Source organism: Clostridium subterminale (assembly GCF_039521425.1).
GTDB classification, from domain to species: domain Bacteria; phylum Bacillota; class Clostridia; order Clostridiales; family Clostridiaceae; genus Clostridium_J; species Clostridium_J subterminale.
Genome location: NZ_BAAACI010000002.1, coordinates 279,275 through 326,477 on the forward strand (window position 1 = coordinate 279,275; position 47,203 = coordinate 326,477).

Consider the following 47,203-nt stretch of genomic DNA (forward strand, 5'->3'; position numbering starts at 1 on the left):
ATTTATACTACCCATAGGATTGCCAGCTTCATTAACAGTAGTTCCTGGTGCTGGATTATTAATGTTCATAGGATTAGGTGTATTTAAATTTCCCATATTACTATTCACGTCACTCATACTAGGATTTATACTACCCATAGGATTGCCAGCTTCATTAACAGTAGTTCCAATTCCTACGTTTTTAGATATACCTGTTTGCTTTTGGGTATTAATAATATTATTTTGTATGGCCCCATTATTGCTTTGTTGCTGACCTAAATTTGTATTTTGAATTTGAGGCAGTACTTTATTTATATTTTCATTATATGACTTTTGAGCTTCTTTAATCGGTGTAGGCATACCATTCTTTTCTTTTGTAGCATTACTATCACTCTTGGCTAGAGGATAGTTTTGCCAGTTTTTAAGTTCTTCTCCTCCAGTAAATCCTACCATTACAGGCATAACTTTATCTGCATTTATTCTACCAATAGCTGCTCCTTGCACCTTGTCCATACCTATGTTTGTATTTGTTAAATTATTAGCATCATATTCATTGCTAACATCAGCCTTTCCGCCATCATCTATATTGATTCGACCAAGATTTATTAGTTCTTTACCATCGTTGCCTTGAACTATTAAAATCATAAAGTATGGGCCCTTTTGCTTTTTAAGATTTTGAACATAAAATGAGGCTTTCGCTTTATCATTTCTTGTCTCCAACTTAGCGTAGCCTGAAGGTGTTTTGTTAGAATCTAGTCCATATCCTTTTTGATCTTCTTGTAATATTATAAAAAATCTATTATAGCTTTTTCTAGACAGCATACTCTTTACCTCCATTTTTATTTATACATTATAATATATGACTATTATGCATAAAAAATGAAGGATATTCTGTATTTATTTTTTATTAAGAATCAATTTCTTCCTTAATTATTAGGGGATTTCACAAAATATATCACTAATCCTATATAAAATGTTGAGTATGTACTTTAATATTATTGTTAGCGAACGCCTCTTTTTAAAATAAAAAAGATTCGTCTATTTACGACGAATCTCGTATATCTTATTTGCTAAAGTGGCAAACTCTTCTATTGTTAGAGTTTCACCTCTTCTAGTTGGATTAATATCTGCATCTTCAAAAGCTTTTTCTTGGAGGTCCTTAGATAACCCTATAGCCTTCATACTATTCCATAGAGTTTTTCTTCTCATATTAAAAGACTGTCTTATTATATTAAAGAAAAGTTTTTCATCCTTCACTTCAACTCTAGGCTTATCTAATTTATCTAGTCTAATAACTATAGAATCTACTTTAGGCGATGGGATAAAGCAACTTGGAGGTACATTCCTTATAATTTTTGTATTACAATAATATTGTGCAAGTAGAGTAAATGCACCATATTCTTTAGTGCTTGGTTCTCCATTAATTCTCTCTGCAACTTCCTTTTGAATCATAATAGTTATAGATTTTATATTTAAATTATCATTCAATAAATTTGCTATTATAGGTGTAGTTACGTAATATGGCAAATTAGCTACTACCTTTACACTTTTCTCATCACCTATTAGTTCTCTATAATTTACCTTTAGCGCATCTTTATTTATTAAACTAAAATTCTCATAACTAGATAATTCTGATTCTAAAATAGGTATTAGTCTAGAATCTAACTCTATACTAGTAACCCTTTTAGCTCTTTTAAGTAACTCCTTAGTTAAAGTACCAACCCCTGGACCTATCTCTATTACATAGTCATCCTCAGTTATATTCGCACCATCTACAATATCCTCAAGCACTGTGTAGTCAGTTAAAAAATTTTGTCCTAAACTTTTAGTAAACTTAAAATTATACTTTTCAACTAATTCTTTTGTATTTAATTTGTCCATACTAAATCTCCTTATCTACCTTCTTCATAGCTTCTACAAATTCATCCTTAGATATACCATAATTGTTTAATCTAGTTAATAGTTGATTTGTGTTGCTATATCCTATTCCCAATTCTCTGCCTATAGCATCTCTTCTTTTTTTAGCATCTTTATCTGATGTCAATTTAAAAAAGTGCATATCTTGTATTGTAAACTCATGTCTAGGTTCTTTAAGTTCACACTTTGCTCCATTTAAAGCCTTGATAATAGTTTCTGGTGAAGCATTCTCTACTCCTATGTTATCACCTTTTCTTCCTTCGCTTTGAGTTATATAAGCATGTTTAATATTAGGAACTCTTTTAGCAATAATTCTTCTTATTTTTTCTCCAGCAAAATCAGGGTCTGTTAAAACTATTACTCCCTGTCTCTTATTAGCCTCTTTTATTCTTTCAATGACCTTACTATTTATACCAAATCCACTAACTGATATTACCTCGGCATCAACAGCTCTTTTTACAGCTGTTACATCATCTCGTCCCTCTACCACAATTACTTCCTTAATCATAAAAGCCTCCGTCCTGCATTATGCTATATAAAATATTATGTAACTTTAATATAAAATTTATATATATATTTATATGTGTTTTTACATTTCACAATGTAATTATATCATAGCATATTTAGTTTTATACAAATTTACATAAAAGAAAAAATAGGAGCATTTGCTCCTATTTTAAAATATAAACGTTAACCTGTCTTCTTCCCCAGTTAACAGCTTCATCATAGCTGTTAACATATACATCAACTTTATTACCTACTATGGCTCCCCCTGTATCTTCTGCAATGGCAAGTCCATATCCTTCGATATAAAGTTTTGTTCCTAACGGAATTACTCTTGGATCTACAGCTACAGTGCTGTATCCATCTGGATTACGTCTAACAGTTGTACCTGTTGCTGTTACAGTACCTGAATCTCCCCTATCGGAAGTATAAGCAGTTGACATACAAGATATCATGCTTGAATATGCAAAGTCTTGACCATTACTACCACGTGATGGTCTTACAACAGCTAAGGTTCCTATATCTATTATCTTATTTATAGGATTTTTACTTACAGCCTCTTTTACAACTCTTCTATTAACCTCTTTACCATTTTCATACACAACCTCTGTTGTGATAGTTCTTTCACCATTAGAACCATCTTGAACTACTTCTTCTACACCTTGGTTAAGTTCAGAGTTTTTTCTTGTTTCAGTTTCAAAAGCTATTGGTTGAACTTCTTTTAATAGTTCCTTCTCTACCCTTGTAACTTCAACAGTCATACCTGCTTGTAAGTTTTCATCTATAGATGGAGTTATCTTGTCCTCTTGACTTATTTTAATATTTTCAGCTTCTAACATATCTTTTACTGTTTTCTCTGCTGATGCTATTGATAAGTTTTTTCCATCTACGATTATTTCTACATCTACTGCCTTATTGATATAAATTATGTCACCATCATTAACTTCGCTGTCTAGTTCCACAGAAATTTTATCCTTCTGAGCAACTGTTATGCCGTTGTTATCTAATACAGTTTTTAAATTTTTGGATAGTGTAGTTATTTCTACTTTCTGACCATCAACTACTACTTCGACGGTATTCCTTAACCCCCAAATAGTAACTGCAGCACTTAATAGAATTAACACAACAACGAACACCGTCTTTGGCCAAATTGAAAAATTGCTTTTCAATTTATCTTTGAATTTAATCATCATAAAGATTACCTCCCTCAGACAAGAGTACTTTGCTATTATATATTAGATACCTTAGTTATGTCAAATTTAGCACTCTAATCATTGAATTGACTGAACTTAATGCATACTATGCATAATAAATAGTAATTAAAATAATAGCTTTTTTGTGTTATAGTTTCAGTCTTTTCGGGGTGATAAGTACAGGTTTATACTATACATATGCAAAAACAAGTTCATTTATTCTTTATATACATTTGACTTAAAAACCAACAAAATTTATATCTATAATTTAATATATCAAGAACTATATTTCAAAATTTATATTTCAAATTATACCTCATTACTTTAGATTAAACAAGTTTTTTGTGTTAAAAATTGTAATTTCTTCAATTTGTTTTCTATTCATACCTTTAATAATAGCTATTTCCTCAATAATAAACTTTATATAACTTGACTGATTTCGCTTTCCTCTATTTGGTGTTGGAGCCATATATGGACAATCAGTTTCTACTAATAATTTATCTAGAGGCAATTCTTTTACAACTTCTTTTATAACCTTAGAATTCTTAAAAGTAACTACTCCAGTAACCCCTATATAATATCCTAATTTTAAACATTCCTTAGAGAATTCTACACTTCCTGAAAAGCAGTGAACTACACCTATTACCTCAGGAAACTCCTTCAGTATTTCTAGAGTATCTCCATGGGCATCTCTATCATGAATTATTACAGGTAACCCAAACTCTTTAGCTATACTCATCTGCTCCCTAAAAACCCTTTTTTGTACCTCTCTTGGTGGATTTTCCTCCCAATAATAATCTAATCCTATTTCTCCTATTGCAACTATCTTATTATCCATAGCTAAGCTATTTATTCTCTCTTTAACTTCATCAGTAAATTCATCAGCATTCTCAGGATGAATTCCTGCAGCTGCATAAATGAAATCATAGTCTTCAGCTAACTTTACAGACATTTCAAGACCCTTCAAGCTAGAACCACAATTTATTACTCCTATAACACCTTTATCTTTAATCTCTTCTAAAACAATATCTCTGTCATTATCAAATTGTTCATCATCATAATGTGCGTGTGAATCAAATATCATATTATCCCTACTTTCATAAATTTAATCTTATCTATAGTGCGTTATTATTTTATCTTATACCTGACTACCTCTAAAGCCAATTTTCATTTGATATATATTATATCTTAAAATGATTTTTATATATAGATATCCCTTATTTAAAAATGTCTATTTTCTATTTTTTAAAGACAAAACTCAGTAAGATACCAAAACTTTATTAAAACTTATATAGTCCAGATTATGCTATAATTATATAGTTATATTTATACTATTAAAAGTTCGTCTTTTAATATAGAGGGGGTAATTTTATGATTTTTGATAATCATATTCATACTTATTTTTCTACTGATTCTAATATGAAGCTCACTGATGCTATTAACACAGCAAATAAGCACAACATTGGATTAGTTATTACTGACCACATGGATTTAAATTATCCTAAGGAAGTTGGATTTCACTTTAATGTAGATGAATACTTTGAAGAATATGGAAAATATAAAAATGATAATTTATTACTTGGTATAGAAATTGGAATGTCTGTAGATTATAGAAAAGATAATGAAAAACTTATAAAGTCTTATGACTTTGACCAAGTTATAGGTTCTCAGCACACAATAAACAATATTGATATTGAATACCAATATATTTATGATGGTTTATCCTATAGTGAAGTATTAAATAACTATTTTCAAGAGATTTGCAAATGTATAAAAGCTCATCCATACATAGATACTTTAGGTCATATAGATTTTATATCTAGATATGCTCCTGTAAGTGATAGTGAAATTTATTATGATAAATATAGAGATTTAATAGATGGCGTTATTAAAGTTTGTATTGATACTAACACTGCTATGGAAATAAATACTCGTAGAATAAAAAGCAAAGTAGCCTTTGATAATCTAAGAAAAATATATAGCAGATATAGTGAATTAGGTGGAAAATATGTAACTATAGGTTCTGACTCCCATACCCCTATTTCTATTAATAATAACTTTAAAGAAGCTCTTTTATTATGTGGATTATGTAATGTTAAGCCCGTATATTTTAAAAACAGAAAACCTGAACTCTTCTAATTGTTCGGGCTTTCTATTTTTTACTCTATGACTTCTCCCTTAACCTTTACTCTTCCTCCATCAGGACATGAAAGCTTAAACTCCTTTCTGCGTTCATCCCCAAAATCTAAATCCCCTCCATTAAGCAAAGTATATACACTTGGATAAATATTTTGCCATAGCTCATGACAAAGCGGAGGACAAATATCTTCCACTTCATATATGTCTCCTTTTTTATGATATCCACACCTACACTTACTTTCTAAAACCGTTATTCTTACCTTTCCCATATAATTCTCCTTAATAGTATATATTTACCTTTAATTATACAATAAAAAAAGCTACATCCAAAGGATGCAACTTTTTTATTAACGTACTATTGAACCTGATTCAATGTCACCTGGATCTACTACGCATAGTTTTGAGTCATCATCTGTAGCCGCAGAAAGGATCATACCTTGAGATATTTCTCCTCTTAAAGTTACTGGTTTAAGATTAGCAACTAAAACTACATTTTTTCCAATTAAATCTTCTGGCTTGCAGTGCATTGCAATACCTGATATAACTTGACGAATCTCTCCACCCATGTCTACTTTAAATTTTAAAAGTTTCTTAGCCTTTTTAACTGGTTCACATTCTAAAACTTTAACTACTCTAAGGTCTATTTTTTCAAAATCATCTATAGTTATTTCTTCCTTGATTGGAGTTATTTCTTTCTTTTGAGCTGCCTTTTTAGCTGATTCAGCAATTTCTTCAAGTTCTTTTATTTTAGCTTCTACATCTATTCTTGGGAATATTACAGCTCCCTTATTAACATTAGTTCCTGCAACAGTACCATCAAAAGAAGTTAAGCTTTCCCATGTAGAATTAGAAATGCTTAATTGCTCATTTATTTTAGTACTTGTTGTTGGTAAAAATGCTGAAGTTAAAGAAGATATTATTCTTAAACTCTCACATAAGTTATAAAGAACTGTAGCAAGTCTTCCTTTTAAGTTTTCATCCTTACCTAATATCCAAGGAGTTGTCTCATCGATGTACTTATTAGTTCTTCTAATTAATGTCCATATATGATCTAATGCATCAGAAACTCTTAAATGCTCTATATCTTCTTCAACCTTCTTAGGTACTTCTAATGCAACGGAAATTAACTCTTCATCAATAGCATCCTTAACTTCTGGAGCTGGAATTACTCCTCCAAAATATTTCTCTACCATAGTTACAGTTCTTGAAACTAAATTTCCAAGGTCATTAGCTAAGTCTGAATTAGTTTTCTTTATGAATATTTCATTGTTGAAAAGCCCATCAGAACCAAAAGGTATTTCATGTAACAAATAGTATCTTACAGCATCTACTCCAAAGTGATCTACAAGTATCACTGGATCTACTACATTTCCTTTAGATTTAGACATTTTACCACCATCAACTAAAAGCCATCCATGACCAAATATTTGTTTTGGTAACTCTAATCCTAATGCCATTAACATGATTGGCCAATATATAGTATGGAATCTTAATATATCTTTTCCTATTAGATGTACATCTGCTGGCCAGAACTTCTTATAAAGCTCAGTATCTTCTTGATTATAACCTAATGCAGTTATATAGTTTGAAAGGGCATCTATCCAAACGTAGATTACATGACCATTATCAAATTCAACTGGTATTCCCCAATCGAAAGATGTTCTAGATACGCATAAATCTTGTAATCCTGGTTTTAAGAAGTTATTTACCATTTCATTTTTTCTTGATTCTGGTTGTATAAAATCTGGATGAGATTCTATATACTCTAAAAGTCTATCTGCATATTTAGACATTTTGAAGAAATATGCTTCTTCTTTTGCCTTTTCTACTGGTCTACCACAGTCTGGGCACTTTCCATCTACCGCTTGAGTCTCTGTCCAGAAAGCTTCACAAGGTGTACAATACCAACCTTCATAAGAGCCTTTATATATATCTCCTTGCTCATAAAGTTGATTAAATATTTTTTGTACAGAACTTTTATGATAATCATCAGTAGTTCTAATAAATTTATCATAACTAATATCCATAATTTTCCAAAGATCTTTAATTCCAGCTACTATTTCATCTATGTATTCTATTGGCTTAACACCCTTTTCTTCTGCTATTCTTTGAAGTTTTTGACCATGTTCATCTGTTCCTGTTAAAAACATTACTTCATGACCTGTAAATCTTTTAAATCTTGCTATAGCATCAGCTGCCACAGTTGTATAGGTATTTCCTATATGAAGATTAGCTGATGGATAGTATATTGGTGTAGTAATATAAAATGGTTTATTTGTCATCTTTCTTCCTCCCAAGATATTCATATTTTTTATTGGATATAATTTAGTATGTTTTATATTATAATTTTCATTATATATTATACCCACTCTTATGATGATGAAACTCTTTGTTACATCCTATATAATTAGCTATTACTAGCTTAGAAATCGTTATCCAGGTCGTAGCCATTCTTTACTCCCACTTTGAAGAAGATGGGAGTATTAGAGCGGATAGTCATCGGATAAAAAAATCTCTATGCAGAAATTTTCCACATAGAGACGTTATATACGCGTTACCACTCTAATTTATATCTACTTCACAGTAGATACCTTCATAAGTAACTCCAGCTTTAGCTTTTATTACTTTGTCCTATAAGGGGGACTTCCCTATTTTCCTTGGTGCTTACACTTCAGAAAATCTGCTCCAAGACCATGTTCCTAAACTTCTTTTTCGCTAGCTTTCACCTATCCTAGCTCTCTTTAGAAAATTTCATTTAGTACTCTTCTTTTCTTCGCATTAAATATCAATATTAATTAATATGATAATACTATAATTATTTTATGTCAACGGTATAATTAATATAAATATAAATTAATTAAGCTTATTAATTTATTAATAAATACTAGCAATATAATTATTAATAATCTGCCTTTTAACATACCTTTAATCTCAACGTTAAAATATGTAATAGCCTGAAACCCGCATGATCAGAACAACTATTTAAATAGTTATATATTTATATAGTTAAAAAGTTTCCTATACAAATATTTATATAAGAATATATTTATATAGTTATTAATTCACTTTCATGAATTTCTATACCTTATTTATTTTTAATACATCTATTTTTTTTCTCAAATATGAATTATTATTATATGTGTACCACAATTTTCTTATATTATCTTTAAATAATTAAAAGGGATTTTTTAAAAAGGAGGCAATTATATATGGAACTATTAAAAAAGAACCTTTATTTAAATAAATCTACGGTAAAGGATGTACTTAAATTATCCTTACCAGCTGTAATAGAAATGTTATTGTATACCATGATATGGACTGTTGATACTATGTTAATAGGGCAATATGGAGGAGACATTGCAGTTAGTACTGTAGGAATGTCCAGTGAAGTCATTTATACATTTACTAATATTTTAGTTGCTCAAAGCTTATCTGTTGGAATTACTTCTATTGTAGCAAGAAGATACGGTGCTAAAGAACTAGATAAGGCTAATGAATATGCAACTTTAGGATTTTCTTTAGGTTTCTTAGTAAGTATGGCTACTACACTATTTATCTTTTTATTTAGCAAAAAATTATTAGTCCTTGCTGGTGCTGAGCCAAGCATAATAGGATTAGGTACTACTTATATAAACATTGTATGTATTGGACTACCATTTAATATGTTATCTAGTATGTTAAATGCCGTTAATAGATCCTATGGAAATACTAAAACTCCAATGATTGTTTCTATTGTTATGCTTGTAGTTAACCTTTCATTAGATACTATATTAATCTTTGGTTTGCTTGGTTTCCCAGAGCTTGGAGTTAAAGGTGCTGCCATTGCTACAACTATAGCTAATATATCAGGATTTATTTATTCAGCTATATATACCTATAAAAAATCTCTAATAAAAATTGAATTTAAATACTTAAAGAAATTCAGTGGTGCTAGAATAAAAAATATTACTGCTTTATCTATACCTGCTGGAATGCAAGAAGCTGCCTATAGCTTAGCTAGACTTTTTACAAGTATGATGATTATGCATCTTGGCACCATCGCCTTTGCTGCTAACCAAATCACTTTGACCTTAGAATCTATTTCTTTTATGCCTGGATGGGGATTTGCTGTTGCTGCTACAACCCTAGTTGGAAATAAAGTTGGTGAAGGTGACTATAAAAAAGCCAGAGAATATGGTCGTACGGCTATGATTTTAGGGATAGGTGTAATGGGTATTTTTACATTACTATTCTTACTATTCCCAGTGCAACTTATTAAAATGTTTATAGATAGTAGTAATACTGAAGTTATTTCTCTTGGAGCCACTTGTTTAATGATAGCTGCTGCAGAACAACCTGCCATGGCACTGTCAATGATAGTAGGCGGAATTTTCAAAGGTTATGGTGATACTAAAACTCCATTTATTATAGCCTTCATAACCTCTTGGTTTATAAGACTTCCACTAGTATTCATATTCATTTATCTACTAGGTACATCAATAACAGTATTCTGGATTATATGTCTTATTCAATGGTCTATAGATGGACTTCTTCTTTATGTGTTCTATGTAAAGAAGCTAAAGCCCATAAATAGTCACATATCAAATCTAGACTAAAATATTAATAATCTATATATTAAAACTGCCTAATAAAGAACATTAGCATACTTTATTAGGCAGTTTTGTTTATCTCATTAACATTACAGCTAAATTAACTGCTAGGAGTACTGCACAAAAATCAACTATTAAAGCTACCCATAAACTGTGTCTTACCTTCTTTATGCCTATAGCTCCAAAATACACAGTGATAGTATAAAATATAGTTTCTGTACCACCCATTATTATGGATGATAAAAATCCTAAGAAAGAATCCGGTCCATAGTTTTTTACTATATCGGTGAAAACTCCAATCGCTCCACTCCCTGACAATGGTTTTATAAATATTAATGGAACAATTTCTGGAGGTATACCTACCACATTAACAGCTGGCTTTATCAAGTTTATAACATAATTCATTGCCCCTGAAGCTCTAAAGCAATTTACTGCTATAAGCATAGCTAAAAGATAAGGGAAAATCCTTACACATACATTTATTCCTTCCTTAGCACCTTCTACAAAACATTCATATACTTTTACCTTAGCAATAATACCATATAGTACAACAGAACCTATAATTATTGGAATTATCCCCTTTAATAAATAATTAAATATATTTTCCATGATATATCCCTCCTTTAAAAGTACCTTTGTAAAAACTTGCATAGAATAATTCCAAGTATAGATGCAAAGGTTGTGGTACATAGTGCTGGAAGGATTATTGAACCTGGATTTCCAGAATTAAATGCAGCTCTAATAGAAACAACCGTAGTTGGTACAAACTGAATACATGCTGCATTTAACACTAGAAATAGTACCATATCGTTGCTTGCTACATCTTTATGACCATTTATCCTATCCATTTCCTCCATAGCTCTTATACCAAAAGGGGTCGCTGCATTAGATAATCCAAACATATTAGCTGTAAGATTCATAACTATAGCTCCTAAAGCCTTATCATCTTTTCCTGCTTCTTTAAATATTATTCTGAGAATAGGTTTTAACAATCTGGCTAATTTGTCTGTAAGTCCACTTCTCTCCGCAATTTTCATTACCCCACACCAAAGGCACATCATTCCTAATAGCTCTATGATAAGCTTAACTGTATCTGATGTAGTTGATACTATAGTTTTAGATAAAAGCTCTCCATCTCCTGTAATCAAACCAAAAGCTATACCTATAAATAAAATTCCGAACCATATTACATTTATCATATAAACTCTCCCATATCTTAAATAAATATATATTTATATGTAATGTATATGTGCTTGTTCCAAATAATATTTAGCTTTTTTATTTTATAGAAAATTCTTATCTTTACCTTCTTTGGCATAAAAACTGTTAATTTAGGGAAAACTATTAAAAATCATATTAGGAGGTACATTATGGATTTAAATGAAGTAATAGAAATGAAAAATCAAAACCCTGGAGCTACTGGTTATTATAACAATAGAGAGTTATTCATTAGAAAAGTTTATGATAATTCCGGTCTTGTGGAAGTTGTTGATTTAGTTAATGGAGAAGTATATTCCCTTCATAGTAGCAAAATTGATAAGTCTTATGCTAACTCCTATAACTCATTTCAATAAATTTATAGTTGAATTTAAATCTTCTCAATGATAACATTTAATGTATAGATTAAATTAAACAATTAAAGGAGATTTTTTATGAATGAAACTAATTTAATGCAAGCACAAAAAGAAATTGATGAAGCACTTTCTACTATTGAAAAGTTAGAAGAAAATATTAAGTTTAATTCTGCATCTGAGGATATGATAAAAGAAAACTTTATTTCTCTTGCTAAGAAAGTCCAAGAAATTGAATCTGTTCTTAAAAATGAGGGTATCTTATAATTAAATATTTACATAAAAAAAACCTGTGTTTACACAGGTTTTTTATGTTTACTAATATCTTTTAGCAATTTCATATAATAATCTTGACCCTACTCCTGTTGCACCTTTTGAGAAATATTCTCTATTTGGTGTTTGTGATGCAAAAGCTGTAGCTGCAATATCAAGGTGTAACCATGGCTTATCTTCTACGAATTCACCAATAAATAACCCTGCTGTAATTGCACCTGCTCCTACAGGGCCAGTTGAATTAACTAAGTCTGCATTACCAGTTTTTATTTTTTCTTTATATTCATCAAAGGTTGGGAATCTCCAAACTCTTTCATCACACCCTAAAGATGCTTCCTCTAAAAGTGAATAGAATTCATCATCATTAGTTACAACTCCTGTAGCTGCACTTCCTATAGCACCACCTACAGCACCAGTAAGAGTAGCTATATCAACTACCTTAGTTGCATTCTCTTTTCTTATTATATAAGTAACTGCATCTACTAGAGTTAATCTACCTTCAGCATCTGTATTTATAATTTCTATGGTTTTACCATTCATAGTGTTAATTATATCTCCAGGTCTATATGCATCTCCTGAAATTAAATTCTCACAAGCAGCCACTACAGCTACAATGTTTTTCTTTAATCCTTTCCTTGCTATGGTAGACATGGCACCAATAACAGCCCCTGCTCCACCCATATCACTCTTCATAGTCCACATACTACCTGGAGTTTTTAGGCAATATCCACCTGCATCAAAGGTTAATCCTTTACCTACAAGTCCTAATATATTATCTTTATTATCAGTATCAGCCATGTATCTCATGACTATTAACTTAGGCTCATTTGAAGAACCTTTTCCTACAGATAAGAATGACTCCATACCCAAGTTCTCAATTTCTTCTTTATTATATATTTCAACTTGGAATCCATACTCAAGACCTAACTGCTGAACTTTTCTAGATAATGCATCTGGAGTTAAAATGTTAGCAGGCTCATTTACAAGCTCCCTCGATATTAAATTTCCTTCTGCAAGTAGTTTTCCTTCTCCTACAGCTTCATTTAACTTAGCTAAATCTTGTTCCTCATGGAATATAATTCTTACTTCTTCCAGTGGTACTTCTTTTTTATCACTTTTATATTTATCAAAATTATAAGTAGTCATTATTATGGATTCAGTTATAGCCTTAACCTTTTCATAGTTACAACAACAATCCATAGATTTTACATGTAAATCTAGAACTTTTATTCTTTGTTTAATAGTCTCCTTAATTAGTTTAGAAGTATTATTTCTAACATTATCTACATTACACTTTTCCTTTTCACCAAGACCTACAAGTATAGTTTTTTGTACAGATCCAGCTTCTACACTAGTTAATGTATATGCATCTCCTTTTTTGCCAATAAACTCTTTGTTTTCACTTAAGCAACTAAGGATATTATTTAATTTATCACATGGAAATCCTTGTTGTAACTCCATATAATCTTCAAATAAGAATATACCCCTGGAATTATTATGTGATTGAACATTTTTTAAGTTCTCCACTTTTATATTCATATTAATCACCTATCCTTTCAGCACTGAATATATCTGGTTATACATTCTATACTTAAATAGTTTCTATACTTGGTTTCTAAATCCTTCTAAAATATCCTATTTTTCTTCTTTATATTCATCATATTGTGGTTGCGTAAATCCCCTACCTACGACTTCTCTCACATCATTTATTATTATAAAAGCTTCCTTATCTACTTCTTTTACAATTCTTTGAAGCTCAATTAATTCTTCTGTAGAGCATACAATATACAATATATCTTTACTTTTTCCAGTATACACGCCCTTACCATTTATGCTAGTTATTCCTCTATTTAAATGTCTCATTAATTCTTGTGCTATTTCATTTGATTTTTCCGAGATTATATGTACTTCTTTAGAGTAGTTTACTCCCTCTACTAAGGTATTTACTACTTTAGAAACTATAAAGATAGATATTAATGCATACATGGCCTTTTCTACTCCAAAAACAAATAAACCTACCAATATTATCATTCCATCTATACACATCATTATTTGATTTATAGGTACTTTATTTAAATAGTGTTTTATAATTATTGCAAGTAAATCTGTACCTCCTGTTGATGCAGATGACCTTAATACTAAGCCAACTCCAGTACCTATAAAAAGACCTCCAAATACGCTTGATATCAATAAGTCAGATTGAACTGGTGGAATAAAACTAGTATACCAAAGGGCAACAGATACATAAGCTGCTCCAAATATAGATTTTTTTGCAAAATCCATCCCTTTTATTTTTATTCCAACTATAAATAGTGGTATGTTTACAATTACATTAGTTAGCCATAATGGAATGCTAAATACATAATCTAATATGATAGCTAACCCTGATATCCCTCCGGTAACTAAATGCTGTGGTGAATAATATACATTTATTCCTATAGCCAGTATTGTTATACCAATCATTATTATTAGATAATTTTTTAGTTCGCTTTTGTTAAAAAAATCCTTCATTTTGTCCTCCCACTTATTTTATGCTATACTATATTATTTATGTTACATTAGTTTTATAGCATAGATTTGTACATGTTGCAAACACTAATTTCAATTATACTTTTATTATTATAATAATTATATAGTTTTTAGAGTTTTTTATATGTATTTTTTATATGTTATGCTAAAATTTAATTATTATATTATAATGAGGAGTTTTTATGGATAATTATACTGTTTTTCTAAATATTATAAACCTTATATTTGTAGTAAATATTGCTTTTGCCATAATTGTAATTATATTTGAAAAAAGAAATACTAGTAATACTTGGACGTGGCTTATGATAATGTTATTCATACCATTTATTGGTTTCATAATGTATTTATTCTTTGGTCAAAATCTTCGTCGTAAAAAGTTCTTTGTTTTAAAAAAGGAAGAAGAGTCTGTTCTTATGCAATTCTCTGAAGAACAGAAGCGCCTTCTCAGCGACAAAACTATAGTAAATAATAACTCTCTATTAAAAGAATATCATGATGTAATAAATTTAAATCTATATAGTGATAACTTTATTGTTACTACTAATAATAAAGTAGATATTCTTAATAATGGAAACGAAAAATTTCCTATCATGATAGATTCTATAAAGAATGCGAAAAATTTTATTCATATTCAATACTATATCTTTAATGATGATAATTTGGGCACTGAAATACTAAATCTTTTAGTTGAAAAAGTGAAGGAAGGCATTGAAGTTAAACTACTTTACGATGGTATGGGCTGTATTCATAATAAAAAGCACTTTTTTGATCCATTGATAAAAGCTGGAGGAGAAGTATATTGCTTCTTTCCACCTTTTATACCCTATATAAATGTGAGAATAAACTATAGAAATCATAGAAAAATATGTGTTGTAGATGGAGAACATGGTTTTGTAGGAGGTTTAAATGTAGGAGATGAATATTTAGGATTATCTAAAAAATTTGGTTTTTGGAGAGATACTCATCTTCACCTTCAAGGTGACTCTGTAAATTATTTAGAAGTAAGATTTTTAATGGATTGGCGTTTTGCAAGCAAAAAAGACTTTTTTATGGAAGAAAAATATTTTCCTAGAAAACAATATATAGATAATACTGCTGTTCAAATAATTTCTAGTGGTCCAGATTCTGAGTGGTGTAGTATAAGAAATACTTACCTTAAACTAATAAACAAAGCTGAAAATTCCATTTATATCGAAACTCCATATTTTATTCCAGATGAAAGTATCTTAACAGCTCTTAAAATAGCATGCCTATCTGGAGTAGATGTTAAAATTATAATACCTTGCAAGCCAGATCATCCATTTATTTATTGGGCATCTAAGTCTTATATTTGGGAACTTGTAGAATGTGGTGCTAAATGCTACACCTATGACAATGGATTCATTCATAGCAAAATGGTATCGATAGATGGAAAAATGTGCACTATAGGAACTGCTAACATGGATATACGTAGTTTTAATCTAAACTTTGAAGTTAACGCCATAATATATAGCACAAGAACTACTTCAGAGGTTGATAAAGCCTTTGAAGCAGATATATTGCAAAGCACTTTACTTACATCTGAACATTACGCTAACAGATCTCTACTAATTAAATTCAAGGAAGCTATATCTAGACTACTATCTCCTATGCTATAAACAGATATTTTAGTTAATATGTAGACCCTTTTAGTGAGTGTAATAAAATATTATGATTATAAATTAATACAAATATAATTATTAAATAAACCGTCATATCTATAACTGCTAAAAGCTTAAAATAGATATGACGGTTTAAATTTTTTATACTATTAGTGGAGCATATATCATTAAAGTTAATAATGCATCAATTAATAAACTTAAAGCAAATTTTGATATAAATATACCTTCAAACTCACTTGTATAACTATAGTATCCATAGCTATATGTTATAACTGCTATTAATGTACATATGATGACACCAATATAAACAGGAGCTATAGCAGATGGCAACATATATGCATATTTCACATAGAACATTTTTATTATAATAAAGTTCTTTACACAAGTTGTTAGTGCCGCTACTATTAAATATGCAATCTTCTTTTTTTTATGAGATAGCTTATAATCTAAAAATGTAACCACTCCACTTAAAACTAAGCCTATAGCTATCCATGGGAATCCAACAATTATTATATACGCAAAGCTATTCATCAGCCCCTCAACGGTATAAGTAATAGCACTTTTTTTCTCCGAATCTCTTGGCAAATTATTTACAGCTTTAAATTCTTCATCTGTTGATGCTATCACAACATCATATAAATCTTCATCTCTAAAACTTAAGTAACTTATATAATTCTCATTTATATAAGGATTAATGCACACTCCTCTTGTTCTTGTAACTGGCTCAACCTTATTTATTTTACCATCCTTTACAACAAAAGATGCTATTCCTCTTCTTGATTCTTTCTTTCCATAATAATTGTCTATTATAGTATAAAATTTCCCACCTTCTTCATCAGAGTAAGTTCCTATAGCATTTATTAGTTCATTTGATTCATTAATTCTTGGTTTACTTTCCTTAACCTCACCTCCAGTTATTGGAAATTCAAATAACCTACAAGAGTGAAGTTCACCTTTTACATATTGCTCAAACATTGTATAGCCATTTTCTCCATCTGAAGAACATGACATATTCTTATAAGTAACTCTATTATTTTTAGCTATTTCTTTCACTAGTATAGGTTCTGAAACCTTGTCTTCATTAAAAGTAAATGCCTTAATAAATGAGTTATCTTCCATATAACATATTAAAAATCCTTCTTTATTCTTACATGCTGAAAGCATGTCTATAGTCTTTGCTGGAATAGATACAGCGTTATCTTCTAATGTATTTATTAGCTCTAGTCTATCATTGTAGGCAACTATTATATTGTTATTATCTAATTGATACGTACTTTTTATCCCTTTAATATTTTCTCTGTTAACCTCATTTAAATCCTTATCCACATATATTTTTAATAAGTATCCTTCTTCATCTACTATAGAGTTAAGCATCAATATATACCCATCTACACTTTTAGTAAGTAATACATTGTTAATTAATTCTTCATTTACTTCATATTCTTTAGTTTGTAAAACTTCTCCTATAGTATTTGTCGCAACAATATTAAGATTTTTATTATTTTCATATGCTACAATTATTCTATTCTCGTCTTTCAAAATTACTGGAGCATTTTTCGTTGTTGCAGTTCCTATACTTACTTCCTTGCTCCATGTTTTAGATGGTGGTTGTATTTCTAAGTTATAGTTCTCCTTATAGCTTCCAATCAGTATCAATATACACGTCACTATAATAAGAGAAAATAAAATGATTTTTTTCCTTTTCATTTATCCATCTCCTTAAATCCCTATATAGCTTGGATATATTTTGTATAAACTTAAGAAATTATTTCAATTAATTATAGGAAATATTCTCTTTTTTAAGTACTAATTAAACTGTATTTATTATATTATAAGTGGTACAAATACCATTAATGTAAGCAATGCGTCAATTAACATGAATATACTAAACTTACCTAGAAATATACTTTCAAGGTCATCTATATATACAAAATATCCATATGCATATGCAACTAGTCCAATTAAAAAGCTTATCAATATGCCTACGAATGTTGATGCTAAAATCGTAGGTAACATATGTGAATATTGCATATAAAAAATTTTATTTATAGTATATGTTTTTATTATTACAGTAATAGCTGCTAATATAATATACATATACCGCTTCTTTTTATCGTCAAATTTGTAATCAAAAAAAGATACTATTCCCGTTAAAACTAAAGCAGGAATTATCCATCTAAATCCTATTATTACAATATAGGATATACTAAACATGAAGCCTTCTAATACATATCCAAGAGAGCTTACCATTTCATCCCTACGAGGTCCATTATTGGCATCCTTGAACTCCGCATTACTAGATGCTATATTGACATTATATAGCCCTTCCTTTTCAAAGCTAAGGAATGCTATATAATCTTTATCATTATATGGATGAATACATAATTCTCTTAGTCTAGTTAGCTTCTCTACATTTGAAACTTCACCATTTTTAATTTCGAAAGAAACTATAGCCTTTTGAAATTCCTTTTTACCAAAAGCTACTCCCATAGTTGCATAAAATTTTGCACCATTTTCTGAGTATGATCCTTTAGTATTTACAATGTATTTTGATTTATCAACTACAAGCGTACTAATCTGTCCTTCTCCTCCATTTATAGGAAACTGCATTACTTCCGTGGAAGAGTATTCATTTCTAACATATTGTTCAATAAGTAAATATCCATTTTCTCCATCTGAAGACAATGACATTTCACCATAAGTAATTTTATCAGCCTTAATTATCTTTTTAATAAGAAATGGTTCTGATGCCTTTCCATCTTTAACTGTAAATGCTTTAAATAATTGCTCCCCCTCTAAGTAACATACTAAAAGACCATCTTTACTCTTATTGGCAGTAATCATACGTAAATTTTCTACTGGAATTTCTACATTCTCATTTGATACTGTGTTTACTACCTTAATTTTATCTTTATAGGCTAAAACTATATTTTCACTATCAATTTGCTCAGTAAATGTAATTTCTTCTTCTGTTTCTTTTTTTACCAAATTTAATCCCTCATCTAGAACTAGCCTTTCTAAATAATCTATACTTGATTTAGATGAGTTATAAATCAATGCATATCCATTATCCGTTTTAGTAAACATTAAATTCTTAAGTAATTCTTCTTCCACAGCATACTCTGTAGTCTTTATTTCTTTACCATTTAAATCTGTTTCACATATTTTAATCTTTTTAGTATCTTCATATGCTACAAGTAACCGATTTTCTTCTTTTATAATTAATGGTGTATTCTTTCCTAACCCACTTCCTATTTTTACTTCTTTACTCCATTTTTCGGATGGTGGTTGTTTTAGTAAATTGTAATTATTAAAAAAATTACCAATTAGTATTATTAAAAATACAATTATTGTACTTATAAATAACATCCTTTTTTTATTCATATTACCCCTCCCCCAAGGTTATAAGAAAACATTAATTTCCTTTATTTTATCCATTAGTATAAATTATACTCTCTATATACTGAATATTCAAACATATTTTCCCTAAATATTATATAATATTATAATATAATATTAATCACTTTTGCTTTAATATTTTAAAATTATATTGTAAAATAAGCTTATATTGTAAATAAATTTAATTAGTTAATGGAAGGTATTTATATGCGAAAATCTGGTAAAGTAATTAACTTTGATGATGATAAAGTTTATGTAGTAACAAATAACAAAGAATTTGTTACCTTAGAACGAAATGATAAAGCTCCTATTAAAGGCAACATTTATGAAGGTACTATATACGTAGATAGGTCAAACCTTATAAAAGTATTTATAATACTAATATCTATTTGTGTATTGGTATTAAGTTGTATATATTTCATTTTCTTTTCACCTAGAGCTAATATAATACTTTCTTTAGATTCAAATATCAAAATAGGTATAAACAGAAATAAGATAGTTAGAATTACAGATTCTAGTGGATCTACTATAGGATTAGAAAGTTTAAGTTCACTAAAAGGAAATGAATTAAATTTAGGTTTAAATCTTTTACTTGATTCTGCATTAAAAGAAGAATTAATTCCTCAATGCGATGAGTATTCACCTGGAAGTATAGTTATATATATAACTAAGGATAATAAAAGAGAGCCTCTTAATTTTGATAACTTTAAGAAATATGCTTCAAAATTTAATTATAAAGTTATAGTTAATAGAAATGATAATGCTCTTATTATTGATTAATATATTATACTTACTATTTATATAATGTTTTTTGTTTTATTGAAGCATTTATATCCTCTAAAATTTTATTTATATAATATCCATTATATTGTATAATACTAATAACATTGATATTATGCTGTAATTATACAATAAATTTAAAGTGAATGTAAGTAATTATATAATAACTAACATTCATTAAGTCTTATGCTAGGTGGTGATATAACTATATGGATAATGAAAACTTACTTAGACTTAATAAGTACATAAGCGAAAGCGGGATTTGTTCTAGAAGAGAAGCTGATAAGTTTATTGAATCTGGTAATGTATATATAAATGGTGTTTTAGCTACCCTTGGAACAAGAGTTAGTCCTACTGATACTGTAGTAGTTGATGGAAAAACTATTAAACCTAAGTCAAATAAAGTGTATATAGCTCTTAATAAACCTGTAGGAATTACATGCACATCGGAAACTCATGTTAAGGGAAATATAATTGACTTTATTAACTATCCCGAAAGAATATTTCCTATAGGACGTCTTGATAAACCTTCTGAGGGATTAATATTTCTAACTAACGACGGAGACATGGTAAATAAAATATTACGTGCAGGAAATAACCATGAAAAAGAATATGTTGTTTCTATTGATAAGCCTATTACAAGAGAATTTATTAATGCAATGGAAAATGGAATTCCTATACTAGGTACTGTGACAAAGAAATGTAAAGTTAGAAAAATTGGTAAATGTACTTTTAATATAATTTTAACCCAAGGACTAAATAGACAAATTAGAAGAATGTGCGAATACTTAGGCTTCAAAGTAACTAGCCTTAAACGTATTAGAATTATGAATGTGTCCTTAAGTAATCTTGCTACTGGAAAATGGCGCTATTTAAGTTCTGAAGAAATATCTACAATCATTAATCTTACTAAAGATTCAATAGGTACCATATAAAGTTAACTTAACGCAAATAAAGGTAAATAAAAAAGAAGAGAGATAATCATTTTTATCTCCTTCTTTTTTTATTTTCTATTTAAATTAAAATTCACCTTTAAATAATTCTGCAAATTGTTTATTTGCCATTATGTCACTATTTTCTTTCACTTCTTTAAAAGTTATTTCATAATCATCAGATACATCTGAATAAACTTCATATATCTTCTCTGCAGTATTGTTATCTCCATAAGTAATTACATATGCAACTTGATCTTTTTTTCCATTTGCATTTCTATAATATTGATATATCTTTGCCTTAGATTTGTCTATTTTCTTATCAGCTAGTACTTTATCAAGCTCTTCTTCTGCTTTTTTTGTGTATGCAGCTTCATCTTCATCAGAAAGTAATTTTAAAGTGTTTAATTCATTATAGTAATACTCTTTGTTAGCAAAACTGTTTAATAGTGATTCAAAACTCTCGTAAGTAACTTCTGTTAATTCTGTACTTTCTTTTTCAGTAGACGCTTGCTCAGTAGTTTTAGCTGTTGAATCATCTGAATTATTAGGTTTTGATCCGCAACCTACTAGCGCTAAACCTATAGTTGCTGTTAATACTAATGCAATTATTCTTTTCATTTTAAATCCTCCACATTTTCTAATAAAATTAATACTTAATAAATGATATACAGAATGGTCTATTGGTCTTTGTATACATTTACATAACTAATATAAAATATTTAGAGTATTTTAACTCTTTGTAAATACATATAAAATTATATCATATTTTGTAATATTTTCAATACTATATTTCTACATAAATTTTTATTAACATACATTGTTAATAAAAATTTGTCGACAATTCAAATGAGAACATTTATACCATATAAATTATTAACTTGTCCATATTATCAACATTATCCACAGGTATCCTGTTTATAACTTAGTGAATTTAATGTTAATATACACATTTTCATCTTATTTCTCTATAATTTCCTCTTTAAGCTCCGTATATCCCTTATAAGTATATGAAATGTTATCAACATTATCAACAGTTATGTGAATAACTTGTTTATAACTTTTTTATTTAGACAACATTACTAAGGAGTTTGGTTGTTTACATACTTAAATATTTTGTCTTTCTAATAGATAATAATAATTAAAATGTGTTAAACTTAGTTTAACATATTAATTTAATATATGATTTATTAATCATTGGAGGTTTATATATGCGAGTTGGTTTAGGATATGATGTACATAAGTTAGTTCCCGGTAGAGATTTAATTATTGGTGGAGTAAAAATTCCACATACCCTTGGACTTTTAGGTCATTCAGATGCTGATGTTTTAATTCATGCAATTATGGATAGTTTACTAGGTGCTGCAGCACTTGGTGATATAGGAAAACACTTTCCAGATACTGATGTTAAATTTAAAGGTATTTCGAGTGTTAAACTTCTTAATGAAGTTAGAGTCTTATTAATTAAGAATAATTATAAAATAGATAACATAGATGCAACAATAATTGCTCAGCGTCCTAAAATGGCTCCTTATATTACATCTATGAGAAAAAATATTAGTGAAGCATTAAGCATTTCTATAGAACAAATTAATGTTAAAGCTACTACTGAAGAAGGTCTTGGTTTTACTGGCATTGAAGAAGGAATTTCCTCTCAATCTATATGCTTAATAAGTAAAATTTAACTTATACAATAAGGTATATGAAAAAATATAAGTCCAAGGTATTAAAATTCAACCTTGGACTTTTTAAAACATTTATTACATACTCTCTAGAATCTCTTCTAAATCCTTCTTAAATTCTTCAAATGGCTTATTCTCCTTAAAAGACTTCAACAATTTAGATACTGACTCATATACATATTCATCATCACTTATGGCTATGGTTCTAGCATTAGAATAAATATCCTTCACTATTTTCTCAACTTTCATCCGCAATTCAGGTGATATATTATTATAGTTTTCATTTAGCTTTAATGCAACTAATACAGATTCATGGTTTATAAAGGTTACAGAAGATTTTATTTCTGGAATTTCTTCAACCTTTGCCATAATTTTCTCGCAGGTGGATATAGCATTTCTAATTTCCTGTTCTTTAGCTATAGGTTCATCCCTCATATCTTCTATAGTAGGGCCAGCTCCAACAGTATCACTTTTCTTACTATCACTATTACACCCCATAAGTACTACTGTTACTATAATTAATAATACTACAACAAATAACAATATATCATTTATTTTTCCTTTCATCTTATATCCTCCTATATATAATTATATTAATTTAGTTTCTATACTCTATAGAATTCATAATAAATAACTATATATAGTTTGGCTTATAAGTATATTCCTATTCTAAATCATATCTATATCTCTTATACCGTATCTAAGTTCTCAAATATCTCTTTTGTAATAACAAAATTTCCATTGCTTTCAACTAAGTCAAATTCACTTATACTAGTTATTCTTTCCTCACTCTCAACATGAAATACATATCCAACTCTTCCGTACTCCTTAAAGAATATTCTTGTTGACTTTATAACTCTAATGGGATTTTTATTTTTATCATATATAATACTAGGAACATCATTAATCATATTTGCTTTCTCCTTACACCAGTTGTTAATTAATGATATATAATATTATCCTATTGTATAATTTATGACTATAATTATCAGTTATAATATAAAATTTATTTTCAAGATTTTCTATAAAAAATTCACCTCACTATATAAAATCTATAAGTAAGGTGAATTCTAGTCTAATTTGTTTAATTATTTAATATTTCTGCTACCTGGTTTTACATAAGGTATATCCTTTTTACATAGTGGACATTCTTCCTTATCGAAGCTCTCTATTTCTAACTTGCATGCACTATAAACTGGAAGATTTAATGCACAATTTTCAACTCTTCTATCAACTATACAACATACACCTAGAACTTCTGCACCTAACCCCTTTAGTACTTCTACAACTTCCATAGTAGATTTTCCTGTTGTAACTACGTCTTCTGTAATTAAAACTCTTTGTCCTGGCTTAATTTCAAAACCTCTTGTTAATGTCATTACACCGTCTTTTCTTTCAGTAAATATACCTGGCTTTCCTAGTTGTCTTGCTAACTCATAAGCAACTATTATTCCTCCCATAGCAGGACCTACTAACATATCTATATCTAAATCTTTAACTTGATTTGTAACTGACTCTAACACCTGTGCTGCCTTATCTGGGTACTGTAGTAGTTTTGCACACTGACAGTATCTATTACTATGTTTACCTGATGATAGTAAGAAATGTCCTTCTAATAATGCCTCACACTGAACTAATATATCTACAACTTTATTTTCCATAATATTTTCCTCCTATACTATTCCTCTAATTTCACTAATATCCTTAATATTTTCTTTTACTAAAAATTTCTCTATCCCCTTTATAATTTCTATTGGAGCAAAAGGATTTATAAAGTTAGCTGTTCCTATTTGAATTCCTGTAGCACCAGCCATTATAAACTCTATAGCATCTTCCCAATTAGTAATACCTCCAAGACCAACTACAGGTACTTTACACACCCTACATACTTGATGGACCATCCTTAGGGCCATAGGCTTTACTGCTGGCCCAGAGAATCCAGCATATGTATTATCAAATACAGCTTTTCTTTTTTTATAATCTATAGACATTCCTTGAAAAGTATTTATTAATGATAGTGCATCTGCTCCAGCTTCTTCGCAACTTAATGCCATTTCTACTATATTTTCAGCGTTAGGAGATAACTTTACCATTAAAGGTTTTTTGCATATCCTTTTTACTTCCTTTACTGCCTCATAGGCAACCTTTGATTTTATTCCTAGAGCCATACCACCATGTTTTACATTTGGGCATGAAATGTTAAGCTCTATGATGTCTACATCAACTTGATTTAACTTTTCAATTATACTTATATATTCTTCTACTGTAGCTCCACCAACATTGGCTATTATATTAGTGTTATATTCCTTCATCTTTGGAAGTTCATCTTTTATAAACTTATCTACTCCTGGATTTTGAAGTCCTACACTATTAAGCATTCCACCTGTGGTTTCCTTAATTCTTATTCCATCATTACCTTGTCTTTCATTTAATGTTAAACCCTTACTACAGATTCCTCCAAGTTCAGCTATGTCATAAAACTTACTGTACTCATCCCCAAATCCAAAGGTACCTGATGCCGTCATTATTGGATTCTTGAATTCTTTATCACAAATATTTACCTTAAGCATAACTTCTCCTTTAAAACTCTAAATCTAATCCATTAAATACTGGACCATCTTTACATGTTCTTTTATTTCCATTAACAGTTTTACATGTACATACAAGACAAGCTCCTATTCCACAAGCCATCTTCTTTTCTTCTGATATATATATCTTTGTACCTACTTCCTTGCACATATTAATTACTCTATACATCATAATCTCTGGGCCGCAGCATAAAACTAAGTCATAATCTTTAGGATTAAATAGCTCTGTTACATACCCTTTATGTCCAACACTACCATCTTCTGTAGACACCTTTACTGATACATCTAACGCATTTATTTCTTCTACCCCATAAACTTCATCTCTGAACCCAGCAAATACATGAACTTCGGAATTCTTTATACTATCTACTAGGTATCTCATAGGAGCTACTCCAATACCACCTGATACTACTGCAACCTTTCCTTTTATATCTTCTAAATCAAAGCCATTTCCTAGTGGACCCATAACCTTAACATCTTGTCCTGGTATAAGATTACTTAATAGCTTTGTCCCTTCTCCAACTAGCTGATATAAGAATTCTATAGAATTTGATGTTATATTATGAATGCTAATAGGTCTCCATAATATAGGTTCCTTTTCCCAAGATCTTAGCATATAAAACTGTCCAGGGTTTCCTTGAAACTCTCCCTCTATAGATAATTTAAATATCCCTTTAGCAACTTCTTTATTTTCTATTACCTTACACACTTTATATTCATAATTATCTTTTTTCATTCTACTGCTCCTAATAACTTATTCTAATATAATGCCATACAATAAAGTTGTATGGCATTAACTGTATTTATAGTTTATTTCTTTAAATTTTCTATAGCTGTTAAAATTTCATTTTTCATTCTAATAACTTCTTCCTTTGCATATTTAGCGAAATTTTCTTCACCGTCTGCCTTTCCTTTGTATGCAAGCATTATACCTCTTGAAGAGTTAACAACGCCTCCATTTCCATCCTTAAGATAAAGGGCTACATCTTCTGCTTTTCCACCTTGAGCACCATATCCCGGTATTAAGAAGAATGTACTATCTAAGGCATTTCTTATTTCTATACCTTCATCTACATGAGTACATCCTATAACTCCACCTATAGAACTATATCCATATTTACCCATATAATCTTTACCTAAACTATTTATAGTTTCTCCTACTACATTAAATACTTTTCTACCACCCTTAGTTTCTATATATTGAATATCCTTGCTTCCCTTGTTTGAAGTTCTTATCAGCACAAAAACTCCCTTTTCATTATTTTCAATATACGGTAAGTATGGCTCTATACTATCTAATCCCATATATGGACTTAGAGTTATAAAATCAGCTTCAAACTCTCCTGCAAAGTGTGCTTTAGCATACATCTCAGCTGTTTTCGCAATATCTCCTCTTTTTATATCTCCTATAGATATTGCTCCTCTTTTCTTTATATATTTTAAAGTATTTGAATATGCTCTTAGTCCTTCTAATCCATAAGCTTCATAATATGCTATCTGTGGTTTATAGCAAGCTACGTGATCTATAGTTTCATCTATTATAGCTTTATTAAACTCAAAAATTGCATCTCCTATATTTTCGAATTTTTTAATAAAACTTTCTGGTATATATGATATATCTGTGTCTAGTCCCACACATACATGTCCCTTTTCTGCAATTGTCTCAAATAGTCTGTCTATAATCATATGGCACTTCCTCACTTTATTATTTTCTATAAACAACCTTCCCACCTTTTATGGTAGTTAACACTTCTCCATATACTTTCATCCCATTAAATGGAGTATTTTTTCCTTTTGATAAGAATTCTTCTTTACGTATCTCATATTCTTTTTCTAAGTCTAGTATTACTAAGTCTCCATCATAATCTATATCAATTTGACCCTTATTAACTCCTAGTATTTCACTAGGTCTCTTGCTCATAACTTCACTTAGTTTACTTAAATCCATGTGACCTGACTTTACAAGCTTTGTATAAGAAACTCCAAAGGCCGTCTCTATTCCTGAGATTCCTGGAGCTCCCTTTCTCTTATCTTCTTCAGTATGAGGTGCATGATCTGTAGCAATGCTATCCACATATCCATCTTTTATAGCATGGATTAAATATTCTATATCTTCCTTTTCTCTAAGAGGTGGATTCACCCTATATTCCAGGTCATTTGTTAAAGCTATATGATGGGGAGATACTTCACAAGTAACTTTATGACCCTTTTGCTTTGCTTTAATTATATATTCCATAGATTCTTTAGTACTTACATGGGCAAAATGAACTTTACATCCTGCATGTTTTGCTAAAGTTATATTTCTCCAAGTCATAGTATTTTCCGCTAGTCTCATATCTATATTAGATAAATTATGATTCTCGCAATGACACATAACGGTTATATCCTTCTCTTTAGCCTTAATCATAGCATTTAACATGATTTCGCTGTGCATAACATCTTTTCCATCTTCTGATATTACTTTAATATCACCTTTTTTTAATTTATCTAGATGGCTTATGTCATTTCCACTAAACTCATTAGTTATAGATATAACTTGATTGATATCTATTAGTCCTACTTCCTTACCCCTATTTATAACATAATTAACTGTATCCATATCGCTACATACTGGATTTGTATTTGCCATAAGGTTTACCATTACATATCCACCTTTAGCTGCAGCATGAGAACCTGATTGTATATCTTCCTTATGTGTAAGTCCCGGATCCCTAAAATGCACATGTAAATCTACAAAGCCAGGCATTACTATCTTTCCTGTTGCATCTATAGTTTTACAATCCTTTATGAGATTTCTTCCTAGCTCACAAATTACTCCGTCCTTTATATAGACATCTCCTACAAAGGTTCCACTCCAGTCAACTACTGTACCATTCTTTATGCAAATTTCCATAAGTATTCTCCAATCCTATCTATTAATATAATGAAGTTACCTTTTGTAAATCATCACAATAATGACATCTATATTCCTTTGTTTCTTCATCCACTAAATAATGTATGTGATTTATGTTAGGCTCTATAGATGTGACACATCTAGGATTCTTGCACTTTATAACATTTTCAACTTTTTCAGGAAGTGTAAGCTTGATTTTTTCCTTAATTTCCTCATTTTCAATTATATCTATAGTTATATTAGGATCTATTACTCCTAATATTTCAAAATCAATATCTATTCTAGTTTCTACTTTTATTATATCTTTCTTTCCACACTTATCACTATTAGCATTCATTATAAGTGCTACAGTGAAATCCGCTTTATCCAAATTTAAGAAGTTAAATATTTTTATTCCTTCTCCAGCTTTTATATGATCTATTACTAATCCGTTTTTTATACTGTTTATAGTTAACATATTACTTCCTCCTTATATCCCTTAGTAAATTCCTAATAATTTTAGTATTAATGCCATTCTCACATACATTCCATACTTAGCTTGCTTAAAGTAAACAGCTCTATTGTCACTATCTACTTCATATGCTATTTCATTTACTCTTGGTAATGGGTGAAGTACTATCATATCTTCTTTTGCAAGGCTCATTTTCTCATTATCTAATATATAAGTATCTTTAAGTTTTATATAGTCTTCTTCATTAAAAAATCTTTCTCTTTGTACCCTTGTCATATATAAAATATCTATTTCCTTCATAGCTTCTTCCATAGTTCTAACTTGCTTGAACTCTATGTTTTTCTTTTTAAGGACTTCTTTCTTTATATACTCTGGTATTTCTAATTCTTCAGGTGAAATTAGTACGAACTTGTTGTTTTCATATCTACTTAAAGCTTTTATTAACGAATGTACTGTTCTTCCAAATTTTAAATCTCCACAACAACCTATTGTTAAATTATTTAGTCTTCCCTTTAGGGTTCTTATGGTTAGTAAATCAGTTAAGGTTTGAGTTGGATGTTGGTGTCCACCATCCCCTGCATTTACTACGGGAATATCGCTATATTGTGCTGCAACCTGTGGTGCTCCTTCTTTAGGATGTCTCATTACAGCAATGTCTGCATAGCATGCAACAGTTCTTATGGTATCTGCAATACTTTCTCCCTTAGCTACTGAACTAGCATTTGGTTCTGAAAATCCGATTACGCTTCCGCCTAATCTATTCATAGCAGCTTCAAAACTAAATCTGGTTCTAGTACTTGGCTCATAAAATAATGTAGTAAGCAAGTACCCATCACAAGCATGTATAAATTTTCTTGGATCTTTTATTATTTCATCTGCTAGGTCAAATATTTCGTCTAATTCTTCTAAAGTAAGGTCCATTGGTTCGATTAAATTTCTTCCTTTTAACATATAAAACACTCCTTTTTAGCCTCTCTGGGATAATTTAAAGGTATTAAGATTTACTTATAAAATTCAATAAAAAAAGCTTTCCTCAACAAGGAAAGCTATAAATATCTGTAAATACAACTTTGTATATGAATATATTAACATTGTAAATTTTATCATATTACAAATGTATTCATACCAAAATATTCTCTTCCCTTGCCAGCATCTCTGTACTGTTTTTAAAAGGATTCTCTATTAACTTTTATTGTTTTTATTTTACTTTAAATAAACTGCAATGTCAATACAGTTTATTATAATACCTTAATTTTATAAAATCAGCCTTATTTATGTGATTTAATCACATATTTTTTTATTTAAATACTGTAATATAAATTATACAATATATTATAAATTTTATCTTAAGAAGTAAATACCAAGCTTATCAAATATTTATCAGGATAAATGTAAAACCGCATGGTATACTAAATAAAAGCAGATTATAAGGAGGATATTAAAATGAAAATAACTTTTGATAACGAAACTAAAGATGCCCTTTTGGAAAATTTAAACAAGCAAGCTAAATCTGTTGTTAGACTAGCTATTGCTGGTTTTGGTTGAGGTGGCCCTAACCTAAGTGTTGTTCTGGATGAACAAAAATCAGATGATATTGTAGAAACTGTTGATGGAATAACTTTTGCAGTTAATAAAGATGAAGAGTATATTTTTGAAGATTGTATTGTTACTTACAAAAAAACATTCTTCGGAAAAACTTTTAGAGTAATATCTAAAGCTATAGGTGAAAGCTCTTGTAGCTAAAATATTTAAAAATAATGCACTCTTTAAAATAAAGAGTGCATTATTTTTTTAATATTTTATTTGAAGTACTTACTTATTTCCTCTATTGAATTATTTAACACTTCCGCTATATTTTCTAGTTCCTTAGAATTATTTAAATTTTCATGGGATATGGTTGAAGTCTCTTCTGAGCTTGCCATGGTTTCTTGGGCTATACCTGATAAATTTGTAATATTATCATGAATTTTTTCACCGCTATCTAAAATTACAGATACCTTAGAAACTACACCTACCATTTTCTCTTTCACTGTAGATACATTTTTCTGAATAGTTGAAAATGCTTTATTGGTATCTTTAACTAATTGTTGTTGTTCATCATTAGCGTCAACTAATTCTTCTACCTCTAAAACCGATATGTTGGTATCTTCTTCTAGAGACTTTAATATATTTCCTATTTCTAGGGAATTATTTTTACTCTCGGCTGCTAATTTCTTTATTTCATCTGCCACCACAGCAAATCCTTTTCCACTTTCACCTACTCTAGCTGCTTCAATGGCAGCATTTAATGCTAGAAGGTTAGTTTGCTCCGAAATAGATGATATAACATTAGTTATTTGAGCAATGTTAGATGACTTTTGAGCTAATTCCTTCATAATGTCACTAACTTTTTTATTCTTATTCATAATATATTCACTTTTTTCAGATAATTTATGAACAATTTTTAGTCCATTGTCTATTACCTCATCAGCTTCTTCAGAGGATTGTTTAACAATAGTAGTTACCTCTTTAGTCTCTGTTATTTCATGCTTTATATTATTTACTAAATTAGTCTGGCTCTCAATTTCTTTACTAGTATTAGTTGCACCTATTGCTATTTCTCCTATAGACGAATTCACAATTTCTGTACTTTGCCCTATTAAAGAAACAATTTGTCTAAGTTCATTAGACTTTTCTTTGACTACATTATATACACTGGATAAGTCTATTAACATATTTTGTTGTATCTCGCTACTTTCGCTTAGTTCTTCTACATTTTTATTTATATCCTTATTCATTTTAGATATAAACCTTGTAACTATTACAAGTGTTGGTAAAAACATTATAGTAGAACCTAAAATTCCACTTAATTCAGCACCATTTCCTAACTTTACCTGCATATATGCATATACTAGTATAGATATTAAGTTTATTCCGCCAACAGTAGTTATTAGTTTTATATCTAAATATAAAACTAAACTTAATATAAAAGCAAATCCAGCTGCAAAAGCAGATGCACATGATGACGTAAGTAATATATATGTATCTACCAATAAGAATCCTATAGCCATAATCCACCTCATTATATTATTTGATGGATTTTTTATATATAAGTATATAGCTATTACATAAGCGATTGATGCTACTAATATGTTATATATTGCAAATGTAATTTCTCTATCCCCATTATATACTTGTAGAATTGAACCTGTAACTGTGACAAACATGACACTCAAAAACACAATCAGCATTAATTTATTAACTTTTTCAACATGTTCTCTTTGCGTTTCTTCAAATTCACCTTTACCCATTATAATACCCCCATATTTTTACTCGATTGAATTATCGTACCATTATATGTATGTCTTAATATAAATTTTAAAAATAGGACCATAAAACAAATTACCTAATTAATTTGCTTTATGGTTTTATATAAATAATTTAGATTCTATCTTTTTTTCATATTCCGACCATGTATCATGTATTGTTTTATCTTTTACTTTTGATACCTTATTCATAGTAGCATCAATATAATCTGCATAATGCACTATAAAAGCCTCTTCAGTATTAGGACCTTTAGGAGATCCATACTCCGGTTTTCCATGGTGCTGAACAATACATCCTTTAATCCGATTTTTAAAGTCTTCACTATAAAGTCCATGATCATTTTTAAAGGCTTCTTCTATCATAGTTATACCTATAACTATATGCCCTTCCATTTCGCCTCTATTAGTTGGTTTGAAAGTTCCAATTGACGAATACTCATAAATTTTCCCAATATCATGAAGTTTCGCTGCTAATATAGCCATTTCCTTATATCTGCAATTATACCTATATGAAAGCTTCCTTGCCCAATAGGTTACATTAAGGGTGTGTTCTGCAAGTCCACCTATATATGTATGGTGCTCTAAGCCTCCAATTGCCTGAGAAAACACATTAATAAAGTCCTTGTTACCAAAAAAATATTTATCTAAAGACATAACCTCTTCACATTTAAATTGTCGAGTTGTCATTTCTTCTAATTCATCTAATATAGATTTTATATCTCTTTTAACACTGTTCATAAAATCATTTAAACTATAACTAGATTTTGATAAATTTAGTTTTACTATATTACTATCTTTTATACTAACGCTTACTACATCACCTATATTCAACATATTATTACAATCATATTTACTTTTAAAGCTTAGTTCTCCCGTAATATCTCCTAGCGTATATGTTATTTCATCTTTATGTATACTTTTATCCTTTATCATAAGTAATAATTCTACTAAATCATTATTCCTACTATTAACTGCTTGAGTCAAGTAAATTGATTTCATATCTTCATCTCCCTATAAAGTCATCTAATATGTATCTTTTCATAAGAAGATATTTTTATTCTTTAATTTTTATAATATTTTTTACTTATATTTATCTTCAAATTCTTTTACCAATGTAGTAACTAGTTTTTTTATATTACTTGCATGAGCTACTAAACTCATAACTAATAAAAACATTATTATTCTTTCTTTATCTTCATTGTTAAATTCATACTTTTCCAAATGCTTTTTAAATATTTTTTCTAAATACTGCTCTTCTCCAATAAAAGACATGTCCATACTCTTTTTCTGTAAATCACTAAATAATTTAAAAGAATCTTCCCATGAAAGAATATCATCTTCTCTATTATTTATATCATTAAAAGCTAATCTAAAAACACTCCTTATTTCATCTGTTGTCAAAACAGGTCTCATATATCCTAATAGAACTAATTGAACTAAATGCAGTTTAGTATAACCTCTTTTTTTACCATCCTCTGGTTTAGAAATAACTTCACTTTTTATATAATTTTGAAGTATACTATTAGTAAAATTATCATGCTGAAACTTATCATTAAGATAATCTTTAACTTGTGATAAAAACAGATCATATTGAGGTAATTCATCGTATTGTATTATACTTTTTTCAATATTCTCATCTATCATTTCTGAAAATTTAGATACTATATCTTGAAATATAGCGCCATTATCCCTTTCTTTGTCATTCATTTTCATCCCTCGCTTTAATAACATTTTCAATATTTATCATAGTCATTAATTTTAATACTTATTAAATATACCACAATGTAAATTTTTGTACACTACTTCATAATAATTATAAAAGATAATCTCTACATTTACAAATATTTATAAAATAAAAGTCGAATTATTTATTCAAGTATTATGAAACCCATATTTATAATTCCTTCATATATAGAACACATATTTATATTATTAACAATAATCACATATTATTAACATATTATCTTAGATAATATCAACATTAATTGTTAATTAATATACACATGTTAAATCCTATAATTCCACTAATTTTTATCTCTTTTATATATTATCCACATTATCCACAGATAGGTTGTGCATAATATTTTTTATTTTCTGTATAAAACACTGAATTATATCACCATACTTCCTTCAAATATTGATATTTTTTGTAGAATTAGTTCGGAAACTAAATAAAATAGTTTTAAAAAGCAGCATTCTTATGTTAAAATATTAAATTATAAGTTAAATTATTCATCTTTTCCTTATTATGTGATTAATATTACTATAATAGATAACATATTAATGGCATATAATGTAATAAAATTATTTTTTTTATCATTTTTTATTGACTTGTGATTTTTCTTGTATTATAGTTATTATATGGTATTAAATATAATATCTGTTAACTAATTTTATTTGGTTACATAATCAAAAATATAGGAGGAATTTATTATGAAATCAACTGGTGTTGTAAGAAAAGTAGACGAGTTAGGGAGAATAGTTATCCCAGTAGAATTGAGAAGGACTTTAGATATCGACGTTAAGGATGCACTTGAAATATACGTAGATGGTGATCAAGTTATATTAAAGAAATATGAACCTGCATGTATCTTCTGTGGAGATGCTCGTGATGTGGTTAATTATAAATCTAAAAACATCTGCCAAAAATGTCTAAATGAATTAAAAAATCAACAATAAATAATAAAAACGTTACTTAGAAATAAGTAACGTTTTTATTATTCAAATCGTATATATAATATAGGTTTTATATGATAATAATATTAAACTATATTATTCTAACTTACTCAACTCATTATACAAAAGAGAGTAGGTAAATTTGCTTTTACACAAACCTATCTACTCTCCCTAAAATAAAAGATCAGCAATTAAATCACTGATCTTATTTGAATAAATTAATATCTTCTTGCTCCAGCATAATCTCCTCTAGTCATAGGAGATATCTTTACAACTTCATTGTCTTGAGGGGCATGAAGATAACTATTGTTACCAACGTATATACCAACATGATATATCTCGCCACCTGAGCCAAAGAACACTAAATCTCCAGGTTCAGGTTGAGAAACTGGTGTTCCTGCATTCATTTGATCTTGAGCTACTCTAGGAAGACTTATTCCACAAGCAGCGTAAACATATTTAGTTAAACCTGAACAGTCAAAGGTATTAGGGCCATTTCCACCCCATTGGTATGGAACCCCTAAAAATTTATATGCATAACCAACAATGGAACTTCCTGAAGCATTTGGAGGTGCTACTACACTTGAATCACCACTGCCTCCTCTACTAGGTCTATTAGTACTAGTACCATTATTAACATACTGACTTATTTGTCTCTTAGTCTCTTCTAATTGAGCTTCATTTTCTTTCACAGCTGCATCAAATAAGTCTCTATTAGCTTCTGCTTTAGCTAAAGCATTTTTATGTTCTGATCTTTTCTCTTCTAATTGAGCTAATTTTGTATTATTTTCTTCTTGTAATGCATCTAGCTTTACTTTTTCATCTTCAACTACTTTTTTCTCTTTTACAAGAGTTTCTTTCTTATCATTTAAACTACTAACAATTTCTTTATCAGAGTTTATCATTATATTTACGTATTTTAGTGTAGACATAAAATCTGATGCACTCTTTGAGTTTAAAAGCGCCTCAGCATAACTACCCATACCATTAATGTACATTGTTCTCATTCTCGTACTAAATAATTCATTTTGTACTTTTATATCACTTTCAGTAGCTTGTACCTTCTTGTTGCTCTCTTTAATTTTGCCTTCTGCTTCAAGAATTTCAGCATTCAACTCTTCTATATCTATAGATATATCTTCCATCTGAGAATTTACTGATTGTATTGAAGCTTCTATCTCATCAACTTGCTCTTGAGCACTTTTATAGTTGTTTTTGTTTTCTTCCAACTTTTGCTCATATGTTGACCTATCACTGTTTGGATCTGCAAATGCACTAGTTCCAACACAAGAAATAGACAATGCTAAAGCAAGTACTAATGATATACTCTTCTTATTCAAAAAAATTCCCTCCCCCTCATTTATAAATCTCATTTATCATTATAACACTATAATGATTGTTATCTCAAGTGATTTAGGAAAAAAATGAGACAACCATCTATTTTTTAATAGATATACAGTAAATATATTCAATATAGATTATCATATTCCTTCTAGATTAAAAAATTTTTTAACAATCCTTTGTCTATATATCAATTCCAAACTTATATACCTCTGATTTATGTAAGTTTCTTTCCTTTGCAACTTTTTTTATTGCTTCTTTTTTATTTAATCCTTGATTTATGCACTCTTTTATATGCTCCTCAATGCTCATATCTTCCCACTTAGACTTCATTTCTTTCATAATCTCAGTCTTACTTTTTCCTTCTAACACTAATACATATTCACCTTTAGGTTTATTTTCTTTATAATGCTCTATACACTCTTCTAATGTACCTCTTAATATAGTTTCATGGAGCTTTGTAAGCTCCTTACATATTGCAATGTTTCTATTACCTAAGTTATCTTTTATGAAGCTTAAAGTCGATTCTAATCTATGTGGTGCTTCATAAAATATTAAAGTTTCTTGCCTATCTGCTAACCCCTCTATAATCTCTCTTCTCTCCTTATTCTCTCTAGATAAAAATCCTACAAATAAAAATTTATCTGTATTTAATCCAGAATAAACTAGAGCAGTAGTAATTGCTGTTGCTCCAGGGTACACTTCAAATTCTATATTTTCTTCAATACATTTTTTGACTATAATAGCACCTGGATCTGAAATGCCTGGAGTACCTGCATCACTTATTATTGCTACATTTTGGCCTTCCATTAATCTTTTTATTATGTCCTCACTTTTCCCATTTTCATTATGTTTATGATAACTTATCAAAGTTTTTCTTATGTTAAAATGATTTAAAAGCTTTAAACTCTGTCTTGTATCTTCACATGCAATTATATCTACACTTTTCAAAGTTTCAAGCGCCCTAAGAGTTATATCTTTTAGATTCCCTATTGGAGTAGGAATTAAATATAATTTACCACTCACTTTTACTCACCTCTTCTTTTTTGTCTTTTTAATCTAACCATTGTGAATTATACATTTCTTTAATCTCGTCTGAATAAGAATCATCCTGTATATGTACATATAGTGGATCTTCTATTTTTAAGAATGCCCCTCCATCTCTTTGTCCTTCTACTAATAATATATTAGGTGCCTTTCCTGGCTTAGGATGAACAAATCTTATTCTCTTTGGTTCTATTTTATATTTTCTCATAAGCGTAAATATATCTACTATTCTATCCGGTCTATGGACCATGAAAAACTTACCATTATCCTTTAATAACGCTCTAGCTGCTATTATAACATCTTCTAATGTACAACACACCTCATGTCTAGCAATTGCACTTTTATCATTCTCATTGAGTATTCCAGAGCTATATAACTTATATGGTGGATTTACAGTAACTATATCTACTCTACCTAATGATTTTAAAAGTTCCTTATCTTTTAAATCACCTTCTATAAACTTAATCTCTTCACTAAAATTATTATACTGAGCAGTTCTACTTGCCATCTCCGCAAATTCTCCTTGTATCTCTACACCACTTATTGCTCCACATTGACTCTTACCTTTAATTATAAATGGAATTATCCCCGTTCCACTACACAAATCAATAATAGTTGAATTTCTTTTTACCTTAACAAAATTAGCTAAAAGAACTGCATCAATTCCAAATCTAAATCCCTCTTTTTTTTGTATGATATGAATACCCTTTAACTGTAGGTCATCTAATGTTTCATCTATTTTTATTAGACTCATAATATAAAATTCCTTTCTACTACCCAAATTACACATATCTTATTATATAATAAGTTGCTATGTTTTTCATCTTATCCATGATTTCAATAAAATATCTACTAATTATCCAAAAATATATTTTAAAAATTACAAAATCCCCCTGATTAGTTATAAATTTCTAACCATCAAGGGGAAACCTTTTTATTTTTATATACTATAATATAGGGGGATGCAATATGTTTTTTATAGCATTTTATAAATAATATATACTAAATAAAACATATTGCATTTAGGGTTTATATTTATGATTTAATTTGTCATTTATCCGATGACTACCAGCTCTAATACGCACATCTTCTTCAAAGCTGGAGTAAAGAGCTGCTACATCCCTGGATAATGCTTTCTAAGCTTCATAGAAGCTAAGAACTCTGTTTATATTATTACCAATATCAATAGAAATATACAATTATATTTAACTTATTACTTAAGTAGCAGTAATAACTAATAGTTTAATTTAATATAATACAATAATCATTCAGTATAATCAATTAAGAAAGGTTTGCATTATGGAAATATTATTTTATCCTTTTTCATCAGTAAATTTTCAATCAAGTACTTCTATATTGTTAGATGCATCATTTTTACTAAGTTTAGTTTATGATGATGATGTAAAACATACTGAGTGTATAGAGGTCTTCAGAATATTAATCAATAACCAGTGCAAACTTTTAGTTACAAACATAATCTCTGCTGAAGTTTTAAATCAAATTATGTACAAAATATTTATGATAGATATACGTCACAAAATCGATAAAGAAAGTGCCTTTAATTCTCAAACAAATATAAAACAAATTATATCCTCCTTTAGTAAATATGACAGAAAAATTATAAAGGATAAACGTATAGATAAACTAAGGGAAATTCCCTATAAAAAATATTTTGATAACCTGTCTAAAAATAGTTCTAAAAGAGATCTTCTAAGTGTTTATTATAAGACTGCTGTGACTATGCACAATCAACTTGAAAATACCGTTAAATATGAATATGTTGAGATAAATAAGTCCTGCATGAGTAAAACCAAAGAAATAATGGTTAAAAACCTATTATCTATAAATGATGCTACTCATATAGCTACTTGTATTTGTCATAATATAAAATATCTATTAACTCTAGATAATGATTTTGTCTATGCCAATTGTGATTATGTTAAAATATTAAAAATATAACCATGTAGTGTTTCTACATGGCTATATTTTTTCTCATAAAATCCTAAACTACTTTATAAGATACTATATCAATTTAGATATATACTTAATCTAAATCTAACTTATTTATATAAATTATTTATTAGGTATACATAGAGTATCTTCAACTTTTATTGTATCCTCACTTAAGTTATTATGTGATTTTATTAGCTCAATTCCCTTCATTATATCCATGCCAGATAGATATTCCTTAGATATTCTAAATAATGTATCTCCTGATTTAACAACATATTTAGTGTGATCAGTATGTCCTCCAGCATTAGCTGAAGCTACCTCTTCTGATTTTTTATCTGATGTTTTTTCCCCTGTTACTAATGAAGTTTCATAAGAAATAATAAGTTTTTGTCCTGTTGAAATAATATCGTCTTTACTCATATTATTTCTTGTTAATATCTCTGCTACTACTTCATTTGGGTCAGAGTTTGGCATGTAGGTTCTAGCTATACTATAAAGTGTATCATTAGATTTTACTGTATAGTATCCTTCTTTTACTTCTTCCATACCTGTATCTTTTTTATCTTCTGTTGTTTTGTCCTTATCTTCTTGTTCTTGTGAAGTTTTGTCATTATCCTTTGTGCTATCAGTATTTTCTTTATTTTCATTTATAGCTTCGTTCTTCTTTGAGTCAGTGGTTGTAGCTGTATTGTTTTTAGTTTCTTTGCTTTGACCCTTATTTCCTATATAGCTTACAGAAAAAAATATTCCACCTAAAACAATTGCACAACTTATAGCTATTATTATTTGTTTTTTAAATTTCATAATTAACACCTCTCTATGTTTTAATGACTAATATTTAAATAATTAACATATTTATGTAAAATATACATGTTTATATTAATTTTTTTATTTTTACGCAAAAAAATCCTTGTAGCTTTTATATCTACAAGGATTCTAAGTAATTATATAACTGTGTAACCACTATTCTCTATGGATTCAATTATATCATCTATACTTATAAAATAATTGTCATAAACAATTTCTACTTCTTTTTTAGTCTTGTGTATTCCACAGGCTATGACCCCTTCATTTGCGGATATGGCATTCTTAACTCTTGTAACATCTTTACTTGTAACCATATCACAAATTTTAAGTGTAGTCTTCATATCCTTCCTCCTAATTTTCTTTAAATAGCTCTTTAATTAGTGTAGAGTCTTCAACTTGGTTTTCTAATTCCTTTAAGTCAATTTCATTAATAATATCTTCATAGCTACCAGATATTAGTGTTAAATCATTTATACTAACTACTTTAATATCATCTTCACCATCTTTTAGGTTTACTTTTACTTTTACAGCCTCTTTAACTACACTATTAGAAACTACTTCACCTTTTCCATAGCATGTATCTACTATAGAACCCACCTTAGGCAATCTTTTTCTTATCCCTTCATATGTTTCTTGCTCATAATTTAAGCAGCACATAAGTCTTCCACATATACCCGATATTTTAGTCGGGTTTAAAGATAGGTTTTGTTCCTTTGCCATTTTTATTGACACTGGGGCAAATTCACCTAAAAATGTAGAGCAGCATAAACTTCTTCCACAAGGTCCAAGACCTCCAGTCATCTTAGCTTCATCCCTAACTCCAATTTGTCTTAATTCTATTCTAGTTCTGAAAATTGATGCCAGATCCTTAACTAATTCCCTGAAATCTACTCTACCATCTGCTGTAAAATAGAATATTACTTTATTATTGTCAAAAGTATATTCTACATCTATAAGCTTCATAGTTAAATCATGAGCCTTTATTTTCTCAAGACATACCTTAAAAGCTTCTTCTTCCTTTTCTTTATTTGTTTTATTTGCATTTATATCTTCCTCTAAAGCTTTCCTTATTACATTCTTTAAAGGAGCTACTATTTCACCTTCTCTGAGTTCCTTCATGCCAACTACACACTCACCAAACTCAATTCCTCTTGCAGTTTCAACAACTACAAAGTCACCCTTTTTTATATCTAAATCACCAGGATTAAAATAATATATCTTACCGGCCTTTTTAAATCTTACTCCTATTACTGTTATCATATTTAAACCTCCTGCATTCTCAGAACCATCGTTATAAATGCCAATGACGAGTTTACATTATTTTTTAAAGTTTTTCTTGTATCATCTACAACTTTAATCATACCATTTAATTTGCTTAATGAAAATATATTAACTAAATCTTTAATATCTGATATTTTATCAATATTTATTATAAGCTCTTCATCTCCAACTTCTTTATAAATAATTATATCTCTTATTATGGTTATAATTACATCTAAAATTTCCTCTTCCATATTTCTATAGTCATTAAAAAACTTTTCATACAATAAAGATGTTTCATAATCTTTATCCTTAATTTTATATATAAGCTCAAAAATTGTATTTCTTATTAGACTAAAATCTTCACTTTCTATTAAACTCTCTGCTTTTCCTGGTATTCCTTTTGCAAAAGAAATAGCTACTAATAACTTATTTTCTTCAATTTCTGTATATCTATTCTTAAGAAATAAAATCATCTCTTCATTTGATAGTGGCTTTAATTTATGTATACTACACCTAGATTTAATTGTATCCAACATACCTTCTAATTCTTCACACAGTATAAATATATAAACATTGGCAGGTGGTTCTTCTATAGTCTTTAAAAATGCATTTTGTGCTTGGAATGTAATTTTATCACCATTGTCTATAATAATAACCTTTTTATCTCCCTGAAAAGGTTTCTTATTACATTCCTCTATAATATTCCTAATAGTATTTACTCCTATGGATGCTTTTCCCTTATCTAAAGACCAATTAATTATATCTACATGTTCTCTTATTATATCTATTTCTAAAAGCTTTGATGCTATAAATTTAGCTAAAACACTTTTTCCTATACCTTTCTCTCCAACTAATATATGAGCATGAGTAAATTTATTATTATTAATTGCTTCAATTAAGCTATTTTTTATATTTTCATGACCTATCATACTCATTTGCTCCTTCCTATATAATAAATAATGTACAATAAGTTTAACCTATTGTACATTATTTTACTTAAATATATTATACTCTTAAAAACTTATCTACATCAACAACAAATATAGTAGCACCACCTATATTTACCTCTACAGGATACGGAACATATACTCCTGTAGATCCAGCAACCGGAGAAGGTGATGATATAAGTTGTTTTCTAACTTTGCAGATTTCTTCTATATATCCTAAAACAGTATCAACTTTCTCTACCTCTACACCTATCATTAATGTAGTATTACCAGCTTTTAAAAATCCACCTGTAGTTGCAAGCTTTGTAACTCTTAAGCCATTCTCTGTTAAGATATCGATTAAATCCATAGCATCGTCATCTTGAACTATAGCAATTATTAATTTCATATAATACCCCTCCTAAATATTTATTTATGCTTTATATAGGATTCAACTCTATTTACTATGTCCCTATGAATATTTTCTATAGAGTCATCTCCATTTATTAATTCTATTTTATCATAAATACTACTAATTTTTGAATATCCTTCAAAAACTTTTTTATGAAAATTCATACCAACGTTCTCAAGTCTATCTAATTCCCTCTGACTTTTCTTTCTTTCAAGTCCTTTTTCATATGGAATACTTATCATAAATACTAAATCTGCTTCAAGTCCTCCTAATGCACAATCATTTATAGATTTCACTGTGTTTATTCCTAAATCTCTAGCAATTCCTTGATAAACTATAGATGAATATACAAATCTATCGCATAAGACTACTTTACCCCCAGCAATTGCAGGCTTTATTACCTCTTTTATAAGTTGAGCTCTTGCCGCTGCATATAGTAAAGCTTCACACATGTTATCCATTTCTTGGTTAGCATTATCTAAAATTACCTCTCTAATTTTTTCACTAATTTTAGTCCCTCCAGGCTCTCTTGTTCTTATAACTTCAACGCCTTTATCCACAAAATATTTCTCCAATAATTCTATTTGTGTAGATTTTCCACTACCATCTGGACCTTCTAATGCTATTAATAACCCTTTATTCAAACAACTTACCTCCAAACTTATCTTTTCCTATAGTTTTTATCCGATGACTACCAGCTCTAATACCCCACCTTTTTCAAAGTGGGAGTAAAGAGCTACTACGTCCCTGGATAACGATTTCTAAGCTTCGAAGAAGCTAAGAACCCTGTTTATCCTACTTTATTATAATTAAGTTCTTTTCTTTAACTCCTAATAACGTAATATTATTATCTATATAATATCCTATTATATCAATAATATCTTTTGTAATAACCTCTCCTGGCATTATTAGTGGTACTCCTGGTGGATATGGAACAACAGCTTGTCCGCACACTTTATTTATAGAATCTTTAATGCTACACTCAAATTTTTTCATATTTAGAGTTTCCCAAGGTAATTTCTCCATTAATGGAATTCCATACTCCTTAGGCTTTACATATCGATTTATTAAAATATCCTTATTACACTCTTTAAGTGCTCTATAAAGTTTATCAAAATCATCTCTAGTGTTTGAAGTAGCAAAGATTAGTACTACATTTCTTGAGTCACTCATTTCACATTGTATTTTATTTTCCTTCAAATAGTCTAATAATAGATGCCCACTAAATCCCTTAGGTACATTTATAATATATCTAGTCTTATCTATATATACTTTCTTTCTAATAGATGTGTCCTTCTTAATTATATCATGCTCATCTATTATATGATAAAAACCAATGTTATTTATTTTTTCTCTGTATTCCTCACATAGATTAATTAATATACTGTAATCCTTACTTCCATACTTTTGCAAATAATATCTACTATAATCCATACTGGCAAGAAATACATATGAAGGACTAGTTGTCAAAAATACACTCGCATAAAAGTTAACCTCATCTAAAAGTTCATCACAGTTCACGTGTAAAAATGATGTTTGTGTTAAGCTTGGTAATGTTTTGTGAGCACTATGAACAACCATATCACAACCTAGTTTAAGTGGATTTTCAGGCAATTCATCTATAACTCCAAAATGTGCTCCATGAGCACAATCTACTAATACCTTCATATTATATTTCTTGGCCTCTTTCACTATTTCTTCTAACTCTGTACATATGCCATAATAATTAGGGTATGTTAATAATATTCCCTTAGCATCTTGATTTTCCTTTATTAATTTAAATAGATGCTTCTTATTAATAGAAAAAGGAGCATCATATTTTTCACTTACTTCATTCATAATATATATCGGTTTTAACTTACGTAATATTATACTATTGAATACTGACCTATGGCAGTTTCTTTCTACGATTATTTTATCGCCTTCTTTAAATGAAGCAAATATCATAATCATATTTCCTGATGTACTTCCATTAACTAAGAAGTAAGATTTTTTACTTTCATAGTAGTTAGCAAGTTGTTCTTGTCCTTCTTTTATTATGCCTGTAGGATTATGAAGATTATCTAAACCTTCTACTTCAGTAACATCAAATTTAATGAAATTATCTAATAAAATTTTTCCTTCTTTTGTACCTTCATATGCTTTTCCCATTTTATGCCCTGGCATAGCAAAATAGTTATTTTTTTCTTCTTTGTATTTCAATAGTGCATCTACTATTGGTAATCTTGGCACTTATCACTCACTCCTCTTGGTATAAGTTGAACTAGATTCTTTTTAATACAGTTCTTATAAAACTCATAGAAATCTGTACTAGTTTCTATTGTTAATAATCTTCTTTCACAGTTCTCACAAATTCTTCGTCCATATATAAGTATACCATTATCTAGAGGCTTTCTGCATATAATACATTCCTTATTCATATTTTTCCCCCTCAAAATTTATCCAACAGAGCTTGTTAGTCTATTATTATATTGTCTTTGAATAAGTTAACTTAGTTAATATAGAATAATTCTACTAAGTTTTACTCCATGTTAAGACTGTCTTAATTATCGCCCCTTATAATATATTTTATTCATGAAATTCTTTTTTTTATTTTGTCCAAAAAAAAAATTTCATCTTATAATTCATACTTTTTCTACTTTAAATAGCATCAAGTATACTGTTAATAAATTAATAAACTCATATGTCTATTTATCTACATAAATTGTCTAATTTTCTTGTATTCATGATTACTTTTAATGAAAAACTTATTAAAAGTCTTGATACTATTAAGATACCATTTATCTATAGATTTGTTACAGGATAATATAAGGATATGTGCACATACTAATTATATAAAGCCATAGATATTGATAGTATTAATATCTATAACATTGTAGGGAGGGTTATAATTGAAACAAAACATTCTAAGTTTTTTATCTACTATAAAATCTGAAATCCTAGATATTAATAAATTTTTATATGAAAATAGTGAAAGTTGTTTTAATGAATATAAATCATCAGATTACATTATAAAACTTTTAGAAAAATATAATTTTAATATTGAAAAAAACTTTATAGATATCCCAACTGCCTTTCGTGCAAGAATTGGAGACAATCATCCAGAGATATGCTTTATATGTAAATATAGTAGCGGAAGTGATGATGGTCATGTTTTTGGTAACAATGCCAATGCTACTATGTCTTTAGGTGCTGCTATAGGTCTATCCTCCATCATTGATAAAATAGGAGGTTCTATCGTAGTAATTGGATGTCCAGGAAAATATTCTAATGGATCAGAGATTGTAATGACAAAAGAGAATGTATTTGAAAATTGTAGTGTAATTTTTGCTCCACATGTAGATAACATTACATCTATTAATAATACTTCACAAGCATGCACAACCTTACAGCTTGATTATAATAATTTACTTATTTCTAATGATAACGCTAACCAAAGTTCATTAGATGTATGCTTACACACAGTACACTTTATAAACGAGCTAGTTAAAAATATCTCAAAAGAATGTTATATGGATCATTTAAATCTTACCTGTGATAATGCATTAATTGAATATCCTTCATCCGCTAAGGTTAAATTTGAGATTAAATCAAAAAATCATAAGTTATGCTATAAAATCGAAGAAACTATAAGAAACTACATTAAATGCATAGAGGATATTATAAATATAAATTGCTCAATTAAATTAATTGAGCTTCCATGTAAAGAACTTTTAGATAATAAAATAATAAATAAGTTGTTTGAAAGCAACTTAAAAGAAAGTGGATTAATTGAAATGAATTATGGCAAAAAAATGCTATATCCTTTAGGCATTGGTACCGTAAGCCATACTACACCTACCATATATCCATCTATATCAATAGTAAATGATCCATCAATTCCCTGCCCTTCAAAAGAGTTTATGGATTTAACATTAACAGAATATGCTCAATATAATATATGGAAAGCTATTGAAGCCTTAAGTTTAACTGCTCTAGATTTAATTGAGCGTAAAGATTTAATCTATGAAAGCACTACCTCTCTTTGTGAAAATATTTCTAAAAATTTATAATATACAAAAAGCAAATTACTATGTACTATACTATACATAATAATTTGCTTTTTTAAGTCCAATAACTATATATTATACTTTAATGCACAAAGTAAAAAGACTTGTAAACAATATGATTACAAGTCTCTTTGGAGGCGCCACCCAGATTTGAACTGGGGATAAAGGCTTTGCAGGCCTCTGCCTTACCACTTGGCTATGGCGCCAAACTGGTGGCTCGAGCAGGAATCGAACCAGCGACACGAGGATTTTCAGTCCTCTGCTCTACCGACTGAGCTATCGAGCCACACCTGACCTGGCAACAACCTACCCTCCCACACAGCTTCCCATGCAGTACTATCGGCCTCTTGATGCTTAACCTTCGT

General features: G+C 29.0%; 47 protein-coding genes, 2 tRNA genes, 1 pseudogene and 1 other annotated feature. Of the genes and pseudogenes, 11 read left to right on the forward strand and 39 right to left on the reverse strand.

Features of this window, described 5'->3' with window-relative positions; all coding sequences use genetic code 11:
- The 5 genes and pseudogenes from ABDZ93_RS07205 to ABDZ93_RS07225 all read right to left on the reverse strand — a co-directional run.
- Positions 1-801: pseudogene (locus ABDZ93_RS07205) on the reverse strand (hypothetical protein); the annotation flags it as partial.
- Between the two features lie 216 nt (positions 802-1,017).
- Entirely contained in the window at positions 1,018-1,860 is an 843-nt protein-coding gene (rsmA, locus tag ABDZ93_RS07210; protein ID WP_343825036.1) for a 16S rRNA (adenine(1518)-N(6)/adenine(1519)-N(6))-dimethyltransferase RsmA, read from the reverse strand.
- 1 nt (position 1,861) lies between these two features.
- Complete coding sequence (gene rnmV, locus ABDZ93_RS07215) at positions 1,862-2,404, reverse strand: ribonuclease M5 (RefSeq protein ID WP_343825038.1); 543 nt, start codon at positions 2,402-2,404, stop codon at positions 1,862-1,864.
- A 163-nt stretch (positions 2,405-2,567) separates the two neighbouring features.
- Entirely contained in the window at positions 2,568-3,593 is a 1,026-nt protein-coding gene (locus tag ABDZ93_RS07220; protein WP_343825040.1) for a resuscitation-promoting factor, read from the reverse strand.
- 319 nt (positions 3,594-3,912) lie between these two features.
- A complete protein-coding gene (locus ABDZ93_RS07225) occupies positions 3,913-4,677 on the reverse strand; it encodes a TatD family hydrolase (protein WP_343825042.1) in 765 nt (254 codons plus the stop codon).
- A gap of 287 nt (positions 4,678-4,964) precedes the next feature.
- Here ABDZ93_RS07225 and ABDZ93_RS07230 point away from each other — a divergent pair, with 287 nt between their 5' ends.
- Positions 4,965-5,732 (forward strand): histidinol phosphate phosphatase, encoded by a 768-nt coding sequence (locus tag ABDZ93_RS07230; RefSeq protein ID WP_343825044.1) that lies wholly within the window; start codon positions 4,965-4,967, stop codon positions 5,730-5,732.
- 20 nt (positions 5,733-5,752) lie between these two features.
- On the opposite strand, the gene ABDZ93_RS07235 is transcribed toward ABDZ93_RS07230, so the two are convergent.
- Positions 5,753-6,001: a TIGR04076 family protein gene (locus ABDZ93_RS07235; protein ID WP_343825046.1), complete on the reverse strand. Its 249-nt coding sequence runs from the start codon at positions 5,999-6,001 to the stop codon at positions 5,753-5,755.
- 78 nt (positions 6,002-6,079) lie between these two features.
- A complete protein-coding gene (metG, locus tag ABDZ93_RS07240; RefSeq protein WP_343825047.1) occupies positions 6,080-8,014 on the reverse strand; it encodes a methionine--tRNA ligase in 1,935 nt (644 codons plus the stop codon).
- A 251-nt stretch (positions 8,015-8,265) separates the two neighbouring features.
- Positions 8,266-8,515 (reverse strand) — a binding site (T-box leader).
- Between the two features lie 426 nt (positions 8,516-8,941).
- Here metG and ABDZ93_RS07245 point away from each other — a divergent pair.
- Entirely contained in the window at positions 8,942-10,327 is a 1,386-nt protein-coding gene (locus tag ABDZ93_RS07245) for an MATE family efflux transporter (protein ID WP_343825049.1), read from the forward strand.
- Positions 10,328-10,396: 69 nt separating this feature from the next.
- On the opposite strand, the gene ABDZ93_RS07250 is transcribed toward ABDZ93_RS07245, so the two are convergent.
- Positions 10,397-10,930 (reverse strand): spore maturation protein, encoded by a 534-nt coding sequence (locus ABDZ93_RS07250; protein WP_343825051.1) that lies wholly within the window; start codon positions 10,928-10,930, stop codon positions 10,397-10,399.
- A gap of 14 nt (positions 10,931-10,944) precedes the next feature.
- A complete protein-coding gene (locus tag ABDZ93_RS07255) occupies positions 10,945-11,520 on the reverse strand; it encodes a nucleoside recognition domain-containing protein (protein WP_343825054.1) in 576 nt (191 codons plus the stop codon).
- Between the two features lie 171 nt (positions 11,521-11,691).
- On the opposite strand from ABDZ93_RS07255, the gene ABDZ93_RS07260 reads away from it, so the two are divergent.
- The gene (locus tag ABDZ93_RS07260) at positions 11,692-11,895 is read left to right on the forward strand and encodes a hypothetical protein (protein WP_343825055.1); all 204 of its coding nucleotides are present in this window, start codon (positions 11,692-11,694) and stop codon (positions 11,893-11,895) included.
- Between the two features lie 78 nt (positions 11,896-11,973).
- Entirely contained in the window at positions 11,974-12,159 is a 186-nt protein-coding gene (locus ABDZ93_RS07265) for a hypothetical protein (RefSeq protein WP_343825057.1), read from the forward strand.
- 51 nt (positions 12,160-12,210) lie between these two features.
- Here the strand turns inward: ABDZ93_RS07265 and ABDZ93_RS07270 are convergent, their stop codons facing one another.
- Together ABDZ93_RS07270 and ABDZ93_RS07275 are read right to left on the reverse strand one after the other, a co-directional pair.
- Positions 12,211-13,704 carry a leucyl aminopeptidase gene (locus ABDZ93_RS07270; protein ID WP_343825059.1) on the reverse strand — a complete coding sequence of 498 codons (1,494 nt, stop codon included), beginning with the start codon at positions 13,702-13,704 and terminating at the stop codon, positions 12,211-12,213.
- A 96-nt stretch (positions 13,705-13,800) separates the two neighbouring features.
- Positions 13,801-14,676: a YitT family protein gene (locus tag ABDZ93_RS07275; RefSeq protein ID WP_343825061.1), complete on the reverse strand. Its 876-nt coding sequence runs from the start codon at positions 14,674-14,676 to the stop codon at positions 13,801-13,803.
- Positions 14,677-14,876: 200 nt separating this feature from the next.
- Between ABDZ93_RS07275 and cls the strand changes: the two genes are divergently transcribed.
- Positions 14,877-16,331 (forward strand): cardiolipin synthase, encoded by a 1,455-nt coding sequence (gene cls, locus ABDZ93_RS07280; RefSeq protein ID WP_343825063.1) that lies wholly within the window; start codon positions 14,877-14,879, stop codon positions 16,329-16,331.
- A gap of 144 nt (positions 16,332-16,475) precedes the next feature.
- On the opposite strand, the gene ABDZ93_RS07285 is transcribed toward cls, so the two are convergent.
- Both ABDZ93_RS07285 and ABDZ93_RS07290 read right to left on the reverse strand, forming a co-directional pair.
- On the reverse strand, positions 16,476-18,041 hold the full coding sequence (locus ABDZ93_RS07285; RefSeq protein ID WP_343825065.1) for a hypothetical protein: 1,566 nt from the start codon (positions 18,039-18,041) through the stop codon (positions 16,476-16,478).
- Positions 18,042-18,158: 117 nt separating this feature from the next.
- Positions 18,159-19,718 (reverse strand): hypothetical protein, encoded by a 1,560-nt coding sequence (locus tag ABDZ93_RS07290; RefSeq protein WP_343825066.1) that lies wholly within the window; start codon positions 19,716-19,718, stop codon positions 18,159-18,161.
- Positions 19,719-19,940: 222 nt separating this feature from the next.
- On the opposite strand from ABDZ93_RS07290, the gene ABDZ93_RS07295 reads away from it, so the two are divergent.
- Together ABDZ93_RS07295 and rluF are read left to right on the forward strand one after the other, a co-directional pair.
- Positions 19,941-20,513, forward strand: coding sequence for a hypothetical protein (locus ABDZ93_RS07295; protein ID WP_343825067.1), 573 nt, complete (start codon positions 19,941-19,943; stop codon positions 20,511-20,513).
- A gap of 209 nt (positions 20,514-20,722) precedes the next feature.
- Positions 20,723-21,448: a 23S rRNA pseudouridine(2604) synthase RluF gene (gene rluF / locus ABDZ93_RS07300; protein ID WP_343825069.1), complete on the forward strand. Its 726-nt coding sequence runs from the start codon at positions 20,723-20,725 to the stop codon at positions 21,446-21,448.
- Between the two features lie 84 nt (positions 21,449-21,532).
- Here rluF and ABDZ93_RS07305 read toward each other — a convergent pair whose 3' ends face one another.
- Complete coding sequence (locus ABDZ93_RS07305) at positions 21,533-22,066, reverse strand: LptM family lipoprotein (protein WP_343825071.1); 534 nt, start codon at positions 22,064-22,066, stop codon at positions 21,533-21,535.
- A gap of 590 nt (positions 22,067-22,656) precedes the next feature.
- Between ABDZ93_RS07305 and ispF the strand changes: the two genes are divergently transcribed.
- The gene (gene ispF, locus ABDZ93_RS07310; protein WP_343825072.1) at positions 22,657-23,130 is read left to right on the forward strand and encodes a 2-C-methyl-D-erythritol 2,4-cyclodiphosphate synthase; all 474 of its coding nucleotides are present in this window, start codon (positions 22,657-22,659) and stop codon (positions 23,128-23,130) included.
- A gap of 75 nt (positions 23,131-23,205) precedes the next feature.
- Here ispF and ABDZ93_RS07315 read toward each other — a convergent pair whose 3' ends face one another.
- The 12 genes from ABDZ93_RS07315 to ABDZ93_RS07370 form a co-directional block, all read right to left on the reverse strand.
- Complete coding sequence (locus ABDZ93_RS07315) at positions 23,206-23,694, reverse strand: YhcN/YlaJ family sporulation lipoprotein (RefSeq protein ID WP_343825074.1); 489 nt, start codon at positions 23,692-23,694, stop codon at positions 23,206-23,208.
- Between the two features lie 122 nt (positions 23,695-23,816).
- Entirely contained in the window at positions 23,817-24,038 is a 222-nt protein-coding gene (locus ABDZ93_RS07320) for a hypothetical protein (RefSeq protein WP_343825076.1), read from the reverse strand.
- Positions 24,039-24,215: 177 nt separating this feature from the next.
- Entirely contained in the window at positions 24,216-24,788 is a 573-nt protein-coding gene (gene pyrE, locus ABDZ93_RS07325) for an orotate phosphoribosyltransferase (RefSeq protein WP_343825077.1), read from the reverse strand.
- Positions 24,789-24,800: 12 nt separating this feature from the next.
- The gene (locus ABDZ93_RS07330; protein ID WP_343825079.1) at positions 24,801-25,697 is read right to left on the reverse strand and encodes a dihydroorotate dehydrogenase; all 897 of its coding nucleotides are present in this window, start codon (positions 25,695-25,697) and stop codon (positions 24,801-24,803) included.
- Between the two features lie 10 nt (positions 25,698-25,707).
- On the reverse strand, positions 25,708-26,451 hold the full coding sequence (locus tag ABDZ93_RS07335; protein WP_343825081.1) for a dihydroorotate dehydrogenase electron transfer subunit: 744 nt from the start codon (positions 26,449-26,451) through the stop codon (positions 25,708-25,710).
- Between the two features lie 74 nt (positions 26,452-26,525).
- Positions 26,526-27,401: an orotidine-5'-phosphate decarboxylase gene (pyrF, locus tag ABDZ93_RS07340; protein ID WP_343825083.1), complete on the reverse strand. Its 876-nt coding sequence runs from the start codon at positions 27,399-27,401 to the stop codon at positions 26,526-26,528.
- 19 nt (positions 27,402-27,420) lie between these two features.
- Entirely contained in the window at positions 27,421-28,608 is a 1,188-nt protein-coding gene (locus ABDZ93_RS07345; RefSeq protein WP_343825085.1) for a dihydroorotase, read from the reverse strand.
- Positions 28,609-28,630: 22 nt separating this feature from the next.
- Positions 28,631-29,065 (reverse strand): aspartate carbamoyltransferase regulatory subunit, encoded by a 435-nt coding sequence (locus ABDZ93_RS07350; protein WP_343825087.1) that lies wholly within the window; start codon positions 29,063-29,065, stop codon positions 28,631-28,633.
- A 21-nt stretch (positions 29,066-29,086) separates the two neighbouring features.
- Positions 29,087-30,010 (reverse strand): aspartate carbamoyltransferase, encoded by a 924-nt coding sequence (gene pyrB, locus ABDZ93_RS07355; RefSeq protein ID WP_343825089.1) that lies wholly within the window; start codon positions 30,008-30,010, stop codon positions 29,087-29,089.
- Between the two features lie 848 nt (positions 30,011-30,858).
- Positions 30,859-32,349 carry a methyl-accepting chemotaxis protein gene (locus tag ABDZ93_RS07360; RefSeq protein WP_343825091.1) on the reverse strand — a complete coding sequence of 497 codons (1,491 nt, stop codon included), beginning with the start codon at positions 32,347-32,349 and terminating at the stop codon, positions 30,859-30,861.
- 117 nt (positions 32,350-32,466) lie between these two features.
- The gene (locus ABDZ93_RS07365) at positions 32,467-33,363 is read right to left on the reverse strand and encodes an HD domain-containing protein (protein ID WP_343825093.1); all 897 of its coding nucleotides are present in this window, start codon (positions 33,361-33,363) and stop codon (positions 32,467-32,469) included.
- 81 nt (positions 33,364-33,444) lie between these two features.
- Positions 33,445-34,008 (reverse strand): DUF1836 domain-containing protein, encoded by a 564-nt coding sequence (locus tag ABDZ93_RS07370; RefSeq protein ID WP_425544761.1) that lies wholly within the window; start codon positions 34,006-34,008, stop codon positions 33,445-33,447.
- 789 nt (positions 34,009-34,797) lie between these two features.
- Here ABDZ93_RS07370 and ABDZ93_RS07375 point away from each other — a divergent pair.
- The gene (locus tag ABDZ93_RS07375) at positions 34,798-35,043 is read left to right on the forward strand and encodes an AbrB/MazE/SpoVT family DNA-binding domain-containing protein (RefSeq protein WP_343825097.1); all 246 of its coding nucleotides are present in this window, start codon (positions 34,798-34,800) and stop codon (positions 35,041-35,043) included.
- Positions 35,044-35,258: 215 nt separating this feature from the next.
- On the opposite strand, the gene ABDZ93_RS07380 is transcribed toward ABDZ93_RS07375, so the two are convergent.
- From ABDZ93_RS07380 to ABDZ93_RS07390, 3 genes are all read right to left on the reverse strand, one after another.
- Positions 35,259-36,380, reverse strand: a complete 1,122-nt coding sequence (locus ABDZ93_RS07380; protein WP_343825098.1) for a C40 family peptidase — start codon at positions 36,378-36,380, stop codon at positions 35,259-35,261.
- A gap of 184 nt (positions 36,381-36,564) precedes the next feature.
- The gene (gene rsmI / locus ABDZ93_RS07385) at positions 36,565-37,407 is read right to left on the reverse strand and encodes a 16S rRNA (cytidine(1402)-2'-O)-methyltransferase (protein WP_343825100.1); all 843 of its coding nucleotides are present in this window, start codon (positions 37,405-37,407) and stop codon (positions 36,565-36,567) included.
- A 28-nt stretch (positions 37,408-37,435) separates the two neighbouring features.
- Positions 37,436-38,182 carry a tRNA1(Val) (adenine(37)-N6)-methyltransferase gene (locus ABDZ93_RS07390; RefSeq protein WP_343825102.1) on the reverse strand — a complete coding sequence of 249 codons (747 nt, stop codon included), beginning with the start codon at positions 38,180-38,182 and terminating at the stop codon, positions 37,436-37,438.
- A 545-nt stretch (positions 38,183-38,727) separates the two neighbouring features.
- Here ABDZ93_RS07390 and ABDZ93_RS07395 point away from each other — a divergent pair.
- Positions 38,728-39,387, forward strand: coding sequence for a type II toxin-antitoxin system VapC family toxin (locus ABDZ93_RS07395; protein ID WP_343825104.1), 660 nt, complete (start codon positions 38,728-38,730; stop codon positions 39,385-39,387).
- Between the two features lie 114 nt (positions 39,388-39,501).
- On the opposite strand, the gene ABDZ93_RS07400 is transcribed toward ABDZ93_RS07395, so the two are convergent.
- The 8 genes from ABDZ93_RS07400 to ABDZ93_RS07435 all read right to left on the reverse strand — a co-directional run bounded on the left by ABDZ93_RS07400 (position 39,502) and on the right by ABDZ93_RS07435 (position 45,209).
- Complete coding sequence (locus ABDZ93_RS07400; RefSeq protein WP_343825106.1) at positions 39,502-40,185, reverse strand: LysM peptidoglycan-binding domain-containing protein; 684 nt, start codon at positions 40,183-40,185, stop codon at positions 39,502-39,504.
- A 140-nt stretch (positions 40,186-40,325) separates the two neighbouring features.
- Positions 40,326-40,529 (reverse strand): ferredoxin, encoded by a 204-nt coding sequence (locus tag ABDZ93_RS07405; RefSeq protein WP_343825108.1) that lies wholly within the window; start codon positions 40,527-40,529, stop codon positions 40,326-40,328.
- 10 nt (positions 40,530-40,539) lie between these two features.
- Positions 40,540-41,448 carry a PSP1 domain-containing protein gene (locus ABDZ93_RS07410; RefSeq protein WP_343825110.1) on the reverse strand — a complete coding sequence of 303 codons (909 nt, stop codon included), beginning with the start codon at positions 41,446-41,448 and terminating at the stop codon, positions 40,540-40,542.
- A 2-nt stretch (positions 41,449-41,450) separates the two neighbouring features.
- Positions 41,451-42,380 (reverse strand): DNA polymerase III subunit delta', encoded by a 930-nt coding sequence (locus ABDZ93_RS07415; RefSeq protein WP_343825112.1) that lies wholly within the window; start codon positions 42,378-42,380, stop codon positions 41,451-41,453.
- A gap of 76 nt (positions 42,381-42,456) precedes the next feature.
- The gene (locus ABDZ93_RS07420) at positions 42,457-42,786 is read right to left on the reverse strand and encodes a cyclic-di-AMP receptor (RefSeq protein ID WP_035130781.1); all 330 of its coding nucleotides are present in this window, start codon (positions 42,784-42,786) and stop codon (positions 42,457-42,459) included.
- A 20-nt stretch (positions 42,787-42,806) separates the two neighbouring features.
- On the reverse strand, positions 42,807-43,433 hold the full coding sequence (gene tmk, locus ABDZ93_RS07425; protein ID WP_343825115.1) for a dTMP kinase: 627 nt from the start codon (positions 43,431-43,433) through the stop codon (positions 42,807-42,809).
- Between the two features lie 151 nt (positions 43,434-43,584).
- Positions 43,585-45,021, reverse strand: a complete 1,437-nt coding sequence (locus tag ABDZ93_RS07430; RefSeq protein WP_343825117.1) for an aminotransferase class I/II-fold pyridoxal phosphate-dependent enzyme — start codon at positions 45,019-45,021, stop codon at positions 43,585-43,587.
- On the reverse strand, positions 45,003-45,209 hold the full coding sequence (locus ABDZ93_RS07435; RefSeq protein WP_343825119.1) for a sigma factor G inhibitor Gin: 207 nt from the start codon (positions 45,207-45,209) through the stop codon (positions 45,003-45,005). Before ABDZ93_RS07435 ends, ABDZ93_RS07430 begins: the two co-directional genes overlap by 19 nt.
- A gap of 471 nt (positions 45,210-45,680) precedes the next feature.
- On the opposite strand from ABDZ93_RS07435, the gene ABDZ93_RS07440 reads away from it, so the two are divergent.
- The gene (locus tag ABDZ93_RS07440) at positions 45,681-46,841 is read left to right on the forward strand and encodes a zinc-binding metallopeptidase family protein (protein ID WP_343825121.1); all 1,161 of its coding nucleotides are present in this window, start codon (positions 45,681-45,683) and stop codon (positions 46,839-46,841) included.
- Positions 46,842-46,970: 129 nt separating this feature from the next.
- Here ABDZ93_RS07440 and ABDZ93_RS07445 read toward each other — a convergent pair.
- A tRNA-Cys gene (locus ABDZ93_RS07445) sits at positions 46,971-47,044 on the reverse strand.
- A gap of 4 nt (positions 47,045-47,048) precedes the next feature.
- Positions 47,049-47,124, reverse strand: a tRNA-Phe gene (locus ABDZ93_RS07450).
- Between the last annotated feature and the right edge of the window lie 79 nt (positions 47,125-47,203).

Coding starts and splice junctions, on each gene's coding strand:
- rsmA (WP_343825036.1), bottom strand. CDS start 1,860: ATGGACAAATTAAATACAAAAGAATTAGTTGAAAAGTATAATTTTAAG.
- rnmV (WP_343825038.1), bottom strand. CDS start 2,404: ATGATTAAGGAAGTAATTGTGGTAGAGGGACGAGATGATGTAACAGCT.
- ABDZ93_RS07220 (WP_343825040.1), bottom strand. CDS start 3,593: ATGATGATTAAATTCAAAGATAAATTGAAAAGCAATTTTTCAATTTGG.
- ABDZ93_RS07225 (WP_343825042.1), bottom strand. CDS start 4,677: ATGATATTTGATTCACACGCACATTATGATGATGAACAATTTGATAAT.
- ABDZ93_RS07230 (WP_343825044.1), top strand. CDS start 4,965: ATGATTTTTGATAATCATATTCATACTTATTTTTCTACTGATTCTAAT.
- ABDZ93_RS07235 (WP_343825046.1), bottom strand. CDS start 6,001: ATGGGAAAGGTAAGAATAACGGTTTTAGAAAGTAAGTGTAGGTGTGGA.
- metG (WP_343825047.1), bottom strand. CDS start 8,014: ATGACAAATAAACCATTTTATATTACTACACCAATATACTATCCATCA.
- ABDZ93_RS07245 (WP_343825049.1), top strand. CDS start 8,942: ATGGAACTATTAAAAAAGAACCTTTATTTAAATAAATCTACGGTAAAG.
- ABDZ93_RS07250 (WP_343825051.1), bottom strand. CDS start 10,930: ATGGAAAATATATTTAATTATTTATTAAAGGGGATAATTCCAATAATT.
- ABDZ93_RS07255 (WP_343825054.1), bottom strand. CDS start 11,520: ATGATAAATGTAATATGGTTCGGAATTTTATTTATAGGTATAGCTTTT.
- ABDZ93_RS07260 (WP_343825055.1), top strand. CDS start 11,692: ATGGATTTAAATGAAGTAATAGAAATGAAAAATCAAAACCCTGGAGCT.
- ABDZ93_RS07265 (WP_343825057.1), top strand. CDS start 11,974: ATGAATGAAACTAATTTAATGCAAGCACAAAAAGAAATTGATGAAGCA.
- ABDZ93_RS07270 (WP_343825059.1), bottom strand. CDS start 13,704: ATGAATATAAAAGTGGAGAACTTAAAAAATGTTCAATCACATAATAAT.
- ABDZ93_RS07275 (WP_343825061.1), bottom strand. CDS start 14,676: ATGAAGGATTTTTTTAACAAAAGCGAACTAAAAAATTATCTAATAATA.
- cls (WP_343825063.1), top strand. CDS start 14,877: ATGGATAATTATACTGTTTTTCTAAATATTATAAACCTTATATTTGTA.
- ABDZ93_RS07285 (WP_343825065.1), bottom strand. CDS start 18,041: ATGAAAAGGAAAAAAATCATTTTATTTTCTCTTATTATAGTGACGTGT.
- ABDZ93_RS07290 (WP_343825066.1), bottom strand. CDS start 19,718: ATGAATAAAAAAAGGATGTTATTTATAAGTACAATAATTGTATTTTTA.
- ABDZ93_RS07295 (WP_343825067.1), top strand. CDS start 19,941: ATGCGAAAATCTGGTAAAGTAATTAACTTTGATGATGATAAAGTTTAT.
- rluF (WP_343825069.1), top strand. CDS start 20,723: ATGGATAATGAAAACTTACTTAGACTTAATAAGTACATAAGCGAAAGC.
- ABDZ93_RS07305 (WP_343825071.1), bottom strand. CDS start 22,066: ATGAAAAGAATAATTGCATTAGTATTAACAGCAACTATAGGTTTAGCG.
- ispF (WP_343825072.1), top strand. CDS start 22,657: ATGCGAGTTGGTTTAGGATATGATGTACATAAGTTAGTTCCCGGTAGA.
- ABDZ93_RS07315 (WP_343825074.1), bottom strand. CDS start 23,694: ATGAAAGGAAAAATAAATGATATATTGTTATTTGTTGTAGTATTATTA.
- ABDZ93_RS07320 (WP_343825076.1), bottom strand. CDS start 24,038: ATGATTAATGATGTTCCTAGTATTATATATGATAAAAATAAAAATCCC.
- pyrE (WP_343825077.1), bottom strand. CDS start 24,788: ATGGAAAATAAAGTTGTAGATATATTAGTTCAGTGTGAGGCATTATTA.
- ABDZ93_RS07330 (WP_343825079.1), bottom strand. CDS start 25,697: ATGCTTAAGGTAAATATTTGTGATAAAGAATTCAAGAATCCAATAATG.
- ABDZ93_RS07335 (WP_343825081.1), bottom strand. CDS start 26,451: ATGAAAAAAGATAATTATGAATATAAAGTGTGTAAGGTAATAGAAAAT.
- pyrF (WP_343825083.1), bottom strand. CDS start 27,401: ATGATTATAGACAGACTATTTGAGACAATTGCAGAAAAGGGACATGTA.
- ABDZ93_RS07345 (WP_343825085.1), bottom strand. CDS start 28,608: ATGGAAATTTGCATAAAGAATGGTACAGTAGTTGACTGGAGTGGAACC.
- ABDZ93_RS07350 (WP_343825087.1), bottom strand. CDS start 29,065: ATGTTAACTATAAACAGTATAAAAAACGGATTAGTAATAGATCATATA.
- pyrB (WP_343825089.1), bottom strand. CDS start 30,010: ATGTTAAAAGGAAGAAATTTAATCGAACCAATGGACCTTACTTTAGAA.
- ABDZ93_RS07360 (WP_343825091.1), bottom strand. CDS start 32,349: ATGGGTAAAGGTGAATTTGAAGAAACGCAAAGAGAACATGTTGAAAAA.
- ABDZ93_RS07365 (WP_343825093.1), bottom strand. CDS start 33,363: ATGAAATCAATTTACTTGACTCAAGCAGTTAATAGTAGGAATAATGAT.
- ABDZ93_RS07370 (WP_425544761.1), bottom strand. CDS start 34,008: ATGATAGATGAGAATATTGAAAAAAGTATAATACAATACGATGAATTA.
- ABDZ93_RS07375 (WP_343825097.1), top strand. CDS start 34,798: ATGAAATCAACTGGTGTTGTAAGAAAAGTAGACGAGTTAGGGAGAATA.
- ABDZ93_RS07390 (WP_343825102.1), bottom strand. CDS start 38,182: ATGAGTCTAATAAAAATAGATGAAACATTAGATGACCTACAGTTAAAG.
- ABDZ93_RS07395 (WP_343825104.1), top strand. CDS start 38,728: ATGGAAATATTATTTTATCCTTTTTCATCAGTAAATTTTCAATCAAGT.
- ABDZ93_RS07400 (WP_343825106.1), bottom strand. CDS start 40,185: ATGAAATTTAAAAAACAAATAATAATAGCTATAAGTTGTGCAATTGTT.
- ABDZ93_RS07405 (WP_343825108.1), bottom strand. CDS start 40,529: ATGAAGACTACACTTAAAATTTGTGATATGGTTACAAGTAAAGATGTT.
- ABDZ93_RS07410 (WP_343825110.1), bottom strand. CDS start 41,448: ATGATAACAGTAATAGGAGTAAGATTTAAAAAGGCCGGTAAGATATAT.
- ABDZ93_RS07415 (WP_343825112.1), bottom strand. CDS start 42,380: ATGATAGGTCATGAAAATATAAAAAATAGCTTAATTGAAGCAATTAAT.
- ABDZ93_RS07420 (WP_035130781.1), bottom strand. CDS start 42,786: ATGAAATTAATAATTGCTATAGTTCAAGATGACGATGCTATGGATTTA.
- ABDZ93_RS07435 (WP_343825119.1), bottom strand. CDS start 45,209: ATGAATAAGGAATGTATTATATGCAGAAAGCCTCTAGATAATGGTATA.